This window comes from Thermonema sp. (assembly GCF_026003375.1).
Taxonomy (GTDB): domain Bacteria; phylum Bacteroidota; class Bacteroidia; order Cytophagales; family Thermonemataceae; genus Thermonema; species Thermonema rossianum.
In genome coordinates this window covers 684660-740703 of sequence record NZ_BPHD01000002.1, presented here as the reverse complement: position 1 = coordinate 740703, position 56044 = coordinate 684660, and the positions used below count along the sequence as shown (strand labels likewise).

Here is a 56044-nt window from a genome sequence, read left to right as displayed (position 1 = left end):
ATAATGACTGCCTTGGCGTATATTTCGTGCCCCATGCTTGTTTTGACGCCCCTCACGCGCTTGTCTTTTACTATCAAGCCTACCACCATGTCTTGCCAGAAGTCAAGATTGGCGATTTTTTCGAGCGCCAAGCGCCATTTTTGGGCAAACAGCATGCGGTCGTTTTGGCTGCGGGGGCTCCACATGGCAGGACCTTTGGAGCGATTCAGCATGCGGAATTGAATCATGCTTTCGTCTGTTACGATACCCGAAAGCCCGCCCATGGCATCTATTTCCCGTACTATTTGCCCTTTGGCCACACCGCCCATGGCAGGGTTGCACGACATCTGCCCTATTACCTGCATGTTCATGGTGACAAGCAGGGTTTTGGAACCTAAATTGGCTGCTGCTGCTGCCGCTTCATTGCCGGCATGCCCTGCACCTACTACTATTACATCGTATTCAGGGAACATTGGTTTCTTATTTAAAATGTTTCACGTGGAACATTCCTTTTCTCTTTGCAAAGATATTAATTTTCAGAGGTTTTGAAGTCGTTCTGTAATTTACCGGGGAATGCCCTGCTTTTTATGGGGTTTGTGGCTTCGCCCCCACTCTTTAATGCTGATATAAAAGAAAAAAGCCTCTTTTTGAGGCTTTGGTCCGGATGAATGGAATGGTGTTTTTTTATGTTCCACGTGGAACACGCAGTGCCAGCGCCCAATCCTCCATCTTGCGCATTTCTGCGGCTTCTTCTTCTGTTTTGTCTTTGAAGCCAAGCAGGTGAAGCAAGCCATGTGCCATTACTCTATGCAGCTCTTCTTCAGGCGACACATTTAATGTTTGGGCATTGTCTTCGATTCGTTCTATAGAAATGAAGGCATCGCCCTCTATGAACAGGTGGCTTTCGGAATGGGGAAAAGTGATGATGTCAGTATAATAATCGTGGTTAAGGTATTGTCGATTGATTTGCAGTAAGTATTCGTCGCTGCAGAAAATGTAATTGAGTGCTATAATCTTGGCTTCGAAATGCTTGGCTATTTGCACCAACCATGCTTTGCTTTCTTCCCGGAGGTAAGCCGGCGGAATAATCTCCTCAAAAAAGAAATTAATATTGTCCATTGATGTAGAAAATTAATTCTATGCGTCTGCCGTTATCCTTAAATTTCACTTCGTCGCACAACTGTTTTATAAGATAAATGCCCCTGCCATGTGGTTTATGCAGGTTTTCCGGGTCGGTAGGGTCCGGCAAATGATGGTAGTCGAAACCTTCGCCTTCGTCTTCCACCACGAAGCAAATCATGTCTTCATAGAAGTGCAAGGTCAAATCTACATTCTTTTTACGGTCTTGTTTGTTCCCGTGTACAATGGCATTGTTGACTGCCTCGGTTACGGCAACCATGATGTTTCCATAAATGTCGTCAGATAATTGATAAGCTTCTTTTACGTTGTCGATGAAGCTTTCAATGATGCGAATGTTCTCAATGAGCGACGGAATTTGTATATGGATAGAATCCATCGTGTTAAGGTTTAATTTGTTTGAGGTACTCATCGGTGCGTTGTTTAAAATAAGGGGTCATGCTGGGTGGCACAGATTCTATAAGCTCGAGCTGTTCCTGCTGTTTTTTTAAGTATTCACGCAGGGGTGGCGGCAGCTCTTTGCGTTCTTTGGGTGTAGCGGTTTCGCCTTTTCGTTTGTCTTCCTCGCCGCGTTCGCGCAGCGATTTTTCTGCTTCCAAAAGCCGGGTTTCTATTTCTTTTTGTCTTTTGAGCGTTTCTTGAGTAAGGTTTTTATTGATGAGGTCTTTTTCTGTTTTTTCCATCTCTTGTTTTATCTCCTCGAGCATCTGCTTTTGTTCCGGGCTCAGCTCTCCACTTTTTTGAAGTTCTTCTATTTTTCGGCGTAGCAGTTCTTGTTGGGCTGCTAATTTAGCAAGTTGTTCGGAAAGTTGCCGCCCCTGCTGTTTCCCTTCTTTCAGCTGTTGTATTTGTTGATTGAGTTGCTTTTGCAGTTCGCTCATGGAAGGGGTGTTTTTTTGGTTTTTTTGAGGCTTGCCCTTCCCTGAACCGGCAGGGTTTTGCATTTGTTCCAACAGGTCGCTAAGCATGAGCGCCAAGTTGTTGATGCGGGTCATGGCTTGTTGTTGGTAAATATTGGATTGGCGTATTTTACGCTCTTTCATTGACTGAAGGCTCTGCTTTAAGGCAGTTTCCATCTCCCCCACCTCTTCTGTAATGAAGGATTGCAATTGAAAGACACGCTTGGCAAGTGCCCACAGGCTGTCTTTTACGATTTGGCTGCTTTGTTCAATCTTGTATTGTCTTTGAATCAATTCCACATAACGCGGGTCTTGCACGTTGACTTGCCGTGTTTCCTCGATGAGCTGTTCTTGTTCAAAAGAAAGTTGCAGCAGATTGTCAAGAATATGCCGAAGCGTTTGTATGTTTTCCTGTATTTGCTGCTGCTGCATGGACTGCTGCATTTGCTGCAGCTTTTGTTGCATTTGCTGTATTTGCTCTTTGGCTTTTTGTTGCGGCTCGCCGGCTTTTTTCGGATTCTTTTGCTCCAATTGCTGAATGCTTTGTTGCATTGACTCTTTTGCCTTTTGCTGCTCTTCTTGCAGGTCGGGCATGGCTTGTGGGGTGCTGAGCTTTTCGTTGAGCTCTTGAAGCTCTTTCAGCTCCTCCTCTACTTTTTGAAGCTCTTTTTGAAGCTCTTCTTGTTGTTGTTTTAGTTCGCTAAGTTTTTCTTGATCCTTGGCTTTGGTTTGTTGTGTTTCTTGTTGCAATTGCTCTTGTTTTTGATAAAGCTCATGGAGCTTTTCGATGCTTTGTTCGAGTTGTTGCTCAAACTGCAACTGCTTGAACAGCTCAAGGGTCCGTTCTAAGGACTTTTCAAGTTCTTCTTCGTTTTGTTGAATCTCTTGCAGTTTTTTCAAAACCTCGGGGTCTTGCATCATCTTATCGAGCAACTGCTGCAGTTCTTCGTAAAGTTTTTTGGTTTCTTCATCGAGCAGGGTATCCATGAGTTTTTGTAACTCTTGCATTTTTTCCATCAGCTCGGGTGAAGGCTGTTCAAAACGATTGATTTTGTCTTGCAACTTTTGGAATTCATCTTGCAGTTGTTCAATTTCTTGCTCTACATCCTGCCGTTTTTGAATGATATTTTCCAGTTGTTTTTTATCGGAAAAGTCCAGTTGTTTTTTCAGGCGCATGCGTTCTTCGGCGCGTTTGAGCTCTTCGTTCAGCTCTTTTTCTTTTTCCAAGGCACTGCGCATTTTTTCCTCGCTGCGCCGGCTTTCTTCTTTCATTTCTTTTTCTAACTCTTGGGCGGTAGGTATTTCAAAGCGATACAAGGGGCTGCGGGCAGATTGTGCCCCGTTGACTTGGTTGTTGTCCCATATTTGCACAAAATACTCGACTACATCACCGGGTTGCAGGTTCAAGGGGCTGAGGTCAAACTCATGCAGCAGGCGTACATAGTTGTTGCTGCCATTCATACGAATCGCTTGCTGCTTGAAAGCTGCTGTTTTGCTGCCCTTGCGTAAGATGCGATAAGCAAAAACAGCCCGGGAAATTCCGTAATCATCCCGTGCACTGCCTGCAATACCTACCAAACGATAGCTGAGTGTGTCTTCAAAGTTTTGTACTTCCAAGACGGGAGCTAAGTCGGGAATCACATCTATTTGATAAGGGCTGCTTTGCAGACTGGTGTCGGCATTGTAAAGAATGATTTGGTATATAGTTGATTTTGTAAACTTTTTACTAAGCACTCTGTCGTTGTCTTTGCCGTTTGCTTGGGCTTCTACTTCGGTTGAGTCAGTTGAAAAGAATATGCTTGTTTTTTGTGCGTATTTTGACAGAATGTGCCATGTAATTTTGCTTCCGGCGGGTACCAGCAGGTTGGTAGCATTCTGAAATGTTTCTTGGGTTTTACCGGTGTAGGCAGGATATTCTACACTAAGTTTTATGCCCAATAAAAAGGGTTTTTCTTTGAGTTCTATCTGATATTCATGCGAAGTATATTCACCGGATTGAAAAAAGAGCCGGTGGCTCTTTTGAATGTTGGGCAAGGTAGCGGCAAAACGCCCCTCACCTATTGCCTGCATGGGAATGCCGGTGCTTTGGTCCAAAACTACATACATCTCTTTGGGTATGAGCTTGCCTTTGGTTTCAACAACGAGGGGCAAGTCTTCGCCTCGAAACACAGAGAGCTTAGTGTTGGTCAATAGAAATTGAAAAGGCGCAGGCTTGGGAAAATGTTTTTTGTATTGAATGATGCGCTGTGAGCTTTCGACCAGCAAAGAAGGCACTGCCAGAAACAAAATAATAAGTAGCAATAGCGGAATTAAGGAATAGCGGGCAGCTTGTTTGGTTTCTTCTATGGGAAGGGCTTTCCACAGGGAAATACCGGCAATTTGCGCTTCTTTTTGTTCAATGGCAGCCAGTAGCAAGCGGTCTTCCCCATTGAACTGACGTTTAAGCTGAAGAGCATTCAAAAGCTTATCGCTGATTTCCGGAATTTCGTTGCCTATATAGCGGGCTGCTTCTTCATCGCTCATTAAGCTATAAAAGCCGGCATAAGCGCCCAATGGACGGAGTACATAATAAAGGAGTGTGCCACTGAGGGTGAAGAGCAAGCCAAAAAAGAAAAGGGCACGCACCGAAGAGTGAAAGTGCCCGAAGTATTCCAATACAGCGAAGATTAAATAAAAGCTTAGAGTAAGCAGAAAAGAAAGAAGTACACCTCGTAGTGCTTGATAGAGGTAATACTTTTTTTTGAATTGTCGCAGCCTTTCGTCCACACGGAGCATACTTGCATGTATTTTATTTTCGGGAGTAAGTGTAGTAATATACTGATTTTTTGGCGTATGCTTGGGCGCTTACTCCGCTACATGCAAGATAAAACGTTATTTCTTAGCGTTTTGTTTTTCAAAATAACTCTTATCGAAATATACTTTTGTGAAATCGCGATACTGAATGGGGTTGTTGGGGAAGTTGCGCACATAGGGTTGAGTCAGGCGGTAGGCCTCGTCGTACCAGAGTACCAAAATAACTGCATCATCAAGCAAAATTTGTTCTGCTTGCTGCAGGTAACGGTAGGCCTCTTCCGGCGTGCTTGCCAGAAGTGCTTTGTTGTAAAGCTCATCATAGCGCGGATTTTTGTAGCGTGCTATGTTGGGATAAGACTTTTCTTCAAAGCTATCGGGCACTTCCATGCCGGTGAACAACCATAAGAAGTTTTCGGGGTTGGGGTAGTCGGCAAAATAAGCTGTGCGCACCAAGTCAAATTTGCCCTGCAGACTGTTTTCCAGAAGTTGGGCAAATGGCAGGGTTTCTATATTGATTTTAATGTTGAGGTTTTCCTGAAGCTGCTTTTGTATTTCCAAAGCCACGTTTAAATGCCGGTCGCCTTCGGCGTTTACCTGCAAGGTGATTTCCGGAAAGCCGTTGCCATTCGGATAGCCTGCCTTGGCCAGATAGTACTGGGCAGAGTCTATATTGAGTTGATAGCCTCTGATTTTATTGATGTCATAGTTTTTGAATACAGGCGGCACAATGCCATGATGCCCGGGGGCTTCGCCTTCGCCGTTCAATACAAACTCCAGAATCTTTTCACGGTCTATGGCAAAGTTAAATGCCTTACGAAGGTTTTTGTTCTGAAATACACCTTTGGCAGTCATGAAGGTGAGATACTGTGTAGCCATTTCAGGCACGCGGTCGAGGATAAAGTCCTGCACTTCCCCGTTTTCGCTTTTTTCGGCTTCCATCAAGAAATCGATGATTCGCTCCGTAGGCAGGCGATACACCATATCCAGCTTGCCGGCTCTGAATTCATTGTATTCGGTTTTCTTTTCTCGTATGAAGCTGATTTTTATCCCATGCAAATAAGGCAATTGGTTGCCGTGCTCATCTTTCATGTAGTAGTGCGGATTGCGCTTGAGCAAAATGGCATTGCCCGGGTCTATTGATGCCAAAAAGAAAGGACCTGTACCGACGGCTTTTTCGCGCAGCCCGTCTTCGCCGTACTTTTCAACTGCCTCGCGGGGGTAAATAAAGGCAAACGGACGTGCTAAATTATAAAGAAAGAAAGCGTAAGGGCGTGTCAGCTGTAGTTGAATGGTGTAATCGTCAATTACTTTGATGCCCGCAATGTCGAAGCTGGGCGTATTGCCACCTGCCGAGGCAGCATAATATTCGTTGGCGCCCTTGAGCAAATCTTTAAAAATGGTAAATCCCTGATTGTTGCTCGACTGAGTACATACGCGCTGAAAACAGTAAGCTACATCTTGAGCCTTTACTTCCCTGCCCTTGCCGTCAGGAAAACAGGGGTCGTCATGGAAGCGCACGCCTTTGCGCAATTTGATAGTATAAATGGTGCGTGTGCTGTCCAATGTATGAGATTCAGCCAAACCATTCACTACTTCGAGGGTGGCCGGGTCGAACTTGAACAATCCCTCGTATATCTGGCAGGCAACCCGATATGAATAAACATCGGCAATACTTAGCGGGTACAATGACTTGATGTATTCGGATTCGTTCAGGTGGAACTCCCCACCATAATACACGCCGCCTTTGGCGGGCCCGCTGGGTATATTTTCCTGCCGGGTGTTTTCTTGCGAAGAGCTGCTGCAGGAAGCAAAAAGTAATGCCAATATAAGGTAAGAAAGGAAGTGTTTCATGAACACAGGCGTTTTACTGACGGCTTTAGGTGTGTTGAAATATAACTTACAAAAGCTTACTTTACAAATATAGCAACTTGTAAGAATCCTCAAAGGCAATACACAAAAAAATCAGCACTAAAGCGACAGTTCGAGCAGCACCGGGCAATGGTCCGAATGGCGCGCTTCCGGCAAGATGACCGCCCGTTGCAGCTGCTCTTTCAGTTGCACGTCGGCCATGCAGTAATCGATGCGCCAGCCTAAATTCTTCTCACGGGCACGGGCGCGGTAGCTCCACCATGTGTAATGATGGGGTTCAGGGTTGAAATGACGAAAAGTATCGATAAAACCACGCTCCAAAAAATCCGACATCCAGGCACGCTCTTCGGGCAAAAAGCCGGAAGTGTTGGCATTGCGCACCGGGTTATGAATGTCTATTGCCTGATGGCAAATATTGAAATCGCCACAAATCACGAGCGGGTATTCCGGATATTGCTGCCGGTGTTGTTCCACAAAGTGGTTGAAGTCCTCGAGGAATTGCATCTTGACCGCTTGGCGCTCATCGCCCGAAGACCCCGAGGGCATATAGACCGATACCACGCAAATACCTTCATAAAAAGCACGAAGCACCCGCCCTTCGGCATCATATAGCGGATGTTGCATGCCTTCTACTACTTGCTTGGCCGGCAGGCGGCTCAATATGGCCACACCACTATACCCCGCTTTTTGTGCGGGGTACAGATAACAACGATAGCCCAATGACTCAAAGAGTGCACGGGGGAAAGTATCGTGATTGGCTTTGATTTCCTGAAGACACAAGACGTCAGGACGGGCGGCCTGTATCCAATCGGCCAAGCCTTTGCGAACAGCCGCCCGTATGCCATTTACATTATAAGTGATGATGCGTAACTTACTACTCATGCTCTACAATGCCTTCGTCATAAAAATAGTCGATGATATGCGACATGAGCAAAGCTTCCTGGGAAAGCAAATCTACTTTGGGCAAAGGCTTCACCAACTTCCAATGGGGCCAACCTTCCTCATCGACCCCTTCCAGTTCATAAAAACCGGACTTGCTCAGCACCCTGCAAACAGCAATATGCATGAGGTCTTGCTTTTGCTCTTTGGAGAAGCGGCGTGCCCCTTTGCCCAGCTCACGCATACCAATCAGAAAAAGTACGGCTTCCATATTCTGCGGGCGCTTGCCGATTATTTTTTCCAGTTTGCCCAGCAGTTTTTGCCATTCCAGTTCCAAATAAGGATCCACACGTTTTTGTTTGCTCATGATGCATCTTGGTTTTTGAGGGCTTCCCAGTACTCTACGGCACGGCGCAGGTGAGGAATCACAATGGTGCCCCCAATCAGTGTGGCAATGGAGAATATCTCAAACACTTCGGCATCGCTTACCCCTTCTTCATAACACTTGCCCAAATGATAGCGAATGCAGTCGTCGCAACGCAGCACCATGGAGCAGGCCAGTCCCAGCATCTCTTTGGTTTTGACCGGCAGCGCCCCTTCTTTGTATGTTTGGCTGTCGAGGCTGAATATGCGTTTGAGCACAAGGTTGTCGGCTGCCATAATTTTTTCATTCATTGCCGACCGGTAGTCGTTGAACTCTTTTACCAAATCCTTCATAGCTGTTGAGTTTATAAATCTTTTTGCAAACTTAGAATATCTTTTTAGCTAACGAAAAGCAAGGCATGATTCTTTTTGAAATAGAAAAATACTTTCTATATTTAGGCATATAAAAAGCAAGTGTTTAAATTGAAAAGCGTATGGAAAACACACAAGACTACAATATGGGCGGCGCGCAAATGTCAAGCTCTAAGTTAGACGAAATCAAGAAGATTATTTTCGGTGAAGAGCTTGAGACTTACAACAACGAGCTGAAAAAGTTGAAAAATCTGGTAGAGAGCTACCGCACCGAAATATCGGTGAAAATCGATGAGGTAAAAATAGAAATGCTGCGCAGCATTGAAAAATCGGAAGAGCGCTTGCTCAATCAAATCCAACAAGTGCAGGCAGCCATGCAACAAGAGCTGCAGAACCAGCGTCAGCGCCAGGTCAGCAAATCGGCATTGAAGCAGATTTTTGACCAAATGTCCAACACCTTAGGCCAATAAACAGCGAAGCTATGAGTATGGAAGACTTCTACAAAAATCCCGGAGAGCAGCCCGAGGAAAAGCCCATCAATCCCGAAGAGGTGGATGACTTGAAAGAGGCAGTAGTGAACCCGGATAAGAAAGAAATAGAGAGCCGCTTTCAAGGCATGAAAGACCTCTTTACGGCTATTTTGCAAGAAAACAAAAAAGACTACGAGTATCAAATAGCCGAAATGAAAAAGCTGTTTACGACCATCATGGAGGAAAATCGTAAACAGTTCAAAGAGCAATTGCAGGACCTTTACAAGGAACTGCCCAAAATCATTCACGAGGCAGACCGTCTGCGCCAAGACGAGCAATATGTATTTATAGAAGAGTTTGAATATGGAGTGCCCAAAGGCAAGCCTAAGCGGCACACACGCCTGGATGCCGTGAAAGAACTCATTGCCGGACACGACACCGAGCTGCTGTATAAAGAAATTGGCGAAGTGCAAAACCACGTATCCAAGGTGATGCAGCAGCAAAAAGAAAGCCTTGCGGAAGTGGTAGATGAGATTTACGAGCGAGTACAGGCAATGGAAGAGAAAGTGCAGGCAGCCATCCGCAACCTGCAAAACGATTTCATGCTTAATATCAAGCAAGTAGAAGAAGAAGGCGCCAACCGTTTCCATGTGGCGGGCTTATTACGCAAGTTGGCAGATGAAGTAAAGCCCCCTTTTAAGCAGTAGTCGTACACTAAACCGGAGCGGTCGTGCATTCTACGGCGCAATTATTGGCAGAAGGCTTTTTACACTTGCTCTTTCCCGAGGCTTGCATCGTTTGCAGGGGCATACTCAAAGAAGGGCTTCGCTTTGTTTGTGCTTCGTGTCGTGCGGCATTGCCTTATACCGACTTTTTTAAAGACGAACGTCAATATATGGAGAATCCGGCAGGAAAGGTGCTTATGGGGCGCATTCCTGCCGGATTTGTATTGCCCTTTTTGATTTTTCAAAAAGGCGGAAGCACTCAAAGGCTGCTGCATGCCATCAAATACAAAGGCGCCAAAACACTGGCTTATGAAATGGGCTATGTGTATGGTGAGCGCTTGTGCCGTGCCGGCTTTGCTTATGAAATAGACGGTTTTTTACCTGTGCCGCTCCATCCCAAAAAACAGAGAAAGCGCGGTTATAACCAAAGTGAATATTTTGCCCGGGGCTTGGCGGCTGCCTGGCATAAGCCTGTGGCTGTATGGACACAAGCCGTGGAGCGTCATATTCACCGTGCGTCTCAAACCCGGAAAGGTTTATGGGAGCGCTGGATGAACGTGCGGGACGTTTTTGCACTGACACCCGAAGGCAAAAGCACCCTGCGTCATCAAAAGGTGGTGCTGGTAGATGATGTGCTGACTACGGGCGCTACTTTGGAAGCACTCTATCAAACAATACAAACGGCCGGACCGCAGTCAGTTGGTGTCATCACCTTGGCTTACGCCGGCGATGCCTTTGCATGAAAGAAACAAATGCTGCCTGTAAGTCCCGCTTTATTCGAACTCTATGAGTACTTGATTTTTCTCTACCCCCTGCCCTTTTTCAATACAAATGTTTTTTACTTTGGCGTCGGCAGGCGCTTTCAGCACGTTTTCCATTTTCATGGCTTCCAAGATGAGCAAAGCGTCGCCCTTTTTGACTTCCTGCCCCACACTTACTTTAATGTCCAATACCAAGCCCGGCATGGGCGCTTTCAGGTCTTCGGCTTGGAGTGCTGCCGCCTGATCAATCCCCATCTCTTTGAGCAACAGGTCTATGGGCTCTTGAATGCCCCACCGCAAGGTCTTGCCGTTCATCAGCAGTGTAATGCTCTTTTCTGTCTTGTTTATTTCCAATACTTCGACAGTATAAGAGCGTTGCCCGGCAATCAAATGAAAACGGCGCGCATCGAGCGGGCGTATGTCTATACTTTGCGCTACCCCATTCAGCAACAGCTGCTTGTCTTTGCTTTCTACTTCTACGCCTTCGGCAGCGGCAGGCAATTCACTAAATTCATCTGTATTTAAAAGCCGGAGTGTGAGTTTCATGGACTTGAACCGGTTTAGTGCATCAGCGAAAATAACTATTTTTGAGAGATGTTAAAAAATACGCAGAGATGATAAAGAAAATAGAACACTTGGGCATTGCCGTTGCCGATTTGAAACAAGCCACCCATCTGTTTGAGGTGCTATTGAACCGCAAAGCCTATAAAGAAGAAACGGTGCCTTCCGAAGGCGTCACCACTGTTTTTTTTGAGTTGGGCGAAAGCAAAGTGGAATTATTGGGCGCTACGCACGAAGAAAGTGCCATTTACAAGTATCTGCAGAAGCGTGGACAGGGCATCCACCATGTGGCTGTAGAAGTAGACGACATACACGCCGAAATGGAGCGTTTGCGTGCCGCCGGCTTTGAGCTTATCAACGAAGAACCAAAAGAAGGAGCCGACAATAAGCTAATTTGTTTTGTACACCCGCGCTCTACCGGAGGCGTTTTGCTTGAACTTTGTCAAGAAAAACACCCGGCTCAATAACACTTTGCAGCAAGCAGAAGAAAGCTTAAAAATACTTGCGGTTGAGTATTTCAGAAGCAATGAAAGCTTCTTTAAGGCGTTTTTTGTCCTTCAACTTGCTTGCATAGGCATTTCGTTGCTGTTTTTTTACTTGGTAGCCGGGCAAATGATCTTCTTGTACTTTTAAAAGACGCTTTCTCTGCTTTGTTTCCTCCTTTATTTTTTTTGTTTGAAAAACTTTGTCAAGTAGTTCACTTTCGTCTTCAAATGTTTCACTTTCGTCTTTATCCACACTTTCCTCTTTATCAGATACTACTCCATACTTTTCTCTTAGCATCTTATCCATTTTTAGTGATTCCGTAAATTCCTCTATTTCTTCGATTTCTAACGAATCCTCTATTTCTTTTACATTTATATACTTTCTTTCGGATTCATCCATGTATTTAAGCATTTCCTCTGTTAATTCTTTTTTGCTTTTTTGCTTGTCTTTTAAACTCGCCTTTTCCGAACTCTTTGCTTTATCATCCGAGCTCTTTGCTTTACCTCTCGAAAGGAGGCTGAATAAAAGTAAGTTCGAAAAAAAAGATGTGACAACAGCCGCCCTCGTCGATAAGCCGAAAGCTTTCAAAACATATACCCCAATAAGGAAGAAAATAATGAAACCGACATTCATAGTAAAACTATATTGATGGTGTTTCATAAAGTTACTAAATAAAATGCGTACAGAACAAACGGAATGCTTATTCTTTCATAAAAAACAAAATAGCCGTCCTTAGCTTTAATTTCCGTGCTTATGCGCCGCAAACATTCCACTTTTTGAAGCAATAGTCGCAGAAGGTTGCACTCTTTTGCAAAACAAGCGCATGAAATCTCATAATGTCGTAACTTTGAAGGAAGTGTAAAGAAAATGGTAGCATGCAGTTAACGCGTTTAGAAATCAAGGGATTCAAAAGCTTTGGCGACAAAGTAACCATTCACTTTGGCGAAGGTGTAACCGGTATCGTAGGACAAAACGGATGCGGAAAGTCCAATATCGTAGACGCCATTCGTTGGGTGCTGGGCGAGCAAAAGACCCGTGCGCTACGTTCCGACAAAATGGAAAATATCATTTTCAACGGTACCAAAAAACGCAAGCCGCTGCAAATGGCAGAGGTGTCGCTTACTTTTCAAAACACCAAAAACCTCTTGCCTACCGAATATACCGAGGTGACGGTCACACGCCGTTTGTACCGCAGCGGCGAAAGCGAATATTTGCTCAATGGCGTGCCCTGCCGTCTGAAAGACATCACCAACCTGTTTATGGACACGGGCATTGGTCCCGATAGCTACGCCATCATTGAGTTGAAAATGGTGGATGAAATACTCAACGACAAAGAAAACTCGCGCCGCAACCTGTTCGAAGAAGCGGCCGGTATTTCCAAATTCAAGGTGCGCAAAAAAGAAACCCTGCGCAAGCTGGACGACACACAGCAAAACTTGGACCGGGTCGAAGACCTGCTGTTTGAAATTGAAAAAAACCTGAAATCGCTTGAGCGCCAAGCCAAAAAAACCAAGCGTTACTACGAGCTAAAAGAAGAGTACAAACAAAAGAGCATTTTGCTGGCACAAAGCAAAACAGCGGCTCAAAGGGCACAACTTGCACAAATAGAAAAAGACATAGAGCAAGAGCAAGACAAGCTGCAAGCAATAGCCACGGCAACGGCCTCTTTCGAAGCCGAAATAGAAGAGCTTAAAACCAAGCTGCTGCAGCAGGAGCGCCTGTTGGCTTCGCGTCAAAAAGCCCTGAATGAGCACGTGGCAAACATACGGCAATATGAAAGCGAAAAAAAGCTGAAAGCCGAGCGTCTCAAGTTTTTACATGAAAAAATAAACACCCTCGAAGAACAAATTCATCAAGACCAAAGCCGTGAAGAAGAGCTCATTGCAGACCTCGAGCGCATTGCAAAAGAAAGGCGCCAAACCGAAGAACAACTCAAAAGCCTTAATGAGCAGTTCGAAACCGTAACTGCCGATTATGAGCAGGAAAAAGACAAAGTCGCCAAGTTTAAAGAGCAAATACGCGACTTGCAAAATCAGTTAAAGCAAAAAACCGAAGCCCTGCGCCTGCTGGAAAAGCAAATAGAAATTAAGCAAACGCAAATATCTTCCATCAAGCAGGCAATAGAGCGCCATTGGCAAAACAAACAAAACCAAGATGAAGACCTGGCAGAACTGCAGGAAGCCATTGCAGAAGCCAAAATAGCAAGAGAAGAAACCGAAGAAGAACTCAAACAAAAGGAAACAGAAGAGCAGCAGCATCGCGAGCAAGTGCATCAGCTGGAGCAGGAAATAGAAGAGCTGCGCGAGAGTCTGCGCGTGCATCACCGCGAGCGCGACGCCAAACACCACGAAGCCAAGTTGCTGCAGTCGCTCATCGACAACCTGGAAGGATACCCCGAGACCATCCGCTTTTTGCGTAAGTCGGGACAATGGCAGAGCAAAGCGCCCCTGCTGTCTGAAGTGGTGGCTTGTAGTGAAGAGTACAAGCTGGCCATTGAGCGCTACCTGGAACCTTGGTTAAGCTATTTTGTGGTGGAAGACCCTTCCGAAGCCGGCAGTGCCATTCGCCTGCTGGACGAGCAAAAGAAAGGCAAGGCTTCCTTTTTCCTGAAGAAAGGCGCTTTCCCCCCTACCCAAACGCTTACCTTCTATGGTAAGGGCGTGCCTGCCCGCGACGTCATAGAATGCGAAGAGCCTTACCGCCCCCTTTTGCAGGCACTCTTAGCCAATGTGTGGATTGTAGATGACATGCCCGAAGAATCACTGCCCGAAGGCATCACTCTCATTAGCCGCGACGGAAAACAAATGCGCTCAGCTTATGTGCTCTCGGGGGGCAGTGTCGGCAGCTTCGAAGGCAAGCGCATCGGCAAAGTGAAAGAGCTGCAAGCCCTGCAACAACAAATTGCCGCCATCGATAAAAAAATAGCCGATGAAGAAGCACGCCTGCAAGAAAAGCAGGAAGCACTGCGCGCACTGAAGCAGCTGAACTATCGCGAGCTGTTGCAACAGCTGCAACGCCGGCTGAATGCTGCCAACGAGCAGTACGTATCCTTGCGCACGCGTTACGAACAAAAACAACAGCTTTTGGCGCAGCAAGAAGCACAAAGCCATGAAATGGAAGAGCAACGCCAAATGCTTCAGGAAGAAATAGAAGAGCTGCAGCCCGACTACGAGCGCCTAAAGAAGGAGCAAGAAGCGCTAAACGCCCGCCTGCAGGCACTCGAAGAAGAGGAGCGCACACAGGCCGGCCGCTTTGCCCGGCTGAACGACCGCTACAATACGCTCAAGCTGCAGACTACCCAAATGCAAAGCCGCCTGGAAAGCCTTGTGCAGGAATACGACTTCCGGCATTCTTATGTGGAAACCCTGCGCAACCGCATGAAGAAAAACAGGGAAGAGCTGGCGCAAGTGCAACAAGAAGTGCTTCATTTTGAAAACGACAGCCAAGAAAAAGACGACCGCCTGGTAGAAATGTACGAAGAAAAAGAGCGCTTGGAAGCAGCCGTCAACGAAGCCGAGCGCGACTACTACAAACAGCGTGGCGAAACAGAAGAGCTGGAAAAGAAAATACGGGAGGCTGCACGGCAAAAAGAATTGCAGAACCACTTGATTCAAGAGCTGCAAAACCGCCGGAACGAACTGAAAATGACACTTCTATCGGCAAAAGAACGCGTGTCGGTAGAGTTCAATGTGGACTTGGAGCAGCTGGAACCCCCACAGGAAGCCCCGGATGTGCAAGCCCTTGAGCAAGAAGTAAGCACACTGAAACAAAAACTCGACGGCTTTGGCGCCATTAACCCCATGGCCATGGAGGCTTATCAAGAAATGAAAGAACGCTATGATTTCATTCAAGGGCAGCGCCAAGACCTGCTCGAAGCCAAACAAAGCTTGCTGGATACCATAGACGAAGCCGACCGCGTAGCACGTGAAAACTTCTTGGCTACCTTCGAGCAAATACGGCTCAATTTCCAAAAGGTCTTTCGTTCGCTTTTTACCGAAGAAGATACCTGCGACCTTGTATTGACCGACCCGGAAAACCCCTTGGAATCACCCATTGAAATTATTGCCAAACCTAAAGGCAAACGCCCCTTAACCATCAATCAGCTGTCGGGGGGCGAAAAAACCCTTACGGCTACTTCTTTGCTCTTTGCCATTTATCTGATCAAACCGGCCCCCTTCTGTATTTTCGATGAGGTAGATGCCCCACTCGATGATGCCAACATAGACAAGTTTACCAACATCATCCGGGAGTTTTCAAAAGAATCGCAGTTTATCATCGTTACCCACAACAAACGCACCATGGCCGCCACCGACGTCATGTATGGCGTTACCATGCTGCCCGAAGACCCCGGCGTGTCGAAGCTGGTAGCCGTCGATATGCGCGAAATGACGGCTTGAGGCAAAACAAAAAAGGCGCCCCCGCGAGGGGGACGCCCCACCTATTGCCAACAAACGAGTGCCGGGTCAAGTGCAATTTTTTTTGCCTTACCGCGGGCACCGGCTATGATGTAATGCGTTGCTACGTGATTATCTGTAATCTCTTCAAAGGTTGCTTTTATACGCGAAATTTTTTCGTGAATCGAATTACTCAATGGGTTACACAATTCTGCCACACTTTCTTTTGCCTTTTTCAGGTCGTCGTGCCGGCATACTTGTAAGTAAATGTCCCACAATTCCGCTTGGTAACGACTCATCTCTTTTAACACAATCCCTTCGGGATGTCGCAGAAACAGCAAATAAAGCGCTTTACACAATGGATTCAAGGAGACAAATACTTTGTAATCGACCAATTCAAGAGCATAGTCATGGTTTGTGTGAATAACCAACCGGCTGAGTTGTACCGGACAATGGTGCAGGGCTTGTTTGATTTCGTAAATGGTTTGTGCCCCTAAGGCTTGTGCCAATAAATGCAGCTGACCTGCGCGTTGCAGCGCTCTGATTTGAGCCGCTGTCTGTTCTACGAGAAGATGATGGATGTTTGTGAATGTTGTTGCTGTTTTGGGTTCTAAACCTGAAGGAAGATATTGCCAATACACAAATGCCTACTTCCTCGCCTCCGGATGGACGAGTTCCGCAAAGCATACGCCAGCCCGGGGCATGGCTCTACAAAAACAGGGGGGAAACTAATACAGGGTATTAGAAGGCTCTTTGTGTTTTGGTTGTGAACAGCATTCCTATATACACCAGAATTGAAAAAAAGGTTTCAAAAAAAGCGAAAAAAATCAAGACAATTGCCATGAAGGCTGCCTTGTGCAGCAAGCTTGAAAACTCTATCTTTGTACGCTTCATTGCTTTGCCTAATAAAAACACGATCATGCAGTTACCGGTAGTTCGAAAACTCTCTATTGTGATTCCCGCCTACAACGAAGGCAAAACCATTCACTACATTTTGGATCGCATCAAGTCGGTACAGTTAATTCAGAATATTGAAAAAGAAGTGATTATTGTAAACGATTGCTCTACCGACGACACCGAAGAAGCCGTGCAGCGCTACATAAGCAACAACCCCGATTTAAATATTCAATACTACAAACACGAAAAGAACCAAGGCAAGGGGGCTGCTTTGCATACCGGCATTGCCAAAGCTACCGGCGACTACGTGGTGATTCAAGATGCCGACTTGGAGTATGACCCCCACGAATACAATATTTTGCTACAGCCCGTTGTTGATGGGCATGCCGATGTGGTTTATGGTTCGCGCTTCATGGGGGGCAATCCGCATCGTATTTTGTTTTTTTGGCACACCATAGGCAACAAGTTCCTGACATTCCTGTCCAATATGTTCACCAATTTGAACCTAACGGACATGGAAACTTGCTACAAGCTTTTCCGGCGCGATATTATTCAAAACATACGCCTAAAAGAAAAGCGCTTTGGTTTTGAGCCCGAAGTAACTGCCAAAGTAGCGCGTGTGCCGGGTGTGCGTATCTATGAGGTGGGGATCTCTTATTATGGCAGAACCTATGAAGAAGGCAAAAAAATCAACTGGAAAGATGGCTTCCGCGCCATTTACTGCATTTTGAAGTACAATATCTGGGATAGAAAATAAACCTTAGCGGCTTCGAACGGCATCTACATTGGGCTGGACGGCAATGATTTTTTTCTTGTCTATGTCGTAACAAAGCAGGTTGCCTGCTTCGTGGTTGTCGTCTGCCACCACACAGCCGTTGTCTAAGTTGATAAAAGGGGCATCGTCTTCAATGGCTTCTTCTATTTGAAACAGAAGACGGGGTGTGTGCCCGTGTATAAGCTTTTTGCCACGCAGCCATTTTTCGGCACCACGGCTGTCGCGTGTCCACAGCAGTTTGTCGAAAGCAGTAAACGGGTTGCTTTCCCGGCAGTCCAATCCCCCATGTACCAGAATAGCCACGTCGGTTTCAATAAAAAAGGGCAAATGCAGCAAAAAATCGATAATATCCGGGTCTAAGCTGCCATCGGTCGAAAGCAAATCGGTGGCTTGATGAAACGACAAGTGTTCTTTCAGCTGTGCGGGGTTTTCGAAATACACTTCCAGCAGCATCTGTTCATGGTTGCCCCGCAGCGGGTATATCTCATACCCTTCCTTTTGCAGCTTCATAATAAACCGGAGGACAGCGCTGCTGTGTGGCCCGCGGTCGATGTAGTCGCCCAGCAAAAACAACTGATCGCGGGGCTCGAGTTGTACTCGCTGCAACAAAGTGCGTAACGAATGATAGCAGCCGTGAATGTCGGGAATCACCAGACGGCGCCCTTGGCCTTTAGGTACGCAATAGGCATAACACAACGCATAGGGGTAAGTGCAGCGATACATAAGTGTGGCAAAATGAAGAAGTTGAAAAAGTGTCTCTTTATTTACAAAGATACATTAGATTTGCATATCTTGAAACTCAAACAAAGCTTTGTTTATGAGTACTCTTTCTTTCGATAAAATACAAATTGCTGAGCGGGTAAGCCGCTTGTCGGAATCGGCCACTTTACAAATGGCTGCCAAAGCGCGTGAACTGGAGCGCCAAGGCGTTGAAGTCATTAAGTTGAGTTTGGGAGAGCCCGATTTCTATACCCCGGACCATATTAAAGAAGCTGCCAAAAAGGCTATAGACGACAATTTCTCTTTTTATACGCCGGTGCCTGCTTATTTGGAGCTGCGCGAAGCCATCGCTGAAAAGCTACGTAAAGAGAATGCCCTGCCTGCCAAAGCCGAGCAGGTGGTAGTTACCACCGGTGCCAAACAAGCTTTGATGAATGCAATTCTATGCTTGGTGAACCCCGGCGACGAGGTGGTGGTTTTTTCACCTTATTGGGTGAGTTACCTGGCAATGATTGAACTGGCGGAGGGCAAGCCCGTATTTCTTCAAGGCGACATCAACAATCAGTTCAAGGTGAGCCCCGCACAATTGAAGGCTGCCTTGACCGACAAAACCAAGGTGATTTTATATTCTTCGCCTTCGAACCCTACCGGCACCGTGTATTCAAAAGAAGAGTTGCGTGCCTTTGCCGATGTGTTGCAGGAATACCCCAACGTCGTTGTGATTTCCGATGAGATTTACGAGTACATCAACTTCACGGGCGAATACTTTAGCATAGGGGCTTTTGAGGATATGCACGACCGCGTGGTAACAGTCAACGGTTTTTCGAAAGGCTTTGCCATGACCGGCTGGCGTGTGGGTTATTTGCATGCCCCTGCTCCTATTGCCAAAGCTTGCATCAAGCTGCAAGGGCAGTTTACGTCGGCTACCTGCTCTATTGCACAAAAAGCGGCCTATGCCGCCATTACCGGCGACCGTGCCCCCATACAAGCCATGAAAGAGGCATTTCAACGCAGACGGGACTTGGTGCTGAACCTGCTCAAAGAGATTCCCGGCGTGGGTACCTATGTGCCACAAGGGGCATTTTATATTTTCCCCGACGTGAGCAGCTATTTTGGCAAATCTTACCGGGGGCAAACCATTGCCAATGCAGAAGATTTGTGTATGTATTTGCTCAATGAAGCGCATGTAGCTTTGGTTGCCGGCGATGCTTTTGGAGCACCCAACTGCATCCGCATTTCTTTTGCTGCATCCGACGAAGCACTTACCGAGGCACTCAAGCGAATAAAAGACAAGTTGGCACAGCTTCAGTAAAAGCCAAAGAAAGGAGAAGACGCAAAGGGAATGAATAAGCAAAAAGTAGAAGCACTGTTTGAGCGTTTTCGAGGCCTGCGCGTGCTGATTGTGGGCGATGTGATGATTGACTCTTATTTGTGGGGGCAAGCCACGCGCATCTCGCCCGAAGCGCCGGTGCCGGTAGTAAACGTAAAAAAAAGAGAGTGGCGTTTGGGGGGCGCTGCCAACGTAGCCTTGAATGTGAAAGCATTGGGGGCAGAAGCCATCTTGTGTGGTGTGTTGGGCAACGATGCCGAAGCCGCACGCTTTTTATCTTTGATGGAAGAAGAAGGGCTGAACACGAGCGGGCTTTTGCAGGTAGATGACCGCCCTACTACCATCAAGCACCGTATTATAGCCGGCAGCCAACAGCTGCTGCGCGTCGATGCAGAAGAAGACCGCCCTTTGAACGAAGTGCAAACCGGACAATTCCGGGCGCAGATAGCCCCCTTGCTCCGGCAAGCCGATGTCGTGATATTTGAAGACTATGACAAAGGATGCCTGACCCCGGAGCTGATACAATGGGTGGTAAGCGAAGCGCACAAGCGGGGCATCAAGGTAACGGTGGACCCTAAAAAACGCAATTTTTTTGCTTACACAGCGGTCGATTTGTTTAAGCCCAATCTCAAAGAATTGAAAGAGGCAATGTTGGCAGAGGTAGAGCCGTTGTCTCCTGCTTTTAAAGAAGTGGTAGCTCAATTGCGGCAGCGCTTGCAGGCTACTCATTTGATGACCACCCTTTCGGAGAAAGGTGTATATTGGCAATCGGCAGAGGGCGAGTGGCATGTGCCTGCTCATGTGCGCAGCATTGCCGACGTGTCGGGAGCCGGCGATACGGTCATTGCAGTGGCATCGCTTTGTTTGGCATTGGGCTTGCCCCCTTATCCTACGGCCGCCCTGGCAAACTTGGCCGGCGGCATCGTGTGTGAATACCCGGGCGTAGTGCCGGTGCCGCGCGCGCGTTTTATGGAAGAGGCAGCACGTCAGGCGGCTGTGTGGGAGCAAGTGGCGATTTCAAACTAACACCAAAAAGACCGGAATAAGATGAACCTTTGGAGTAGAGAGTTGGCAGAGCGCTTCCGCTCGTTTGTTTATGAGACAGCAGCCGATGCCAAGCTGATTATCCGTGCGCTTTCAATGGTAAATGCCCTGTTGGCTATCATCTTATTGGTCATAGCTTATGGTTTTTATTTGAGTGACATAGAAAAAGAGTTGGTGTTCGACTTCTTTGATATTGTCTTTGCGCTGTTTGTCATACTATACATTGCCAAGCTGATATATGCAGACAACTGGTGGCGCTTTGCCTGGCGGCATTGGTATGAAACAATTCTGGTTTTGTTTCTGCTTGTCAATGTGTTGTTGAATTTATTGCTGAATAAAAGACTGCTGGCAGAATTGGCACTTTTTTTAGAGTGGGAGAGTCCACGCGCTTTTTATGAGCTTATTTTGTCTTTCTATTTGCTTCTATGGCTTTTTTTGGAAATAGGGCGCAGCGGGCATTTTATTTCACGACTCAATGTCAAACCTTCCACACTTTTTTTATTGAGCTTTTTGCTGTTGATTGCCGTGGGCACCGGTTTGTTGATGCTGCCTACGTTCACAAAAGGACCGGACAGCATGCCTTTTCTTGATGCTTTGTTTACAGCCACCAGTGCTGCTTGCGTAACAGGGCTGATTGTGGTCGATACGGCTACCTATTTCACGCTCAAAGGGCAAGTTGTGATTCTCGTACTGATACAGTTTGGGGGTATCGGCATCGTTACATTTGCCACTTTCTTTGCTTTGTTTGCCCAAGAGCGCGTGGGAATACGCCATCAGTCGCTGCTTCGAGATATATTGAGCACCGAAAACCTGAAAAGCAGTGTGGTGCTGCTGCGTCAAATATTTACTTTCACTTTTTTGTTTGAAGGCTTAGGGGCTTTGTTTATTTTTTGGGCTTGGGGAAGCAGTGTTCCTTTTGAAAGCCTTTGGCAAAAGATTTTTTACTCGGTTTTTCATTCAGTGTCTGCCTTTTGTAACGCCGGTTTCAGTCTTTTTTCCAATGGCTTATATGAAGAGGGGGTTCGTTCGGCTTATGTGCTGCACCTGGTCATTGCTTTCATTATCATATTAGGGGGCATTGGCTTTGGCACCTGGAACGATTTCTCTATTAAACGGCTGCGCGAACGCTTGGAAAAGCCATGGAAAGACTGGCGTATCAGTACTAAAATTGTGGTTTATACTACCTTGTTTTTACTGCTGATTGGTACCGTTGTATTCTATGCTCTTGAACGCCATGCCCTGCTTCGTGACATGAACACCATGGAAGCCCTCATTGCTTCTTTCTTTCAATCGGTAACTACACGTACAGCAGGCTTCAACACCGTTGATTTAAGCCAAATGCGGGTGCCTACGGTTCTGATGTTCATAGGCTTGATGTTTATAGGGGCATCGCCTGCATCTACGGGCGGAGGAATAAAAACCACCACGATTACTGTGCTTTTCTTTGCCATGATCGACAGCATACGGGGCAAAAAAGACTTGGAACTTGGGCACCGCCGCATTGCCCCGGAGGTGATTTCAAAAGCTTATACCGTTTTCATTGTGGCGGTGGTTTATAACTTTTTGGCTATCTTCTTTCTGACCATCACCGAGCCGGAATTGCCGGTGCTCTCTCTTATTTTTGAACAAGTATCGGCATTTGCTACGGTAGGTTTAAGTTTGGGCATTACGCCGGAGTTATCGGCGGCCGGCAAGTGCATCATCATCCTGTCTATGTATCTGGGACGTGTGGGCACGCTCACCTTGGCGCTGGCTCTCAGCACGAAGGTAATCAGCACAAATTACGGCTACCCTACGGAGTATGTGATGGTGGGGTGATTGTGAAGAGAGTAAAAAAGCACTGCGCTCTTTTCATGCGGTGCTTTTTTATTTTTGTTGTCAACGCTTCATGGAAAGCAGCTGCATTTTCATTTGTATGAGTCTTCGTTCTATATAGGGAACCTGTTCCATTTCGTTTTCTATATGAAAGTTGAGTCTGCTAAAGTCGAACTGCAAGCTTACCTTGCGGCGTATCATCTCATCGATTTGTTCTTCGGTGGCTTCCGAGTTGGCGCGCAACGCTTTTTGCACAATCAACTTTTCAATGAGTAAAACGGCACACTCTGTGAGTGATTCACTTTGAGAAAGAGCTTGGTTTATCAGGTCAAGTGCTTCTGCATAGAGCCTTTTGAGTATCATTTGCTCTGCCGCTTCCACGTCGTTCAACTCTTTTTGTATGGAATCAAGCGAAGTGGTCCCGGGTTGTTCCTTTTCTTCTTCTTGTTTGCTTTCAATGGAAGTGCTTCTCTCCTGCCCCGTAGCTACTTTGCCATTCTTAGCATTGTGTGGGCTTGCCGGTGCCGGCTTGTGTTGCGATTGAATGCCGCCTTGGGCTTGAATAAGGTGCAGCGCTTCTTGAATCAACAGCTCTTCGGTAAAGGCATCTTCCTCGTCTTCTTTCTTATTGGCTATCTCTTCGAAAGCCAGCCTTTGCTCAATAATGGTAGCGCCGGGAGTTATGGCATGAGGTTGGGTCCGCTGTGTTGGCTCTTTTTCGGCATTTTTTTGAGTTTGAGCATATAAAGAATGATGATGCGGTTGAGTGTTTTCGCGCTGCAGGTGATGTACGATGTATTCTACCACCACTTCTTTCAAATCTTCGAATTGTTTGCGCAATTGGTTGTTTTGCCTGATAATCAGGGCATAATCGGAGCTGTTGGTGACCATATCGAGGCGTTGGAATATCAGCTCATAGAGTTCTTTGTTGCGCTCGGTAAGACTTTTGTTTTTCAAGTGCAGCCACATAATCCACAGGCTCATCACGATGACAACGGCTATCAATGCCGCGCCATAAATCAAGTGTATTTGTATGGTATCCATAGTTTATTCGTTTCTTGTGATTTTTTGAGCAAAAATCCAATATTTGAACTGAAAGTTCTTGATTTAAAGAGAGTTATTTTTGATTAAATACTAAACAAAGATAGCAAAGCTAATAATAAAAGCGAAAAAAAGTGCAAAAAATTCCAACTTACTTGTATTTAAGAAATGCTGCCTGCCGGCGCTTTTTGGCAAGACGGCTAAAAGGCAAAGCTGTTGAATAAGAGAAGGGGAGTACCGGTAGTAGAGATGCGAGACCACGCCACTATGGCAGTGTATGGATAGAATGATTACAGGAAGTCGTTATTCTTTTTCTTGCTGAAACCAGGAAGCATAGAGGGGGTAGTTGCCTGCAATGCGGGCAATTTCATCACTTTTATCGCCGGCCATTTTAATGAAGCGCGCAGGGTTGCCTGCCCATATGGTGCCGGCTTCTACGACGGTGCCGGCCAATACTACCGCACCGGCGCCAATGATGGAACCACTATGAATAACAGCACCGTCCATGATAATGGCACCCATGCCAATGAGCACGTTGTCGTGAATGGTGCACCCGTGAACAATGGCGTTATGCCCTATGGATACCCGGTTGCCTATGATGGTTTTGGTGCGCTCGTAGGTGCAATGGATGACGGCGCCATCTTGTATGTTGCAGTAGTCACCAATGCGAATGCTGTTTACATCGCCCCGTATCACGGCATTGAACCACACGCTGCAATGATTGCCCATGAGCACGTCGCCTACTATAGTGGCATTGGGGGCTATGAAACAACCTTCCCCCCAGCGGGGCGAGTGTCCTCGTACATCCATGACGAGCGCCATACAGTTGAACTATTTGACGGCTTGTTTTTCGAGGTTGAACAGGTCGTTGAGCACATCGACCAAGGTTTCTGCTTCGCCGCGTTTGCAGGCTGCCTTCAGCTGAAGCACCGGCAACTGTATGATTTTTTGAATCATGCTTTTGGTTACCCGCTCTACGGCAGCTCTTTCTTTTTCGTCGAGATGCTTCAGGTACTTGGCTATCTCTTTTTGCCGGATTTCTTCGAGTGCGTTTTTCAGTTTCTTGATGGTAGGCGATACTTCCATTTCCTTCGACCACTCTTCAAACTCGGCCAACCCTTCTTCCATGAGGGCACGCACTTGCGGAATGGCCTGCTTGCGTGTTTCAAGAGAGGCCTGCACCCGTTGGCTGATGTCGTCCACGTTGTAAACCACCATGCCGGGAATGTCTTCAACTTCTTTGGCCACACTGCGTGGAATGGCAAGGTCAATGAAGTATTTGAATGAAGCGATAGGAAGAGCCGCCACACGTTCTTTATTGAACAGGGGCTGTGCCATGCCTACCGATGAAATAATAATATCGGCTTTGTGCAGGAGTGCGTCGAGTTTGTCAAAAGGTTCAGCCCGGAAGCCGGTTTCTGCTGCCAGCGCCTCGGCTTTTTCGTAAGTCCGGTTGGTAATGATTACCTCGCCTACGGGTCTGCCTACCAAGTTTCGGCATACGTCGGCGCCTATTTCCCCTACCCCTACAACCAGCACCACAGGCTCGTGGATAGCAGTGCTGATTTCATCGGCAATTTCAACAGCCGCATAGGAAGTAGAAGCGGCGCCATCGCGGAAGGCCGTTTGCTGCACCACGCGTTTGTTTACAAAAAAGATGGTATGCATCAAACGGTGCAGAAAGGGACCCGCCATGTTCAGATCGGCTGCCCATTGATAAGCCCTTTTTACCTGGTTGATGATTTGAAGGTCGCCCAGGACCTGTGAATCCAGTCCCAAGCTCACCTCAAAGAGATGGCGAACAGCTTCGCGCTGATCGCCAAGATGCAAGAAATATTGCTTATCTTGGTCTATGGGATAACTCTTGAGCATGCCCAAAGCATAAAACAGCAAGGCTTCTTGCGGCTCCTCGGAAGAGTAGTATATTTCCGTACGGTTACAGGTAGAAAGCACCATTGCCTCTTGTATGCCTTGCTCCTGAAGCATTTGCAACAACTGCTTGGCTTCTGCTTCATTGAGCGCATAACGTTCGCGCACTTCTACGGGGGCTGTATGGTAAGTGAGGGTAAGTGCTTTGAAACCGTATAGCATTTTTCTAAGTTTTGATTATTGCAAAATTAGCGTTTAATTCACAATGGGATAAATGATTACAATCAACAAATTGAAATTTAGAAAGATTCTAAATAAGCAAGCCGCTTAACTTCATGATGGATATTTACAGACATAAGTCGGAGTTTAAGCTATTGGTTTTCGTGATAGCCCTTCTGATAGGTGGGGTGTCGCTTTATTATACCGACACCTTGGTGAAAAAACTGGTAGAGCGCGAAAAAGAGCAAATAGAGCTTTATGCCTCGGCTTTGCGCTTTACCTTGGACCCCGAAAACAATGAGCCTCTTACCTTTATTTTCGATGAAATTATCAAGTCCAACCAACATATCCCGGTGATTCTCACAGATCATGAAGGGAACATAATCACGTACAAGAACATAGATATACCGCCGGGAGTTTCACCGGAGCGAAAAGAGCGGATTTTGCAGCGAGAACTGGAGATCATGAAACAAGAGCACTCGCCCATTATTGTGGAGTATGAAGTAGGTGCCCCCACTCACAATAAGATTTATTACCGCAACTCCGATTTGATTTATCAACTGCGTTGGTATCCTTATGCGCAGTTGAGTGTGATTGCTATCTTTGGCTTTCTCACCTACTTGGCTTTTTCGTATTCGCGAAAGGCAGAGCAAAACCGCATATGGGTGGGCTTGGCAAAAGAAACGGCGCATCAGCTGGGGACGCCCATCTCTTCTTTGATGGCTTGGGTGGAGCTGCTCAAACACGATGATCAGTTTAAAGGGCACGAAGTGTTGGGCGAGTTGGAAAAAGACATTAAACGATTGCAAATCATTACCGAGCGCTTTTCAAATATAGGCTCAAAGCCTATCTTCAAGCCGGAGAACCCTTATGAGGTGGTGAAAGAAATCATTGATTATTTGCGTCCGCGCATATCACCGAAGGTGGAAATGGAGGTCATCAATTACACCTTGAAGGATACACGCGTATTGATGAACAGGCATCTGTTTCAGTGGGTGATTGAAAACCTTTGCAAGAATGCAGTGGATGCCATGAACGGCGTGGGAAAAATAGAAATCAAATTAAAAGTAACTGCCAATCACAAAAAGACGATTATAGACGTAAGCGATACGGGAAAAGGCATTCCCAAGTCGAAATTCAAAAAAATATTTACGCCCGGCTATACTACCAAGAAACGCGGATGGGGTTTGGGGCTTACCTTGGCCAAGCGCATTGTGGAGAATTATCACAAGGGGCGCATTTTTGTGAAAGCATCCGAGATAGACAAAGGCACCAAATTCCGTATCATATTGCCCAACCAGCAGACGGAGGGTATAGAAGATTACGAGCTTATCAATAAGAAAAATCCTTTGCGCAAGATTGTCGAAGCTTGGGAAAACAACACCTCTTTGAGCGAGAAGGATTAAATCAATTGGGCGGAAACAGATGCACCAGAAAGCTGCGTCTTATTTCCTGCTCTAAGCGTAGAGCCTTGGGAAACAGTATTTCGTTTTCAATTTGGGCGTGCAAATGCAACTCTTTGTCAAAATCGGAAAGGGCTGACAACACAACAACCAGGTTGGTAGGCGCATCGGCAGGGATGTGGTAGTTGTGGGTCAGGCGCCGGATGCCGCGCATTTCGTCATCGTGGGTTTCGTGGTCAAGCGCAAAACTTCCTATATGCGTTTCTTGCATTTTGAAAATGAGCCCGGCAGAGGGCTTTTTTTCTTTTTTGGCTTGTGTGAGTAGCTCTATGTAATGAAAAAAGTGGTCCTCTTCCTCATGAATATGAAGAATAAACTCTTCGCTGAATAAAGGAAAAAGCACCTTTAAATCTTCTATCAGGTCTTTGTGTGCAGGCGACACCGGCAATGCTTCGATAAGCTCTGCCATAAAAGGCAGACGCTCGCGAACAAACAAGCGGTGTGCATGCCGTAGAAAATCCAGCAAAAACTCAATACTGCACGATTGGGCTTCTTTTAAAGAAAGATTACGGAACAGCCTGTGGTAGTCTGCAAAAAATGAAGATATGTGCTGCTCATTCCATGCATAGCGGCGGCAGAGCTCTGCCACTGTGGTGTGTGGGTGTTCAAAAAAACGAATGCCCAAATGGCGCAATGCCATGGCATAAACGTAATTGTTTCGAACCAGTTGCTCTATGGTAGTGTGGAGCAGCATGCTTTTTTATACAAGAAGTGATGATAATGACGAAGAATGCAAAAGCTAATTTAATAAAAAAACACCAAACTGTAGCTGCTTGTGTGCAGAAAATGAGCGATTTAGTCCGTATCTGTTTGTGTTTGTGCTTTTTTCGTCCAGTAGAGAGCCCCAATAAGGGCAATGGTAAGCAGCAAGCCGGCAATCTCAAATGCCACTAAGTGTTTGGTCATGAGCCCGGCACTAAGTTCGTAAAGCGAAGGTGCTTCGGTCGTTTGCCGGGGAAGCGACAGCTGCATGATGCCATAAAACAACACACACAGCAGAGAAAGGCTCAACAGCCAGCCTGCTAAAACATTTCGGTTATGGATGCGTGGTGGCCCACCTTGGGTATGGCGTTGGGTCAGCAAAACGGCAAAAAGCAATACAATCAACAGCCCGCCAATATAAACGATGAGTTGCGCTACGGCTATGAGTTCGGCTATCAGCAGGGCATAAAGGGCTGCCACACCAAGCAAACAAGCCAAAAGAGCAAAGATGACACGCACCAAGTGCTTGCTGAAGGCGGCATAGGCAGCACTGCCTATCATCACGGCACCAAAAATATAAGGAAGCCAATTGTTCATGTGTCTGAATCTTTTTTAGGCGGTATTTTAGGTTTAATAACCGGCTTTATTTTCTTGCTTTTTGCTGCTTGTTCTTCTGTTGAGTCTGTTTTGTCAACAGGTTTTATTTTGGGCTTTATTAGCGGTTTGGCTGCCTTCTTTTTAGGCTCATCCGGCTTTACTTCCTGATTTTTGCCGGGAAGGGAATCGCTTGTTTCGTCTGCTTGCGATGGCTTTATTTTGGGTTTAATAACCGGTTTGCTCATTTTCGGCTTCGGGGCATCCTGCTTCGGGGACAGGTCATTACCGTCTGTGCCCGTTTCGCTCGTTTTTACCACCGGCTTTATTTTGGGCTTGGGCTGTTGCAGGCTTTCGTGACTTGTTTCTGCCGAAGTCTTTTCCGTTTTCTTTATTTTGGGTTTAAACACAGGCTTGGCAGATGGTTCTTTTTCTTCTTTTTCCTCTTCCGTTTCGGTGGCTTTTTTTGTTTTGGGTTTAAACGCAGGTTTGGCTTTAGCCGCCTGTGCGCTCTGTTTTTCGTCCGGTGCCTTGGGCTTGGGTTGTGCTTGCTTCTCGGCTTGATATTGTGCCCAAAGCGCCTGCTTTTCTGCAATTTCTTCTTTGCTCAAATTGCCAAATAAATAAAGCAGGTCATACACCTCGGCTTCGGTGTAGTCGAAGGTTTTGCTCATTGTCAGGCACTCGGTGGGGCAAACCGTGGTGCACAGCCCACAATAGCAGCACTTGGCCATGTCGATATTGAACTTGGCGGCATACAGCCTTTTGACGGTGCCATCGCTGGTGGTGCCTATGGGCTCGGGCGATTTGATGGCTTCTATCTCTATGCAGTCAACCGGGCATATTTTGGCGCACTTGTCGCATACAATGCAGTCGTCGATTTCATTGTGCAAGCGGTAGCGCCCGTTGTCAGGCACAGGTATTTGCTCGTGTGGGTATTGCAGGGTAACCCGCCCGCGGGTGTATTGAAAATAATCGGGATGCCAAATGGGCAGTGCAGGGCGCCGCTCTTTGGCTTGAATCAAGTGCCGAAGGGTGAGTTGCAGGCCTTTCAGCAGGCTGCGAAGGGTGGTAACTATATTGTGCCAAAACATTTAATTGGTCTTTTGGTAAGTGCCGGGCACTTTAAAAGGAAAACGCAGCGGTTCGTTGCTCAGTTCTATTTTTTGATACTCTACTTCAGCCTTGATGCGCTGCTTTTCGCCACTTTGTTTGTCCCGGTAGTGTAATTGCGCTTTGATGTGGTAAGGAAACAAAATGCCATCTACAAGGGTGTAGTGCTGGTAAACAATTTCCATCAGACTGCCACTGCGGGTATCTTTGATAAGCAAGCGGTTGAGCTTGCGTGTGGCGGTGCTCATGTAATTCTGTATTTCAATGCCATTGATTTGTTGTGTGATGACATACTCGTCGTCGTTAAGCATGGTTTGGTTTTTAGAAAACTGCTTTACGGGCATCTCGCCCACCAGCAGGTCTTGTACCAAGTGAAAAGACAAGGGAAAACTGAAGCGCTCGCTCAGTTCTTGAAAGGCAAACTCTTGATAGCTTTGTTGGTCGCGGTTGATAACCCAGATGCTGTCGGGGTTGGCTTGCACTCTTAGCACCTCAATGCCCATGGAACTGCCTATGGAAAGCCATATCAGCGAGTCTTGTTGCATGCGTATGGCTGTTTTTGCTTTGGCATTTTGTGAAGGAAGCGTGAAATCCAAATTTGCTTTGGCACTAAGGTATTGAAAATGGGTGCTGCTCACCAGCAGGCTGTCGCTGAGATCTACTTTGGAAAAGGTGCGCTTTTTACAAGAAAACAAAAAGCAAGAGGATGAGAATAAGAAAATACAGTAAGTGCTTAATTTTCATATAGCTTTTTTTCTTCAATTTTTTTCTTCAATGTGTCCGGTGTATCGGAATATTGCACGGCTTGTTGCCATTGCTTGACCGCTTCCTCCACCTTGCCCAAACGGAAAAGCACATCGCCGTAGTGCTCCAAGGTGTAGGCAGTGGGCAAGCGCCCGGCTGCTTGCTGCAAATGGTCCACTGCCTCTGCGTATTTGCCCAGGCTGTAGAGGACCCGCCCCCGTGCGTATTGTGCAAGCGGATTATCGCCTGCAAGTTTAGTTAATTTTTCCGAGAGGCTATACGCGCGTTCAAGTTTCTGCTTGTAGGTTGCCAGCAGCAAACAATACTCATACAGCAGCTGTGTGGACTGTGGATATTCCTTTAAAAGGCTTTCCATTTTTTGGACAGCTTTCTCAAATGCGCCCTGTTGCGCCCACAAAAGCGCTTCTATCCTGTCTATTTCTGCCAAAAAAACAGTCTGATTGCTGCTTGTCAGCTCGCGTGCCCGTTTGATGGCGCGGGCGGCTTCCTCACTCTTTTTTAGCCGCAGGCAGGCAGTGGCATGCCAGGTCCATATGATGCCTTGAAAAGGGTAAAGCTCGAGTGCTTCCTGCGTTTTGGTGTAAAAAAGGCGGTACTGCGCTGTTTTGTCGAGGCAGTCGAACAGGCGCAGCCATATTTCTATTTGCGAGCTTTGGGTTTCAAGGCTTTGCAGGAATATCCGGGCGGCTTCGGCATAGTGATATGTTTTTTGCAAAGCGCTGCCATACTGATTGAGCAAGTCGGTATTGTGGGGATTTTTGCGGCATAGCTTTTCAAGGTACTTCAACTGAAAGCTTGGGTCTGCCTCATCTTTAAACATACGCACATAGCTTAAGACTGCCACTTCGCGCAGTGCCTCACCGGTGCCGGGGTTTTCAATGACAGAGCGTAAAATATGGCGGCTGTCGTCTTTTTTTTCAAGCCTGTACAAGCCCAGTGCCAACATGATTTGGGCTTCCGGGCGCGTTTTTAGCTGTGCATCGCTGCCGATGGCCCGGGTCATTGCTTCTACTTGCGCGGGGGTGCCACGTTCAATCAGCTCCACAAAAGGCAGGTAAGGCGCAAGGTCACCGGGCTGTTGTTCGAGGCGGCGCAGGGCTATGCGAAATGCTTCTACGTATTCGCCCTGTCGGGTATAAAGCTGTTGCATGCGTGCAAGCACTTCTTCCGAGTCCCCTACTTCCGCCAGCAGTTTGCGGTAGGCAGACAGCGCCTTTTCCGGCTCGTTTAGTTGCTCTTCATAGAGCAGTGCCAAATCAAGCGCATAAAAACTGTAGTTCGGAAAATGACTTATCAGCAATTCATAGGTTTTGGCTGCCTCTTTGTATTGAAAGAGCGCACTTTGCAAATGAGCTTTCAAAATATAATAATAGGGGTTGCTGTTTTCTAAACTGAGTGCTTTTTCTACATATACCAGCGCCTCTTCGTTTTTGCTCATTTTAGAAAGAGTAACAGCGGCTTGGTAATACAAGCCACTGCTTTTGGGGTTGAGGCGTATGCCCTTCAATATGTGTTGAAGTGCTCTGTCGTAATTATCCTGAATGTAATAACGCATGCCTTCTATGAGTTCTGCTTCTGCCAGCAACACTTGCTCGCGTTCGCTTTCCTCATTTCTTTTTTGCTTGCGCTTCTGTGCATGGCTTGGCTGTGTGGCAAGCAAAAAACACAGAAAAAGAAGAGCACTTCGAACTGCTGCCATCGTTATTTTTTGATTTGGTTATAATCGCCGATGCTAAGGTCTTCGGGTTTAGCTGAATATACAACAAAGTTGCCAATCATGAAATTCTCGGCAATTAAACCATTGATTTGGCTATTGGTTTGTATGATACCGTTTTTTAGGATGGCGTTTTCTATATGACTATGGGCACCTATCGAGACATGGGGGCCCACCACCGCATTTCGAATAACCACCCCTTCGCCTACATACACGGGCGGAACAATAACCGACTGTTCAATGACAGCGCTGCCGTCAATCAAGGGCCTGTCTTTGATAAACTCCAAATAACGTTGATTGGTGTGCACGGTAGCATCTTTGTTTCCGCAATCCAACCATTCGCTCACCTGCCCTGTGGTGAAGCGCAGCCCTTTTTGTTTCATGTTTTCAAGGGCATTGGTTAGTTGATACTCGCCTTTCTCTTTTATGTCGTTGTCTATAAGGTATTGAAGCTCTTTTTTCAAGTTGGCACCGTCTTTAATGTAATAGATGCCGATGATGGCTAAATTAGAAACGGGGGTTTGGGGCTTTTCTATAAATTCCGTGATATAACCTTGGTCGTCGAGCTTTACCACACCAAAGGGGCGTGGATCTTCCACCTCTTGTACCCAAATGATGCCATCTTGGTTGGTATCTATGGTAAAGTCTGCTTTGAAGAGTGTGTCGGCAAAGGCGATGATGGTTTTATCTTGCAAGCTGTCAGCGGCACACAAGATGGCATGTGCCGTGCCCAGCGCCTCGTGTTGATAATAAATTTTGGCTTCTGCCTGTATGCTTTCCGCTACCTTGTGCAGGGCTTCTTCCACTTCTTTACCAAAGCTTTCTTTAATGATGAAGGCCACCTCGCCAATAGGCTCCGGGCAGGTTTTGGCAATGTCCTCTACCAAACGGTGCACGATGGGTTTGCCGGCAATGGGAATCAGTGGTTTGGGTACTGTAAGGGTGTGGGGGCGCATGCGTTTGCCCATACCGGCCATTGGAATGATAAGTCGCAACATAGGTATTTGATGGTTTTTGTGTTTAATTGTTGATGTTCAAACAGGCTGAATGACCTCAAAAATAATGCAAATAATAGGCAAAATAGTGCTGTTGTGTTAGTTTTACAAACCGTCCAAACGACAAAGCCTTGAAGAAACCAACAGCTCTTATACTAAGTACCTATTTCAACAAGGGAGGAGCCGCCATTGCCGCAACACGTCTGTGGCACAGCTTGCAGAAATATACGGCTTTCAATATCAACTTTTTACACGTAGAACCTTCGCCATACCGGCCGGAAGAAGGGATATACAGCCGTGCACCGGCTTTTCTTTTGCAAAAGCAATGGTGGGCAAAGTTTATAGCCGAAGAGTTGAGTATGCGCTTTCTTTTACAAAAAAAGGAAGATTGGTTTCAGTTTTCCTTGGCACCTTGGGGCATGGCACTGCATCGTCATCCTTTAGTGCAACAAGCCGACATCATCCACCTGCATTGGGTAAATGATGCTTTTCTTTCGCTACATGCTTTGCGTAGCATGAGCACATGGCATAAGCCGGTGGTTGTTACCATGCACGATATGTGGACGTTTACGGGCGGGTGTCATTACAGCGGTGCATGTGAAGGCTACCGGGGGGGGTGTGTCCGGTGTCCTAAGGTGCGAAGGCCTTTTCACGCCATGGTGCAAAATCACAGGCAGAGCAAGAGCAGTGTTTGGCAGCAGTTCCGGGCAGGTGGAATTCGCTGGGTTGGGTGCAGCCGCTGGCTGGCCGATTGCGCGCGGGCAGCAGGCATTTTGCATGCGACTGCCATCAGGCATATTCCTAACCCAATAAATACAGACTTGTTCAGGTATTTACCACAGCAGCAGGCGCGAGATACGCTGCAGTTGCCCCACGATCGTTTTATTTTACTTTGTGGTGCCGCCTCATTGAACGACAGACGTAAGGGCATGGATATTTTATGGGAAGCATTGCGGCGTTTGGAACAAGAGCAGCCGGAGACAGCCGGGCGCCTGTTGCTTTGTACTTTTGGCAAGACTACCAACTTCGAAGCATTCAAAAAAATTGAACATAAGCACTTGGGCAGTTTCCGCGACCCCGCCGCCCTGAATCGTCTGTATGCAGCTGCCGATGCCTATGTGTTGACTTCGCGTCAGGATAACTTGCCCAACACCATCATGGAGGCCATGGCAAGTGGCACGCCTGTATTGGCTACACCTGTGGGTGGCATTCCGGAGATGATTGCACACATGCACAATGGTTACCTGATGCGCGACTTATCGCCCGAAGCTTGTGTGGATGGCATTTTGTTTTTGATGAAACAGGCTGCCACGCTGCGCCCCTTGGCACGGCAGTGGGTAGAAAAACACTATGCTGAAGCAATAGTAGCCCGGCAGTACGCGGAGCTGTACGAAGAGTTACTGCAATTGAAAAGATAGCGTGCACCCTTGAGCATGGATGCTAAGCCTTACCATAGCGCCTTGTAGCATAGGATAGTTTTGGTTTTCATGCCCTACGGGGAACCCCAAACAAAAGGGCAAGTGGGGCGCTTTTTGTTGCACTATCTCGGCTATGCGCTTGTAAAGGTATTCTTGCGATTCACCATCAGGTGAGCGGCTCACTGCCCCTATAATTAAGCCACGCAGGCGGTGCAAGGGAAAGGCATAGTGTAAATGATGCAACATGCGGTCGATGGCGTAGCTGTGCTCCCCCACTTCTTCTATGAAAAGTATGCAGTCTTGCAATTCCGGCATAAAGGGAGTGCCTATAAGGCTGCAAAGTACGGCCAAATTGCCCCCTATCAGGCAGCCTTCTGCCTCACCTGCTTGCTGCAGAGGATGTGCAGGAGCTGTATAAACAGGCGCACCACCTTGCAAAAAAGTAGCCAAGTGGCGAAGTGCATCCGGATGGGTATTGTGTAACACCGAAGGCATGGGGGCGTGCAAAGAAGCAATGCCTTGCTTGATAAGATACAGCTGCAGGGCTGTCAGGTCGCTAAACCCGATAAGCCATGGCATTTTTTTTCGCCATTGTTCAATAGGAAAATCCTCCAACAAATGGTAACTGCCATAGCCCCCTCTGACTGCCCATATAGCCGCCACTTGGGGATGCGCCAAGAGCGATTGCAGTGCCCGGATACGCTCTGTGGCTGTGCCCGCAAATGCATGAAAAGATGAAAAAGAAGGCGGAATGAAGCACTGCCATGCGTGTTGTCGGCACCATTGTTCAATAGCTTTCCACCGGGCAGTGGTGTCTTGCGACGGGGCAAAGGCGGCTGCCCACAAGGCAATGGTGTGGGCAGCCGGTACGGGGGCAGGGCATTGTATGCCGGGAGCTACTCTTGCAGCCAACGCAAGGCTTCGTTTTCGTCTTGAAACACCCTCAATTGAGCGCTTTCCACCTCCTTAGAGGCGGCATTTACCAAAAACTCGCCGCCTATTTTCACTGCGAGACTCTTGGAGAAGAGTACCGCTACTTTCGTAGGGTGCACCACTTTATTCTTGAACTTGGGCACCCATTTCACCAACAACCACGCTCTGGACTCTATGCTGGCTTTGGTCATAGGACGCTGATCCACCAAAATCTTTTTTGGTTGTTTCTCTATGATGCAGTCCAGCAAAAAGTTCCATGTGGATTGATAGTCATCTTTATCGAGATTCCCGATAAGCGTAAGCTTCAAAAAAGAGTCTTGTGGCAGGTATTCTATGCGTGCCACTTCGTTGTTCAATAAGATTTCCGGGCTCATCGTGTTATCGTTTTTAGTCAGCTACCTGATGCAACCACAACAGGGCATCCTCTTCGCTTTGAAAGGTTTTAATCTCCAAACTGGGGACGTCTTTAGTGGCCGAATCTACCAAAAATTGCCCACCTATTTTCATGGCAATGCTTTTAGAAAATAATACGGCTACTCTTATTTTTTGATTTACTTTTCTTTTGAATTTAGGTAGCCATTTTACTACAAACCATGCACGCGATTCAAGGCTGGCTTTGTTCATAGGGCGTTGGTCTATCAATACCTTTTTGGGTTGCTTCTCCAAATAAAAATCAAGCAGCACATTCCATGCGGTTTGATAGTCTTCTTTCATGATGTTGCCAATCAGATTCAAACGTAAAATGTCGGTGTCGGCGTGGTAAATAACTTGAGCAAAATCAGCGTTGTAGAGTACTTCATCTTGTACCATAGAAGGAGGCTTTAATAAGTCTTGCATTTTTCTGAGGATAAAAATAAAAATAGAAAGAATACAGTGTTTTTCCAATTTTTTCTTGTTTTCCTTCAACGGAAGTTGTTGTTGGTAAATTCGTTGGGCAATTTTTTAATACCTTTGCAGGGTTTATTTTCAAGTAACACAGTACTATTATGAACAGACAAAAAGGACCGTCGCGAAGAAGGACCTCAAAGGAAAACTCTTCTGAAAACAAAAAGAAATTTTTGGGCAGGAAGGAAAGGCAAGAAGGCAAACAGGAATCCCGCAAACCCTTTGTAAAAAGACACAAAGAAGCAAAACGGGAAGAAAAAGCAGCATTTTTGAAAAAAGAGAAAGCCCCAACGCCCCGGGTGCTACGCCTCAATCAGTATATTGCCCGTTCGGGCATATGTTCGCGCCGTGAAGCCGACAAGCTTATCGCTGCGGGGCGGGTAAAAGTAAATGGCAGTGTGGTCAAGGAGCTGGGACTAAAAGTGAAGCGCGACGACTTGGTGGAAGTGGACGGCCGGCGCATTCTGCCTGAGTCTTTTGTGTATATATTGCTCAATAAACCCAAAAACTATATCACCACCACCAAAGACCCGCGTGGCCGCCGCACCGTCATGGACCTGATCCGCGGTGCTTGTGAACAGCGGGTGTATCCGGTGGGGCGCCTCGACCGCGACACTACCGGTTTGCTGCTTCTAACCAACGATGGCGATTTGGCCGAAAAGCTGGCGCATCCTTCGCATCGTGTCAGCAAGGTGTATGAAGTGACGCTCGACAAACCGCTGGCACCCGAACACCTGGAGTCCATCAAGCAAGGGGTGCGTTTGGAAGAAGGTGTGGCACAGGTCGATGACATTGCACTCATCAAACCCCATGTGGTTGGCTTAGAGTTGCATATTGGTTGGAACCGGGTTGTAAGACGCATCTTTGAGCAACTGGGCTATGAAGTCAAGCACCTGGACCGCACGCTTTATGCCGGGCTTTCCAAAAAAGATTTGCCGAGAGGCAGGTGGCGCTTCCTTACCAAAGAAGAAGTGATTCAGCTGAAATATATGATGCAAGAGTAAGGCAGCTGTTAAAAGTGTTCGTTTTCGAACAAAAACTGTCCGATGACGGGCAGTTTTTTCTTTTGTAAGCCGGCCCTCTTTTGGTAGAAGATTAGAAAAAAAGCCTGAAACACACCGTTTTATTAGCTTTTTGCTTCTTGGGGGAAAAGATGGAATCGATTTTGCCTTTACTTATGGCACAACAACCTTTTAACTTGTTTTGTGCTATGATGACCATCGTTTCTCCACAGTTAGATAAAAAGCAATTTGAAGATATCAGTAGCCGCAATGAGGCACTTACGTTTGAGCTTTTAGTGGCGCGGCATCGCGATCGCCTTATGGCAACCATCGTGAATATTGTAAAAGACGAAGCCCTTGCCGAAGATATTTTACAAGAAACCTTCATCAAAGCACTAATGACTCTGCGCAAGGGCAAATATCAAGAAGAGGGCAAGTTTGTTGCGTGGGTGTCACGCATTGCTTATAATCTTGCCATCGACCATTTTCGCAAAAACAAGCGCTACCCGACCGGGCCTATTGAGGGGAATGAAGACTTTGAAAACGATTTGGCTTTTTGTGAGGAGTCGATAGAGGAGCAGCAAATTCAAGAGGAGAGAATTCAAAAATTGCATGCGTTGATAGAAACACTGCCCCCGGCACAGCAAGAAGTGGTCAAGATGCGCCATTTTCAAAATATGAGTTTCCAAGAAATAGCGCAGGCTACCAACGTAAGCATCAATACGGCTTTGGGGCGCATGCGTTATGCGTTGATAAACCTGCGCAAGCAAATCGATAAGCACAATATACAATTAGCGTAGGGGCGAGTCTTTTTCCTTCGCCAAGTTGTTATACACCAACCTGTCCATGATTTTAGAAGGCAGCCATTTGTTTAAAAACACCGTGAGTTTGCCTTGTCCGGTGAGTATCAATGTGTTTTTGCGTTTTTTTACTGCTTTGAAAATGGCATCGGCCACTTCTTCGGCACTCATCAATTTTTTTTCATCACGCGGCGACTCCCCTTGCGGACGCCCGTCTTTGGCAAGTGCCGTATTGCGTATGTTTGAAGCAGTAAAGCCCGGGCAGGCAGTGAGCACATGCACCCGCTTTTTGAGCAGTTCGGTACGCAGGGCTTCCAAAAAACCATTCATGGCAAATTTGGAAGCTGAATAGCCGGTACGTGCAGGCAATCCGCGATAACCGGCAATGGAAGATACCCCCACAATGCTGCCTTGGCGCTCTATGATGTAGGGCAGTGCATATTTCGTGGCATAGACCGTTCCAAAGAAATTGATTTGCATGACTTGTTCAATGACCGAGAGGTCAAGGTCTTCGAACAGCGCCCGCATGGAAATACCGGCATTATTGATTAATATATCGATTTGCCCCCACTCTTCTACTACCCGCTGCACCATTCGTTCGTTGTCTTCTTTTTTTGCCGCATCGCAGGGCACAGCCAGGCACTCAATGCCTTGGTTGCGCAGGGCTTGGGCAGTGGCTTCCAAACGCTCTTGGTTTCTGCCGGTGATGGCTACGCGCATGCCGGCCTTTCCGAAACGTTCGGCACAGGCTTTGCCTATGCCCGACGAGGCGCCTGTGACAATAACTACAGCTTTGTTTGATTGATTCATGTTCCGGTTTCGGTTTTGTCTTACAGGCAAAAATAACAATAAACTCAAGGATGCCTGTTTTTGAGTAAAAACAAAAGCAGGCAAAGAATAGCAATGCCCGTGAGGCTGTACAAAACATATTGGCGGTGCAGCCAAAGCCGGGCAGGCAGGTGCAGGTAGTGTACCCAGGGGGCTTCCGGGCGATAGGCTTCATAGGCCGCTTTCATTTGCTTCTTGTGTGCATCGGGCAATGGGGCGCCTACTACTTCCAAAACACTTCGAGGGTGCAGGGTGTCGTAACGTGCTTCCGATGGATTGAAATACACAAAGGCAATGTATTGACCCAAGGGATATTTGCCCGGGTTGCGCGCCACCAAACGGTAACGGAACAGCTTGGTACCAAAGACAGAAGTGCCTGCTCGCTTGATGTTTTGTACACTGCCGTTTTCATAAACATCCAGCCCCGCGGGCACTTGCATGGTGGGTGGCGGCACACTGGCTATATTGCCATACCCCACAATGGCAAGGCTGTATTCCACCACATGCCCCGTGACCGCTGAAAGCATATTGTTGGGAATACTGAGCTTTTCATCCAAATAAAAATTGCCTACGGGCACTCGTGTGGCCAAGGGGTGCGGCGGCAGCGCCTTGACATGCACCCGCGCAGAGTCGGCATAAAGCCGGAAGCCGGTGTCTATGCCCTTCCCTGCCTTGTTGCCTTCAATATAAGGTGCCGGTATGACTATGTCGCCGGTTTGAAAAGGGAAAAAGGAAGCTGCAAACAGCGTATAACTGTCGTATTTTTTTCCTTGAAATGTCACTTCTTGCGCATACAGTTGATGAATGGTGAAGTCTTCTACCCAACACTGCACGGGCGTGAGTGTTTTTGACAAGCGCAGCATTTGCTTGCCTATATCCGGAAACTCATAAGCAGCACGCAGCTGCTTGCTTACCAGCAAAGACAAACGCAAATGAAATTCTTCGCCTATGTACACCGTATCTTTATTCAGATATAGCAACAGGTAAACATCCTGAGCGGGCAGCGCTTCCTGCTCTTCTTTGCTGAGGGACGTTTCATACCACTCGGGGGCTTCTTGCCCTTCGAGCGGAGGTAAAATATGCAGGCTTAATGCAGGAATTTTCACTATGCTGTCGTTGACTTGCATACTGCGCTCGGGCAAGTGCAAATACCCTTCTTTTTGAGGATAGTAATACTGGGTAATGCTATGCTTTACTATAACCCCTTCATTGCTGTTTTCTGTTGTACTTTCAGTAAAGCGCTCGCCTTTTTTGAGAAGCGGATAATCAGGGAAGGCGCTCAGTGTGCGAAATTCTTCGTTGAAAATACTGACCGATATGGAAAAGGGCTCATAGAGGTGCAGCAGCGTGTCACCTGTAGCAACTTCTACCTGCTGGGCACCTGCCCGCGAGGCAGTAAATAGCAGCAGAAAAAGTAGTAATATTGTACTATATTTTGTTTTTATTGCACTATTCATTGTTTGGGCGCTTGCATACAATAAATTTTTTTCTTAAAATTGAAAAAAAAGACGCTGCCTATGATGCATCGCTACGCCTAAGTTAATGCTAAATTATTGAAAGTTATGTTGGAATACATGAAGACCATCTTGCAAAAAGTAAGCTTTGATGCTGCTTTGTTTGAAAGAGAATTGCGCAAAGCTTTGGCATTGCTGCATCCGAGCGAGCGCTCCGTTTTGAGAGATTGGTGTTATCAACAATTTTTAGATGTTTACAAGCCTTTGCTCGATAAGTATTTCCACCAGCCGGTATATGCAAAATAATTTAAGTAAGCTTTTTGGCTACTTAAAAACTATGCGATACGGCAGTTAAAACTTTGAAGCATGAGGCGATATTTGCTTTTGTGGCTGGTGTTACCGGCGGGGGCTATGTTTTTTTTCAACACCTATGTTTTCCCTTCCTTCATGCAGCAGATAGAAGCTGTTGCCGGGCAGCAGTATCGCCTTCCGGACGTGCACCTGATGTACTCTACCGGGGAGCTTAGGCAGCTGCTACAAAACTTGGGCAGTGAAGGGCGCAGCATATACCGGCAAATGATTCTACAGGCCGACCTGCTTTATCCGTTGTGCTATTCGTTTTTCTTTTACCTGCTTTTACAGTTGCTCTCACCGCGCGAAAAGACAAAGTACCGGCATTGGAAGTTTCTTCCTTTTGCAGCAGCCTTTTTTGACTATCTGTAGAAAACCTTTCCATTCTTTTTTTGCTGCATGCTTATCCCGCTTTCCCTGCTTTTGCCGGTCGCTTGGCTGCCTTTGGCACTACCGCCAAATGGGCGACTTTGCTCATGGTAGTTATTGGTGCCGGTATGGCATCACTGGCGTGCTTAAAAAAGCATATGAGCGCAGGCAAAGCATAATTTTTTCTTCGGGCATGGGTTACCTTCCGGCAAAAAAGGTATCCTTATATGCAAGGATGGTTCCGGGCTGTTTGTAAAAATGGGCATATATGCATAGATTCGGAAAGATAGAAAGTCATGTATCGCCGACACAAACGAGCACTATGCCCATTCAGTCATCTACAGATGAACAACTGCTGGAGGGAATCCGCAGGGGAGACACCGCTGCCATCCTGCAGCTATACAAAATGAGCTACCATAGCGTAGAGCACTTTATTGTGCAGAATAGTGGAAGTGAAGCCGATGCGCAAGACATTTTTCAAGAAGCCTTGATTGTGCTTTGCGAAAAAGTGTCACAGCCGCATTTCATGCTTACATCTTCCCTGAGCACCTTGCTGTATTCCATTTGCAGACGCATGTGGCTCAAACGCCTGCGCGATGCAAAACGACATTTAGACGTAGATGACTTTCAGGAGTTCATTCCCTTGGAAGAGGAGAATGAAGACTGGGAAGCAATGGAGCAGCAACGCCGGGCTATGCACCGGGCAATGGAGGAATTGGGGAGCCCTTGTAAGGAGCTATTGAAAGCCTATTACTTCGAGCATAGAAGTATGCAGGAAATAGCCGACCTATTTGGATATACCAATGCCAAAAATGCCAAAAATCAAAAGTATAAATGTTTGCAGCGTCTGAAGCGTTATTTCTTTAAGATATTGGATGTTAAGTAGTTAATAAAAGACTTTATTAAGCAATGATATGAAATGGGAGGAGCGCATAACGTGGATAGAGGGCTACTATGAACAGCGCCTGAGTGAAGAGGAAAGACAACACTTTGAGCAGCTGTTGGCAACGGACAAAGTCCTGCAAAAGGAATGGGAGGACTATTGTACGCTTCGCCAAAATATGGAGGCTTACTGGAAGTCACAGCAGCTGAAGAAGCGTATCCAACAAGCCGGGGCTTTGTTCTTTGCCGAGAAGAAACAGCAGGCTTCCACACAGGAAAAGCCGTTTGGGGCTGATGCCGCTCCGGTGCGCAAGCCCAAGGTGTGGCATTATCATTTATCCAGCATGCTGATTGCGGCCTCGGTGGCGGCAGTAGTGACAGTATTCGCCATCAATTTCTATAAGGTAAATACCCTTGAAGTAAAGCAGCAGAACTATTACCAAGCCTTAAAACGCGATATTGATGAAATACGCGAGCAAAACGCTTCTTTGATAAAAGAGCGGGAAAAAGAAGAAGAAGATATGCCTGCTTTGCGGCAGGTCAACACCAGCGCCACTGCTTTCTTGCTCTCTGCCGAAGGCTACGTGGTTACTACCTACCATGCCGTAGAAAACGCACGCAGCATGCAATTGGTGCAATATCGCGAGCAAGACACCATCCAGCTCGATGCCGCTTTGGTACACTTCGACAAAACCTTGGACTTGGCTCTTTTGAAAATAGAAGATACTGCCTTTCAGCCTAATGAATATGATTTGAAAAGCTTACGGTTGATAGCGGGCACCATAGACCTTGGCGAGGAGGTGTTCACCTTGGCTTATCCTCGTGAAGACCTGGTGTATGGCGTGGGCGCGGTGAGTGCACACACCGGTTATGAGGGCGACACCTTGGCCTATGAAATCAGCATTCCGGTGAACCCCGGCAATAGTGGTAGCCCTTTGTTTGATGGCGCCGGACGGCTGGTAGGCGTTATTACCGGGAAGCACACGCAGTCTGAAGGGGCGGCTTTTGCCGTAAAGAGCACTTATTTATGGCAGTTTTTACAGCATATAGCCGAGGCCGATTCTTCCTTCGCGGCCTGCTGGCAACACTTGGTTTCGCAGCGCTATGCTCCTTTGCGCTATTACAAGCGTCCTGCGCAGATTAAAGCGCTACGCTCCCTGGTCTTTGAGCTAAAGACTTACAGTCAGTCGGCACTTCAGTAATATTTGCCCAAAACCTACATTCGATAGAATTCCCAAAGTCATGATTTTCTTATGGCTTTGGGAATCATTATATTGCACTGAAAATAACCTTTAAAAAAAATGAGGAAAATTGCACAATACTTCGCTCTTTCTCTTATTTGTCTGTTGGGCAATATGTACATGACACAGGCACAAAAAGCAGTGTTTGGCATCAGCCCGATGGGCCTGAGTAAACAAACTACAGACATTGTTCCCCTGCTCCAGGAGTACTTAAACAAAGAGATGCCTTTTCCGGTCGAGGTGCGCATGTATGATTCGGTTTATGATTTGGTGAAAGCATTGCAAGGTGGGGAAGCACAGTATGCATACATTAACCCCTTTGGCTACCTTTTGGCAAAGAGTGAAGCCGCCTTGGAAGTGTTGGCTATGCGTGGCAATCCGGATGGACAACCGGAAGTTTACCGCAGCTGCCTGGTAGTGCCGCAAGCAGTACCGCTCAATAGTATTGAAGACTTACAAGACCATATGGGCGAATACCCCATTATTTTTACCAACGTTACTTCCACTTCCGGGCATCTGTTGCCCCGCCTGGTATTGAACAAGGCAGGTATTCAGGCGGAGGTGTATTTTAGCGATATTGTTTTTGCCGGAACTCACCAGGCGGTGATTGAACGATTGCATGGCGGTGAGCCTGCCGTATTGGCTTGCTCTTACGATTTGTTGCAGATGAAGACACAGGAAGGAAGCATAGACCCGGCCTCTTACAAGATACTGTGGAACTCGGAGGCTATTCCACATGGGCCCATCGTGTGCCAAAGCAGCTTGGATGCCACACAAAAGGAGACCATGTTGAAAGCACTGCAGACCATACCTGAAAAAGCCCCTGCCTTATGGCAAATTTTCACCGAGAAGCTGTGGCGCAATCCTAAAGTGCGCATTATCAAAGGCGAAGAATCGGTGTTTGATTACCTGCAAGCCTTGGTAGAGAGCGACGAAGAGCTGATGTTTATCTTGGATTTTTATTTGGCTGAATAAGCACTTTTTTGAGTAGGCAGCTGTATTTCATAAATAATGCTTTGCGGGTGCTCTGATTTCTCTACTTTCAGGGTGCCCGCCTGTTTTTTTAGTATGTCTTTGTAAATCAGGCTGAAGGTTTCGCGTAGCGAGGCAGCCAGGTGGCTTCGCACCGGCCCTTCATAACCGGGCAGCTTGATGGCAGCCACAGAGGCCGGCACCTCGATTCGCAACACGCATTTGCTTTCGTTGACAGCTGCAATGGCAAGTGTGATGCCGTTGCCTTGTTTGCTTTCACTAATGTGAAAGTAAATGATATTGAGAAGTAGCAGGCGCAAAAGCTGTGCATCAGCGTAAATCTGTATTTCATCCGTTATGGAGGTTTGCAGGCTTACTTTATTGGTATCCAAGCTGCTTTGAATTTCTTCGATAAGCTGTTGTACTTTGTCATAATTGAGCGTAATGCTTGATAAATGCAGGGGCAGTTCATCTTTTTGAATGGCCAGCCAAACGAATATGTTCTCTGCAATCACGTCGATTTGATTGATGGCATACTCCAGGTCTTGAGCCGACTGACGGATTTCTTCTTTTGAGAGCTTATCAACAAAGTGGGTGAGCAGGTGGGTAATGTTTCGCATGGTGCGCAAGGGAACGCGCAGGTTCTTAGTCAATAAAGCAAGGAGCATCTCCTTCTCTTGATTGGCATGGAGCAGCTCTTCTTGGGCTTTCAATAGTTCCTGATTCAGCTCGTGCAAGCGGTGTGCTTGGCGGCGCATCCGGTCCTCGTTGAGCTGCAGTTCCCGGTTGGCAGACTCCAGTGCTTGTTTTTGTATCTGCAGCTTTTCGAAGTACTGTTGAATAGTACGGGTAACAGGGCGAAAGACAAGCAAGCCTATAAGCAGCAGTAACACAATGGACACAATCGTGAGCCCTAAAGCCACGCGCCCCCAATAGGCTACTACCTGAGCCGCCTGCTCGTCATATTTAAAGGCAATATCCTGCATGTAGGAAACAAAAAGAGGCACTTCTTTGCTGATGGTTTGCCGGGCTTGTGCAAGCAGCGAGGAATCGAGTTGAGGTGCCTCGATAAGCTCGTGGGCGAGGCGTGTCAGTCGTGAGAAGTGTTGGTTGGCTACTCTAAAGATCGCTTGTATTTCTTCGGTGTTGTATTGTACATCTAAGTTGAAGTCAGGGTCTCCTTTCTGCAAGCCGACATAGCCCTTTTCGAGGGTTGCCAAGCTGTATTGAATGTTCTGAATATGTTGCTGTTGTTCTTCGGCTGTGCTTGCTGCACTCAGCTTCCATACGGCTATTTCAATGGCTTGTGCGTCGGTGGCGCAACGTCCGGCTATGTTGACCATGCGGCTTACATAGGACCGGGCATTCAGCGGGTTGTTTGGGTCCGGTGTCAAATAACGGCTGATGATGCCATAATTGAGCAAAATGATGCCTGCGACCAAGCTTAAGCCGATGATGTAACTCCATAAAAAATAACGATGCAACAATGGTGAGTTGGTCTTGGTTGGGCTGCCCATAGCTAAGAGAAAGGTTTCTGTAAGATGCTAAAATTTATAGAATTTTATAGGCTAATCAAAGACGTGATGGACTTTATGAGGACGGCAAATCACGAGATGCCCCGCTTTGCAAGCCCCAATAAAAGCCCAGCCCCAAGGGTATGAGCAGCAGGTTTTTCCATACAATACTTTGCCATCCCTCGAGGTAAAAGAAAGTGTCGGCAGCCCACAGAGCCAAAGCCGTTCCAAGCAGACAGCTTACAAGGTAGCCCACACGATAAGGAATGGGGTAGTGGCGCTGCCCAAGCCAATAGCAAGCCAACAGCATGATGCCGTAAGCCGCGAGCGTTGCATAAGCACTGCCCATATATCCTATACGCGGTACCAACCATAGGTTGGCAAGTACCGTAACAACCGCCCCCAGAAGGGTGAAATAAGTACCGTATATGGTGCGGTCGGTAAGCTTATACCAAACGCCCAAGTTGAAATAAATGCCTAAAAGCAGATTGGCCATCAGCAGTACGGGCACAATGCCAAGCGCTTGATGGTAAGCCTCATTGCGTATGAGCAACCACTTGAGCCAGTCGATGTTGAAAGAAACCGCCAGTACAGCCAGGCAGCCTATGGCTGTGAACCAGTCAAGTACGCGGGCAAATACTTCCGGGGCATTCCGGTCTTTGACTTTTGAAAAATAAAAAGGCTCGGAAGCATAGCGAAACGCCTGAATGTAAAGCAACAGAAACACAGAGAACTTGACGCAGGCGTTATAAACGCCCAAAATATATTGGTTGGATTGCGGGTACAGGCCTTCGGGCATGTAATATTTGATAAACCACCGGTCAGCCAGGCCGTTGACCTGTCCTGCCAAACCGGTAGCCACCAGAGGGGCTGCATAAGCTATGAGCTGACGCATGAGCGGGCGTTCAATGCGAAAACGGAAGTCTTTGAGATAGGGCAGTAAAGGGAAAAACAACAAAGCGTTGGCCAACAGGTTGGCCAAGAAGACGTAGCCCACTTTGTCGTGAGCGCCCAACAAGGAAGGCAAAGTGCCGCCTTGTGGCAGTATCCATAAAAAGAGTATGTTGAAACCTACGTTGAGTAAGATGCTGCCTACTTTGGTGAGGGCAAAATAACGGGCTTTGTGCAAAAAGCGCAGGCGGGCAAACGGAATAGCCCAGAGGGCATCGATAAACATCAGAGCCGCCAGCAGGTAAATGTACTCTTCCTTTCCCGTATAGCCCATATAATTGACCAGCTGAGTGGCATTCAAGGCAAGCAGGGCAGAGAGCAAGCCGCCCAACACAATGATAAAAGAAAGGGCTTGCGAATACACCTTTGACTCGTCCAGTTTATTGGCATAGCGGAAGTAGGTGGTTTCCAGTCCAAAAGTGTAGATGATATTCAGAAAAGCCACATAACTCAACAGCTCGCCTACGGCGCCGTATTCTTCGGGCTGCAGGATGCCCTTGCTTGTATAGAAGGGCACCAACAAGTAATTGATAAGACGCCCCAGTATGCTGCTTAGTCCATACCAGAGCGTCTCACCTGCCAGCTTGCGGATGCTACTCATGGAGTGTGTGTGTCAATCGATAAAAGTCTGTTTTACTTACCGGTGAAGTGTGGGGTTCGTTTTTCCAAGAAAGCAGAAGTTCCTTCTTTGAAGTCTTCCGACTTAGCAGCCAAACGGAACGAATTGGCTTCGGTTTGGTAGCCGTTTTCTTGTTCGTTGTAAGAAGCATTCACGCACTGAATAGCCAGCCCTATGGCTTTGGGGCTGTTTTTCAGTATTTTAGCCATCAATTCTTGAGCGGCGGGCATCAACTCTTCGTAGGTGTCCACCACGCGGTTCACCAAGCCCCAATCCAGCGCTTTGGTGGCGTCAATCATTTCGGCTGTAAGAATCATTTCGAGGGCACGCCCTTTGCCTACGAGCTGCGGCAGGCGCTGAGTGCCGCCATAACCGGGAATGACGCCCAGTTTTACTTCCGGTAAGCCGAACTTGGCTGTTTTCACGGCAATGCGCAGATGGCAAGCCATTGCCAGCTCGCAACCGCCTCCCAGGGCAAAGCCATTGACCGCAGCAATCACCGGCTTGTAGGCTTGCTCTATCATGGCAAATATTTCTTGCCCTACTTCGGAGAACTTGCGGCTATCGAGTTCTGTCAGTTGAGCGATTTCGGCTATATCTGCCCCGGCCACGAAGGCTTTTTGTCCTGCACCGGTGATGATCACACCACGGATGCTGTCGTCGTCATAGACAATTTGCATGGCTTCGTGCAGCTCTTCGAGGGTGGCTGCGTTCAGGGCATTGAGCTTGCTTTCCCGGTTGATGGTGATGAGGGCAATCCCTTCGTTGACTTCAAACAAAATATTCTTAAAGTCCGGCATAGTTGTTTCTGTTTGGTTAGGGGTTCTATATACAAATTATCTGTACATCACCGCATTCAGTGCTTCTATGGTGCGCTTCACATTGGGCAGGGTGGCTTCTACCAAAGTGGGGGCATAGCCTAAGGGCACATCCATGCTGTTGACACGGCGCACCGGCGCATCCAGATAGTCGAAGGCAAAGCGTTGGATATGATAAGTCAGTTCAGAAGAGATGGCGCCCAGGGGCCAAGCTTCTTCCACAACCACGGCACGGTTGGTTTTCTTTACGGACTGAATGACGGTGTCATAATCAATGGGGCGTACGGTACGCAGGTCAATCACTTCCACTTCAATGCCTTCTTTTGCCATTTCGTCGGCGGCTGCCAGGGCTACTTTCATCATTTTACCGAAAGAAATGAGGGTGGCAGCATTGCCTTCGCGCACTACTTTGGCTTTGCCTATGGGAATCAAATATTCTTCTTCGGGTACTTCGCCTTTGTCGCCGTACATCAGCTCGGATTCCATGAAAATAACCGGGTCGTCATCGCGGATGGCTGACTTGAGAAGCCCTTTGGCATCGTAGGGGTTGGAAGGAACCACCACCTTTAAGCCCGGGCAGTTGGCATACCAGCTTTCGAAGTTTTGCGAGTGCTGTGCCGCCAGCTGACCGGCATTGCCGGTAGGACCACGAAAAACAATAGGCACAGGGTATTGCCCCCCTGACATTTGCATCATCTTGGCTGCGCTGTTGATGACCTGGTCTATGGCTACCAATGAGAAGTTGAAAGTCATGAATTCGATAATAGGACGCAAGCCGTTCATGGCAGCCCCTACGCCTATGCCTGCAAAGCCCAGTTCCGAAATGGGGGTATCGATGACACGCTTGGGTCCAAACTCTGCCAACATGCCTTCACTCACTTTGTAGGCGCCATTGTATTCGGCTACTTCTTCGCCCATGAGAAACACGCGCTCGTCGCGACGCATTTCTTCGCACATGGCTTCGCGCAGGGCTTCTCTGAATTGTATTAGTCTCATATCGTGTGTGCTTAATTGAATACTTTTTTGAAAGTAAATGTTTATGAGGGGGTAAAAATAGAAATTTAACAAACAATTCTCAACATTGTGCAAACGAATCAGGCACATTCGTTTTGCCCGGACAGAAAAGCGCAAAGCTTGTATCTTTGTTTTGACTCAAACAATCAATCCTATGACAGCACTTGTGTCTTTTATATGCTCTTTTTGGCTTTCGTTTGTTTCGCTTTCTACCCGGCATGACTTCCATACCAGCCTTGCCGACGTACGCTACAACACGAAAAGTAAGCACTTTGAAGTGGCGTTGCGTGTTTTTACCGATGATTTGGAGGCAGACCTGAGTAAATTTACCGGTAAAAAAGTACGCTATCCGCAACAAGGAAAGGACCGCAGCCCCGATGCCGCTTTGACTGCCTACTTGAAGCAGCACTTCTACCCCGTGTATAAAGGCAAGCCCCTGAACGATATTCACTATTTAGGCAAAGAGAACATCGTGGACGTAACATGGATTTACTTTGAAATTCCGGCCGGTAGCATTCGCCCCGATAAGCTTCGTTGGCGCTACAGCCTGATGTTTGATTTGTTTGATGACCAGAATAACCTGCTCAACATAGATTATCAAGGGCGGAAAGCCACTTTGCTTTTTGACCGCACACATCCCGAGTTACCTGTTTCTTGGGATTAAAGCGGCGCAAACAAGCCTGTTTTTGCCAGTGCTTTGCATGGCATTGTGTAGATTTGTATGAACGTTCACCAAAAACAATAGACGTTATGTCCGGAATATTCACCTTACCTATCCCCAAAAATGAACCTGTATTGAGCTATGCGCCCGGTACGCCCGAGCGTGCAGCCTTAAAAGAAGCTTTACGCACTCTCAAATCGCAAGAGTTGGACATCCCCATGGTGATTGGCGGGCAAGAAGTACGCACCGGCCAGGTGGTACGCATCGCCCCGCCCCATGAGTTGTCGCATACTTTGGGACATTTTCATAAAGGGGGCAAAGAAGAAGTAGAACAAGCCATTCGTGCTGCCCTGAATGCCAAAGAAGCATGGGAAAATATGGCATGGGAGCAGCGCCTTTCCATCTTCCTGAAAGCCGCTGATTTGATTGCCGGTCCTTATCGTGCCAAGTTGAATGCGGCTACCATGTTGGGGCAGTCGAAAAACGTGTTTCAGGCAGAAATAGATTCTGCTTGCGAAATGGTCGATTTCCTGCGCTTCAACGCCAAGTTTGCCGAGCAGATTTACCGCGAGCAACCAGAATCGGCGCCCGGCATGTGGAACCGCATGGAGCACCGCCCGCTCGAAGGCTTCATCTTTGCACTTACGCCTTTCAACTTTACTTCTATTGCCGGCAACCTGCCCACCGCCCCCGCCATGATGGGCAACGTGGTAGTATGGAAGCCGGCCGAAACGCAAATTTATTCGGCACATGTGCTGATGGAAATTTTCCGCGAAGCCGGCCTGCCTGACGGAGTCATTAACCTTGTTTTTGTGGATGGACCCGTGGCCGGTGAGGTTATCTTCTCGCATCCCGAATTTGCCGGCTTGCACTTTACCGGCAGCACGGCCACTTTCCAACACCTGTGGCGCACCATTGGCAACAACATCGACCGCTACAAGTACTATCCGCGTATTGTGGGCGAAACCGGCGGCAAAGACTTTGTGATTGCCCATGCTTCGGCCGATGCCAAAGCCTTGGCTACAGCCTTGGTACGCGGGGCTTTCGAATATCAGGGACAGAAATGCTCGGCTGCTTCGCGCGCCTATATTCCTGCCAACTTGTGGGAGGAAGTGAAGCAATATATGTTGGAAGACCTGGCAAGCATGAAGATGGGCAGCCCCGAGGACTTCACCAACTTCATCAATGCGGTAATCGACGAAAAGGCGTTCAACAAAATCACCGGCTACATAGACGCAGCCAAGCAGGCGCCCAATGTGGAGTTGATTGCCGGTGGCAACTACGATAAATCGGAGGGCTACTTTATAGAGCCCACCATCTTCCGCACCGATGATCCGATGTACACCACCATGTGCGAAGAAATATTTGGTCCGGTGCTGACGGTGTACGTCTATCAGCCCGAAAACTATGAAGATACGCTCAGCCTGGTGAACCAAACATCGCCTTATGGTTTGACCGGAGCGCTGTTTGCCCAAGACCGCTATGCCATAGAGCTGGGTACCAAGAAACTGCGCCATGCCGCAGGTAACTTCTACATCAACGACAAGCCCACGGGCGCCGTGGTGGGGCAGCAGCCTTTTGGTGGCGGGCGTGCATCAGGCACCAACGACAAGGCCGGTTCTATTTTGAACCTGCTGCGCTGGGTGTCGCCACGCACCATCAAAGAAACCTTTGTGCCCCCGGTAGATTACCGCTATCCGTTTATGCAGGAAGACTAAGCAAGCGCATCAATAAGCAAAAGCCCGGTGTGCACAGCCGGGCTTTTTTTATGCTCTTGCCCGTGGAAAGGGTGCTACTTTGGCTTTCTGTATTATTTTTGCATATATGCAAGCCGTTGGGCTTATTTGATTTTCAATATTTTCCCGGATGTATGCTAAAACTTCTTGACAAATATATTCTGCGGCAGTTTCTGGTGACTTTCGTTTACGTGGTGTTTATTTTCATTTCCATCATCGTGGTGATTGACATCATAGAGAAGTTGGAAGACTTCCACAACATGCCTGCCACGGTGGAAATGATCATTACGCAGTATTATCTGAACTTCATTCCCTACATTGCCAACACCATCAGTCCCATCATGGTGTTTATTGCCACGGTGTTTGTGACCTCGCGCATGGCCAACCGCACCGAAATCGTGGCTATTCTGAGTAGCGGGGTGAGTTACCTGCGCTTTTTGCGCCCTTATTTGATTGGCTCTTCTATTTTGGCGGTCATTACTTTTTATCTTATCAACTGGGTTATTCCGGATGCCAATAAGGTACGCGTCGATTTTGAAAACACCTACATCAAGTCGCGCTACTATTTTGATCAGCGCAATGTGCACATACAAGTGGCGCCGGAAGTGTATGCCTACATGGAGAGTTACGATAATATTTACAACATCGGCTACCGTTTCACACTGGAGCGTATTCGTGACGGGCAGCTGCTCGAAAAACTGGAAGCGCCGCGCATCGTTTGGGACAGCACCAAAAACAAATGGCACGTTGACCGCTACACGTTGCGCAAAATCGATGGCATGAAAGAAGAGCTTAGCTTTCATGACGGTATGGACACTACTTTGAATCTTTCGCCCGAAGACTTTCAAAGCAAGCACCTGTTCAATGAAAAGCTGACTTTGCCCGAACTGAATGAATACATCGCTTTGCTGAGGTTGCGCGGCTCTGAAAATGTGCAAATGTATTTGATTGAAAAGTACCTGCGCTTTACCTATCCCTTTGCCATGATTATTCTGACGGTGATAGGGGTGCTGGTGTCTTCGCGCAAAAGCCGGCGGGGCGTAGGGGCGCAAATTGCCTTGGGTTTCGTTCTGGCTTTTGTGTATATTCTTTTCTTCATCCTGAGCCGGGCGATTGCCAATGCCGGCAACATGCCGGCTATGTTGGCGGTGTGGTTGCCCAATCTCATCTTTGCGGTGATTGGTTTCTTTATTTACCGTGTAACGCCTAAATAAGCGCTTCTTTTATGAAAGCAGACTGGAAAGACTACTTGCACTTGCATTTTATTGTTTTCATTTGGGGGTTTACGGCAGTGCTGGGCGACCTCATCAGCATTCCGGCGGTGGAGCTGGTTTTCTGGCGCACCTTGCTTGCCTTTGCAGGGATGGCTTTTTATATGCGCTGGCGCAAGGTGCCTTTGCGTCTTGAACGGCGTGCTTTGCTGCCTATTTTCTTAACCGGCAGTTTGATTGCTGCCCACTGGATTTTGTTTTTTGCCGCTACCAAGGTGGCCAATGTGTCTATTTGTCTGGTGGGTTTGGCATCGGTTACCTTATGGACAAGCCTTCTGGAGCCGCTCATCAACCGGCAGCGCATTAAGTTGTTGGAAGTGGTCTTGGGTTTGATTATGATTTTTGGGCTTTACCGGGTATTTGCCGCGGAGTTTTCCTATGCTTTGGGCTTGATATTTGCCGTGGCATCGGCTTTTTTGGGTGCACTTTTTGGTATTCTGAATGCCCGGCTTGTGAAACAATACCACTATTATTCCATCACCTTGTATGAGATGTTGGGCGCTTGGGTTACCTGCGTGTTGTTTTTGCCTGTGTACAGGTTCTTTTGGGTGGAAGAACTGCAGCTGCTGCCTACGCCTGCCGACTGGGGCTATTTGCTGGCTTTGTCGGGTATTTGCACCGTCTATGCTTTTTCGGCAAGTGTGAAGTTGATGAAAAAATTTACGGCTTTTGCAGTGAATTTGACGGTAAACTTGGAGCCGGTTTATGGCATTCTGCTGGCTTTTTGGTTGTTGGACGAAGCCAAATATTTGTCAGAAGACTTTTTTGTAGGCGGCGCCATCATTTTGGGGGCGGTGTTTGCCTATCCGGTGCTGAATTACTGGTTCTATGGGCGAAAAAAGAAGGCGCACATAGAACCTATGCGCGCCACACATATTGAATAGCCGTTCACTTGCACTACTGCTCTGTTTGCTTGGCTTCATTCCATAGGGCATCCATTTCGGCCAAGGTCATGTCTTGCAAATGGCGCCCTTGCTCACGGGCTTTCTGTTCCAGGTATTGAAAACGCTGTATAAACTTGCGGTTGGTGCGTTCGAGAGCGGTTTCGGGGTTGAGACCTGCCAAACGGGCGTAGTTGATAAGGGCAAAGAGCAGGTCACCAAATTCGGCTTCCGCTTGCTCTTTGTCTTTGAGCTTGCCTTCTTGCAGATGGGCTTTGAATTCGTGCAACTCTTCTTCCACCTTGTCGAGTACTTGCACGGCTTCGTCCCAATCGAAGCCTACGGCACGGGCTTTCTCTTGTATGCGCATGGCTTTAATCAAAGCCGGCAGCGATTGGGGTACGCCGGAAAGCACAGACTTTTGCCCTTCGGCTTGCTTTAACTGTTCCCAGTTCTTTTTTACCTGTTCTTCGTTGTCGGCTTGCACGTCGCCGTAAATATGCGGATGCCGGCGAATCAGCTTTTCGCAAAGTTGCTCGATGACATCGGCAATATCGAAGGTTTGGGTTTCGGAAGCGATGCGCGCATAGAAGACGATATGCAGGAGCACGTCGCCCAATTCCTTTTTGATTTCTTCCATGTCTTTCGAAAGGATGGCATCCGACAGCTCATATACTTCTTCGATGGTCAGGTGGCGTAGGCTGTCGATGGTTTGCTTCTTGTCCCAAGGGCATTTTTCGCGCAGTTCGTCCATGATATCCAATAAACGTCCGAATGCGCGCAGTTTTTCTTCTTTTGTGTGCATGATTTTTTAAATTAGCCGGTGCGACAAATTTAGTGAAATTCAACTGTATGGAATTGCTTCATTATAGAACCTATGGCGAGGGTCCGGCAATTGTATTGTTGCACGGCTTCTGCGAAAGCGCTTCTATCTTCAAACACTTTTTGCCTTCGTTGACGGCGCATGGGCGGGTGATAACCATTGACTTGGGAGGCTTTGGGCAAAGTGCCGGCCGCCTGCCCCAACCGGTAACCATGGACAGCATGGCACAACAGGTGGCTGCCGTGCTCGACCATCTGTCAATAGAAAAAGCTGTCTTCATCGGGCATTCACTGGGCGGCTATGTGAGCTTGGCATTTGCCGACCTTTATCCCACAAGGGTTAGAGGCTTGTGTTTGTTTCATTCTACAGCCCTTGCCGACAGCGAAGAGAAAAAACGCACACGCAACAAGGTGATTGAGTTCGTGAAAAAGGTGGGTGTGCCCGTGTTTATCGATTCTTTCGTGCCGCCCCTGTTTTATGAAGGACGGCGCGAAGAACTGAGCGACTACATAGAAGTATTGAAGGCAGAAGCAGCCCAGACACCGCTGGAATCGGTGGTGGCAGTAACCGAAGCCATGCGCGACCGCCCGGCAAGGCTGCATGTATTGGAAAAGGCAGATTATCCTGTGTGTTTCATCATCGGGAAGAACGATGCAGCCGTAGCTTTGGAAAGCTACATGGAGCAAATTGCACTACCTAAGCAGAGCACTGCCCATTTTTTGGGAGAAACCGGGCACATGGGCATGTTTGAGCGCCCGCAAGAGTGTTTGCAGTTTTTGCGTGCCTTTGTGGAGCAGTGTCTTTAGCAGTCCGGTGCCAAGTCGGCAAAAACAAAAGCATGTTCGCGCCGGCTACCGTCTGCCAATGTATAGGTATAGTGCTTTTGTTCGGTGCCTTGACACACCACGGGCAAGGGGGCTGCAAAGAAGCAGGCATCGTACACGAAGGTATGGAACTCGCCTTTTTCCCCGAACATGTCCACGCCGGGGAATTGGCGGGCATAGTCGGCAGGTCTATAATCTTTGCCTGCTACACCGGCGGGCAACTTGTCCAGGTCGGCAGCACATATGACCGCCCGTATGCCTGTTTCTTCAAAAAGCTGTGACAGCTGCCCATAGGGCATTTGCCAAAGGGGAAACAAGGCTTGCATACCGGCTTTTTGGCACAAGCTTAGGCGGTAGGCTTTCAGGTCTTCGAGGTGCAGGTCGCCAAAAGCAACATACTCGAATCCTTCGTCCTTTATTTGCTGGTAAAATTGCAGCATGCTTTGTTCGTAGGCTTGGTTGTCGGCTGCGGCAGGCACATGTATGAGCTGCAAGCCAACGCCCATAGCTTGTGCTTGTGCTTCGATGAGTGCCACAGGCACACCATGCATGCTTACACGCCCAAAGGACTCACTGACGGCGCAGTGCAAACAGATACGGGCTTGCGGATACAGACGGCGCAAGTGGGCATAGCACAGTGCCGAATCTTTGCCACCGCTCCAGCTCAGGTGAATAAGCATAGGTTCAGGCAGTTTCCGGATAATATAGCAAGTAGAGATAAAACTGCAATTTGCCTAAAGAAATCAAAAAAGCACAAGGGACTGTGCAAGAAGTACACTTCCTGCTAAAATCTTTTTAATCAACTGTTTTAATAATCGAAAAAAGCCATCTATCTTTGTCCGGCAAATAAAGGATTTAAACTTTTATTTGCCATGTCTGAAAACAGCAAAATTCTTTACGAAGCACTCACCTACGACGATGTGCTTCTGGTTCCCGCCTATTCCGAAGTACTTCCCCGCGACGTCAGCACACGCACACTTCTTACGCGCGATATCGAGCTGAATATTCCCATTGTGGCCGCAGCCATGGATACCGTTACCGAGTACCGCTTGGC

At 47.4% G+C, this 56044-nt stretch carries 57 protein-coding genes (2 of these 57 only partly in view); 25 read left to right on the top strand and 32 right to left on the bottom strand.

Annotated features, from left to right (window positions below; translation table 11 throughout):
• The 8 genes from mnmG to QVE43_RS08410 all read right to left on the bottom strand — a co-directional run.
• On the bottom strand, positions 1–452 hold the beginning of the coding sequence (gene mnmG, locus QVE43_RS08445; protein WP_288006053.1) for a tRNA uridine-5-carboxymethylaminomethyl(34) synthesis enzyme MnmG. 1408 nt of this gene lie to the left of the window's left edge; 452 of the gene's 1860 nt are visible here — the first part of the coding sequence; the start codon lies at positions 450–452; its stop codon lies off the left edge, out of view.
• Between the two features lie 211 nt (positions 453–663).
• Positions 664–1098 (bottom strand): rRNA maturation RNase YbeY, encoded by a 435-nt coding sequence (gene ybeY, locus QVE43_RS08440; protein ID WP_288006051.1) that lies wholly within the window; start codon positions 1096–1098, stop codon positions 664–666.
• Entirely contained in the window at positions 1085–1495 is a 411-nt protein-coding gene (locus QVE43_RS08435; protein ID WP_038031691.1) for an ATP-binding protein, read from the bottom strand. The genes ybeY and QVE43_RS08435 overlap by 14 nt, the downstream gene beginning before the upstream one ends.
• A 4-nt stretch (positions 1496–1499) precedes the next feature.
• Positions 1500–4790, bottom strand: a complete 3291-nt coding sequence (locus QVE43_RS08430) for a DUF4175 family protein (protein WP_288006046.1) — start codon at positions 4788–4790, stop codon at positions 1500–1502.
• A gap of 96 nt (positions 4791–4886) precedes the next feature.
• Positions 4887–6659, bottom strand: coding sequence for an ABC transporter substrate-binding protein (locus tag QVE43_RS08425; RefSeq protein ID WP_288006044.1), 1773 nt, complete (start codon positions 6657–6659; stop codon positions 4887–4889).
• Positions 6660–6776: 117 nt separating this feature from the next.
• Complete coding sequence (locus tag QVE43_RS08420) at positions 6777–7559, bottom strand: exodeoxyribonuclease III (protein WP_288006042.1); 783 nt, start codon at positions 7557–7559, stop codon at positions 6777–6779.
• Positions 7552–7923 (bottom strand): hypothetical protein, encoded by a 372-nt coding sequence (locus QVE43_RS08415; protein WP_038031683.1) that lies wholly within the window; start codon positions 7921–7923, stop codon positions 7552–7554. The genes QVE43_RS08420 and QVE43_RS08415 overlap by 8 nt, the downstream gene beginning before the upstream one ends.
• Complete coding sequence (locus QVE43_RS08410) at positions 7920–8273, bottom strand: carboxymuconolactone decarboxylase family protein (RefSeq protein WP_038031681.1); 354 nt, start codon at positions 8271–8273, stop codon at positions 7920–7922. Before QVE43_RS08410 ends, QVE43_RS08415 begins: the two co-directional genes overlap by 4 nt.
• 140 nt (positions 8274–8413) lie before the next feature.
• Here QVE43_RS08410 and QVE43_RS08405 point away from each other — a divergent pair, with 140 nt between their 5' ends.
• Genes QVE43_RS08405 through QVE43_RS08395 form a run of 3 tightly spaced genes read left to right on the top strand, consistent with a single transcriptional unit; the run spans position 8414 to position 10229 of the window.
• Entirely contained in the window at positions 8414–8761 is a 348-nt protein-coding gene (locus QVE43_RS08405) for a hypothetical protein (protein WP_038031678.1), read from the top strand.
• Positions 8762–8772: 11 nt separating this feature from the next.
• A complete protein-coding gene (locus QVE43_RS08400) occupies positions 8773–9468 on the top strand; it encodes a hypothetical protein (RefSeq protein WP_288006037.1) in 696 nt (231 codons plus the stop codon).
• A gap of 23 nt (positions 9469–9491) precedes the next feature.
• Positions 9492–10229 (top strand): ComF family protein, encoded by a 738-nt coding sequence (locus QVE43_RS08395; protein ID WP_288006035.1) that lies wholly within the window; start codon positions 9492–9494, stop codon positions 10227–10229.
• Positions 10230–10259: 30 nt separating this feature from the next.
• On the opposite strand, the gene QVE43_RS08390 is transcribed toward QVE43_RS08395, so the two are convergent.
• Positions 10260–10793, bottom strand: coding sequence for an acetyl-CoA carboxylase biotin carboxyl carrier protein subunit (locus QVE43_RS08390; protein ID WP_288006033.1), 534 nt, complete (start codon positions 10791–10793; stop codon positions 10260–10262).
• Between the two features lie 71 nt (positions 10794–10864).
• Between QVE43_RS08390 and mce the strand changes: the two genes are divergently transcribed.
• Positions 10865–11275, top strand: coding sequence for a methylmalonyl-CoA epimerase (gene mce / locus QVE43_RS08385; RefSeq protein WP_288006509.1), 411 nt, complete (start codon positions 10865–10867; stop codon positions 11273–11275).
• 25 nt (positions 11276–11300) lie between these two features.
• On the opposite strand, the gene QVE43_RS08380 is transcribed toward mce, so the two are convergent.
• A complete protein-coding gene (locus QVE43_RS08380) occupies positions 11301–11954 on the bottom strand; it encodes a hypothetical protein (RefSeq protein WP_288006032.1) in 654 nt (217 codons plus the stop codon).
• A gap of 215 nt (positions 11955–12169) precedes the next feature.
• On the opposite strand from QVE43_RS08380, the gene smc reads away from it, so the two are divergent.
• On the top strand, positions 12170–15691 hold the full coding sequence (gene smc / locus QVE43_RS08375) for a chromosome segregation protein SMC (RefSeq protein ID WP_288006029.1): 3522 nt from the start codon (positions 12170–12172) through the stop codon (positions 15689–15691).
• Between the two features lie 41 nt (positions 15692–15732).
• Here the strand turns inward: smc and QVE43_RS08370 are convergent, their stop codons facing one another.
• Positions 15733–16329 carry a hypothetical protein gene (locus QVE43_RS08370; RefSeq protein ID WP_288006026.1) on the bottom strand — a complete coding sequence of 199 codons (597 nt, stop codon included), beginning with the start codon at positions 16327–16329 and terminating at the stop codon, positions 15733–15735.
• A gap of 278 nt (positions 16330–16607) precedes the next feature.
• Between QVE43_RS08370 and QVE43_RS08365 the strand changes: the two genes are divergently transcribed.
• Positions 16608–17342, top strand: a complete 735-nt coding sequence (locus QVE43_RS08365) for a glycosyltransferase family 2 protein (protein WP_038031781.1) — start codon at positions 16608–16610, stop codon at positions 17340–17342.
• Between the two features lie 3 nt (positions 17343–17345).
• Here QVE43_RS08365 and QVE43_RS08360 read toward each other — a convergent pair whose 3' ends face one another.
• Positions 17346–18083, bottom strand: coding sequence for a metallophosphoesterase family protein (locus tag QVE43_RS08360; RefSeq protein ID WP_051633288.1), 738 nt, complete (start codon positions 18081–18083; stop codon positions 17346–17348).
• Positions 18084–18177: 94 nt separating this feature from the next.
• On the opposite strand from QVE43_RS08360, the gene QVE43_RS08355 reads away from it, so the two are divergent.
• From QVE43_RS08355 to QVE43_RS08345, 3 genes are read left to right on the top strand one after another with little or no spacing between them, the layout of a single operon-like run.
• Positions 18178–19392, top strand: coding sequence for a pyridoxal phosphate-dependent aminotransferase (locus QVE43_RS08355; RefSeq protein WP_288006019.1), 1215 nt, complete (start codon positions 18178–18180; stop codon positions 19390–19392).
• Between the two features lie 30 nt (positions 19393–19422).
• Positions 19423–20436 (top strand): bifunctional heptose 7-phosphate kinase/heptose 1-phosphate adenyltransferase, encoded by a 1014-nt coding sequence (locus QVE43_RS08350; protein WP_288006016.1) that lies wholly within the window; start codon positions 19423–19425, stop codon positions 20434–20436.
• Between the two features lie 21 nt (positions 20437–20457).
• Positions 20458–22272, top strand: coding sequence for a TrkH family potassium uptake protein (locus tag QVE43_RS08345; RefSeq protein ID WP_288006014.1), 1815 nt, complete (start codon positions 20458–20460; stop codon positions 22270–22272).
• Positions 22273–22332: 60 nt separating this feature from the next.
• Here the strand turns inward: QVE43_RS08345 and QVE43_RS08340 are convergent, their stop codons facing one another.
• From QVE43_RS08340 to hemA, 3 genes are all read right to left on the bottom strand, one after another.
• Entirely contained in the window at positions 22333–23313 is a 981-nt protein-coding gene (locus QVE43_RS08340; RefSeq protein ID WP_288006011.1) for a hypothetical protein, read from the bottom strand.
• Positions 23314–23613: 300 nt separating this feature from the next.
• Positions 23614–24132, bottom strand: a complete 519-nt coding sequence (locus QVE43_RS08335) for a gamma carbonic anhydrase family protein (protein ID WP_288006008.1) — start codon at positions 24130–24132, stop codon at positions 23614–23616.
• A gap of 9 nt (positions 24133–24141) precedes the next feature.
• On the bottom strand, positions 24142–25401 hold the full coding sequence (hemA, locus tag QVE43_RS08330; protein WP_288006005.1) for a glutamyl-tRNA reductase: 1260 nt from the start codon (positions 25399–25401) through the stop codon (positions 24142–24144).
• A 113-nt stretch (positions 25402–25514) separates the two neighbouring features.
• Between hemA and QVE43_RS08325 the strand changes: the two genes are divergently transcribed.
• Positions 25515–26804, top strand: coding sequence for a PAS domain-containing sensor histidine kinase (locus QVE43_RS08325; RefSeq protein ID WP_288006003.1), 1290 nt, complete (start codon positions 25515–25517; stop codon positions 26802–26804).
• A 1-nt stretch (position 26805) separates the two neighbouring features.
• On the opposite strand, the gene QVE43_RS08320 is transcribed toward QVE43_RS08325, so the two are convergent.
• From QVE43_RS08320 to QVE43_RS08295, 6 genes are all read right to left on the bottom strand, one after another.
• Entirely contained in the window at positions 26806–27555 is a 750-nt protein-coding gene (locus QVE43_RS08320; protein WP_288006001.1) for an iron-sulfur cluster repair di-iron protein, read from the bottom strand.
• Between the two features lie 101 nt (positions 27556–27656).
• Positions 27657–28160 carry an NADH-quinone oxidoreductase subunit J gene (locus QVE43_RS08315; RefSeq protein ID WP_288005998.1) on the bottom strand — a complete coding sequence of 168 codons (504 nt, stop codon included), beginning with the start codon at positions 28158–28160 and terminating at the stop codon, positions 27657–27659.
• Positions 28157–29251, bottom strand: coding sequence for a 4Fe-4S binding protein (locus QVE43_RS08310; protein ID WP_288005995.1), 1095 nt, complete (start codon positions 29249–29251; stop codon positions 28157–28159). Before QVE43_RS08310 ends, QVE43_RS08315 begins: the two co-directional genes overlap by 4 nt.
• A complete protein-coding gene (locus QVE43_RS08305; protein WP_288005992.1) occupies positions 29252–29965 on the bottom strand; it encodes a DUF4292 domain-containing protein in 714 nt (237 codons plus the stop codon). It lies immediately after the preceding gene.
• Positions 29966–30003: 38 nt separating this feature from the next.
• A complete protein-coding gene (locus QVE43_RS08300) occupies positions 30004–31734 on the bottom strand; it encodes a tetratricopeptide repeat protein (protein ID WP_288005990.1) in 1731 nt (576 codons plus the stop codon).
• A gap of 2 nt (positions 31735–31736) precedes the next feature.
• Positions 31737–32744, bottom strand: a complete 1008-nt coding sequence (locus QVE43_RS08295) for a sugar phosphate nucleotidyltransferase (protein ID WP_038031768.1) — start codon at positions 32742–32744, stop codon at positions 31737–31739.
• 131 nt (positions 32745–32875) lie between these two features.
• On the opposite strand from QVE43_RS08295, the gene QVE43_RS08290 reads away from it, so the two are divergent.
• On the top strand, positions 32876–34162 hold the full coding sequence (locus QVE43_RS08290; protein WP_288005987.1) for a glycosyltransferase: 1287 nt from the start codon (positions 32876–32878) through the stop codon (positions 34160–34162).
• Here QVE43_RS08290 and QVE43_RS08285 read toward each other — a convergent pair.
• The 3 genes from QVE43_RS08285 to QVE43_RS08275 are packed head-to-tail and all read right to left on the bottom strand — an operon-like array spanning position 34142 to position 35905.
• Positions 34142–35074, bottom strand: a complete 933-nt coding sequence (locus QVE43_RS08285; RefSeq protein ID WP_288005985.1) for an LD-carboxypeptidase — start codon at positions 35072–35074, stop codon at positions 34142–34144. The two genes, QVE43_RS08290 and QVE43_RS08285, sit on opposite strands and share 21 nt — an antisense overlap.
• A complete protein-coding gene (locus QVE43_RS08280; RefSeq protein ID WP_288005983.1) occupies positions 35059–35469 on the bottom strand; it encodes an STAS/SEC14 domain-containing protein in 411 nt (136 codons plus the stop codon). Before QVE43_RS08280 ends, QVE43_RS08285 begins: the two co-directional genes overlap by 16 nt.
• A 13-nt stretch (positions 35470–35482) precedes the next feature.
• A complete protein-coding gene (locus QVE43_RS08275; protein ID WP_288005981.1) occupies positions 35483–35905 on the bottom strand; it encodes an STAS/SEC14 domain-containing protein in 423 nt (140 codons plus the stop codon).
• Positions 35906–36249: 344 nt separating this feature from the next.
• Between QVE43_RS08275 and QVE43_RS08270 the strand changes: the two genes are divergently transcribed.
• Together QVE43_RS08270 and QVE43_RS08265 are read left to right on the top strand one after the other, a co-directional pair.
• Positions 36250–36984 carry a pseudouridine synthase gene (locus tag QVE43_RS08270; RefSeq protein ID WP_288005978.1) on the top strand — a complete coding sequence of 245 codons (735 nt, stop codon included), beginning with the start codon at positions 36250–36252 and terminating at the stop codon, positions 36982–36984.
• Positions 36985–37157: 173 nt separating this feature from the next.
• On the top strand, positions 37158–37781 hold the full coding sequence (locus QVE43_RS08265; protein WP_288005975.1) for an RNA polymerase sigma factor: 624 nt from the start codon (positions 37158–37160) through the stop codon (positions 37779–37781).
• On the opposite strand, the gene QVE43_RS08260 is transcribed toward QVE43_RS08265, so the two are convergent.
• Together QVE43_RS08260 and QVE43_RS08255 are read right to left on the bottom strand one after the other, a co-directional pair.
• The gene (locus QVE43_RS08260) at positions 37773–38591 is read right to left on the bottom strand and encodes an SDR family oxidoreductase (RefSeq protein WP_038031646.1); all 819 of its coding nucleotides are present in this window, start codon (positions 38589–38591) and stop codon (positions 37773–37775) included. The genes QVE43_RS08265 and QVE43_RS08260 overlap by 9 nt on opposite strands.
• A 44-nt stretch (positions 38592–38635) precedes the next feature.
• Complete coding sequence (locus tag QVE43_RS08255; RefSeq protein WP_288005972.1) at positions 38636–40066, bottom strand: hypothetical protein; 1431 nt, start codon at positions 40064–40066, stop codon at positions 38636–38638.
• A gap of 105 nt (positions 40067–40171) precedes the next feature.
• On the opposite strand from QVE43_RS08255, the gene QVE43_RS08250 reads away from it, so the two are divergent.
• The 6 genes from QVE43_RS08250 to QVE43_RS08225 all read left to right on the top strand — a co-directional run bounded on the left by QVE43_RS08250 (position 40172) and on the right by QVE43_RS08225 (position 43881).
• The gene (locus QVE43_RS08250) at positions 40172–40369 is read left to right on the top strand and encodes a hypothetical protein (protein ID WP_288005970.1); all 198 of its coding nucleotides are present in this window, start codon (positions 40172–40174) and stop codon (positions 40367–40369) included.
• A gap of 60 nt (positions 40370–40429) precedes the next feature.
• Positions 40430–40786 carry a hypothetical protein gene (locus tag QVE43_RS08245; protein ID WP_288005967.1) on the top strand — a complete coding sequence of 119 codons (357 nt, stop codon included), beginning with the start codon at positions 40430–40432 and terminating at the stop codon, positions 40784–40786.
• Positions 40787–40806: 20 nt separating this feature from the next.
• Positions 40807–40962 carry a hypothetical protein gene (locus QVE43_RS08240; RefSeq protein WP_288005964.1) on the top strand — a complete coding sequence of 52 codons (156 nt, stop codon included), beginning with the start codon at positions 40807–40809 and terminating at the stop codon, positions 40960–40962.
• 89 nt (positions 40963–41051) lie between these two features.
• Complete coding sequence (locus QVE43_RS08235; protein WP_084147182.1) at positions 41052–41669, top strand: RNA polymerase sigma factor; 618 nt, start codon at positions 41052–41054, stop codon at positions 41667–41669.
• A 28-nt stretch (positions 41670–41697) separates the two neighbouring features.
• Complete coding sequence (locus tag QVE43_RS08230; RefSeq protein WP_288005961.1) at positions 41698–42867, top strand: serine protease; 1170 nt, start codon at positions 41698–41700, stop codon at positions 42865–42867.
• A gap of 99 nt (positions 42868–42966) precedes the next feature.
• On the top strand, positions 42967–43881 hold the full coding sequence (locus QVE43_RS08225; protein WP_288005960.1) for a phosphate/phosphite/phosphonate ABC transporter substrate-binding protein: 915 nt from the start codon (positions 42967–42969) through the stop codon (positions 43879–43881).
• On the opposite strand, the gene QVE43_RS08220 is transcribed toward QVE43_RS08225, so the two are convergent.
• The 4 genes from QVE43_RS08220 to QVE43_RS08205 all read right to left on the bottom strand — a co-directional run bounded on the left by QVE43_RS08220 (position 43866) and on the right by QVE43_RS08205 (position 48776).
• Positions 43866–45395, bottom strand: a complete 1530-nt coding sequence (locus QVE43_RS08220) for a hypothetical protein (protein ID WP_288005959.1) — start codon at positions 45393–45395, stop codon at positions 43866–43868. The two genes, QVE43_RS08225 and QVE43_RS08220, sit on opposite strands and share 16 nt — an antisense overlap.
• 73 nt (positions 45396–45468) lie before the next feature.
• Complete coding sequence (locus tag QVE43_RS08215) at positions 45469–46944, bottom strand: oligosaccharide flippase family protein (RefSeq protein WP_051633283.1); 1476 nt, start codon at positions 46942–46944, stop codon at positions 45469–45471.
• A gap of 32 nt (positions 46945–46976) precedes the next feature.
• Positions 46977–47762: an enoyl-CoA hydratase/isomerase family protein gene (locus QVE43_RS08210; protein ID WP_038031632.1), complete on the bottom strand. Its 786-nt coding sequence runs from the start codon at positions 47760–47762 to the stop codon at positions 46977–46979.
• A gap of 36 nt (positions 47763–47798) precedes the next feature.
• Positions 47799–48776 (bottom strand): pyruvate dehydrogenase complex E1 component subunit beta, encoded by a 978-nt coding sequence (locus QVE43_RS08205; RefSeq protein ID WP_038031763.1) that lies wholly within the window; start codon positions 48774–48776, stop codon positions 47799–47801.
• Positions 48777–48948: 172 nt separating this feature from the next.
• Here QVE43_RS08205 and QVE43_RS08200 point away from each other — a divergent pair, with 172 nt between their 5' ends.
• The 4 genes from QVE43_RS08200 (at position 48949) to QVE43_RS08185 (ending at position 53346) form a co-directional block, all read left to right on the top strand.
• The gene (locus QVE43_RS08200; RefSeq protein WP_051633282.1) at positions 48949–49458 is read left to right on the top strand and encodes a DUF6702 family protein; all 510 of its coding nucleotides are present in this window, start codon (positions 48949–48951) and stop codon (positions 49456–49458) included.
• A gap of 86 nt (positions 49459–49544) precedes the next feature.
• Positions 49545–51173 carry an L-glutamate gamma-semialdehyde dehydrogenase gene (pruA, locus tag QVE43_RS08195; protein ID WP_038031630.1) on the top strand — a complete coding sequence of 543 codons (1629 nt, stop codon included), beginning with the start codon at positions 49545–49547 and terminating at the stop codon, positions 51171–51173.
• A gap of 152 nt (positions 51174–51325) precedes the next feature.
• The gene (locus QVE43_RS08190; RefSeq protein ID WP_038031760.1) at positions 51326–52405 is read left to right on the top strand and encodes an LptF/LptG family permease; all 1080 of its coding nucleotides are present in this window, start codon (positions 51326–51328) and stop codon (positions 52403–52405) included.
• 11 nt (positions 52406–52416) lie between these two features.
• A complete protein-coding gene (locus QVE43_RS08185) occupies positions 52417–53346 on the top strand; it encodes a DMT family transporter (RefSeq protein WP_038031628.1) in 930 nt (309 codons plus the stop codon).
• Positions 53347–53359: 13 nt separating this feature from the next.
• On the opposite strand, the gene mazG is transcribed toward QVE43_RS08185, so the two are convergent.
• A complete protein-coding gene (gene mazG, locus QVE43_RS08180) occupies positions 53360–54148 on the bottom strand; it encodes a nucleoside triphosphate pyrophosphohydrolase (protein WP_288005953.1) in 789 nt (262 codons plus the stop codon).
• Between the two features lie 47 nt (positions 54149–54195).
• On the opposite strand from mazG, the gene QVE43_RS08175 reads away from it, so the two are divergent.
• A complete protein-coding gene (locus QVE43_RS08175) occupies positions 54196–54972 on the top strand; it encodes an alpha/beta fold hydrolase (RefSeq protein WP_288005950.1) in 777 nt (258 codons plus the stop codon).
• On the opposite strand, the gene QVE43_RS08170 is transcribed toward QVE43_RS08175, so the two are convergent.
• Positions 54969–55670 (bottom strand): ATP-binding protein, encoded by a 702-nt coding sequence (locus QVE43_RS08170; protein WP_288005948.1) that lies wholly within the window; start codon positions 55668–55670, stop codon positions 54969–54971. The two genes, QVE43_RS08175 and QVE43_RS08170, sit on opposite strands and share 4 nt — an antisense overlap.
• Positions 55671–55862: 192 nt before the next feature.
• Between QVE43_RS08170 and guaB the strand changes: the two genes are divergently transcribed.
• Positions 55863–56044, top strand: the start of a protein-coding gene (gene guaB, locus QVE43_RS08165) for an IMP dehydrogenase (protein ID WP_288005946.1). Its footprint extends 1288 nt past the window's final position; the window shows 182 of its 1470 coding nt (coding positions 1–182); its start codon is at positions 55863–55865; its stop codon lies off the right edge, out of view.

What these genes read in the sequence shown, in the direction of transcription:
- ybeY (WP_288006051.1), bottom strand. Translation starts at nt 1,098, where the DNA reads ATGGACAATATTAATTTCTTTTTTGAGGAGATTATTCCGCCGGCTTAC.
- QVE43_RS08435 (WP_038031691.1), bottom strand. Translation starts at nt 1,495, where the DNA reads ATGGATTCTATCCATATACAAATTCCGTCGCTCATTGAGAACATTCGC.
- QVE43_RS08430 (WP_288006046.1), bottom strand. Translation starts at nt 4,790, where the DNA reads ATGCTCCGTGTGGACGAAAGGCTGCGACAATTCAAAAAAAAGTATTAC.
- QVE43_RS08425 (WP_288006044.1), bottom strand. Translation starts at nt 6,659, where the DNA reads ATGAAACACTTCCTTTCTTACCTTATATTGGCATTACTTTTTGCTTCC.
- QVE43_RS08420 (WP_288006042.1), bottom strand. Translation starts at nt 7,559, where the DNA reads ATGAGTAGTAAGTTACGCATCATCACTTATAATGTAAATGGCATACGG.
- QVE43_RS08415 (WP_038031683.1), bottom strand. Translation starts at nt 7,923, where the DNA reads ATGAGCAAACAAAAACGTGTGGATCCTTATTTGGAACTGGAATGGCAA.
- QVE43_RS08410 (WP_038031681.1), bottom strand. Translation starts at nt 8,273, where the DNA reads ATGAAGGATTTGGTAAAAGAGTTCAACGACTACCGGTCGGCAATGAAT.
- QVE43_RS08405 (WP_038031678.1), top strand. Translation starts at nt 8,414, where the DNA reads ATGGAAAACACACAAGACTACAATATGGGCGGCGCGCAAATGTCAAGC.
- QVE43_RS08400 (WP_288006037.1), top strand. Translation starts at nt 8,773, where the DNA reads ATGAGTATGGAAGACTTCTACAAAAATCCCGGAGAGCAGCCCGAGGAA.
- QVE43_RS08390 (WP_288006033.1), bottom strand. Translation starts at nt 10,793, where the DNA reads ATGAAACTCACACTCCGGCTTTTAAATACAGATGAATTTAGTGAATTG.
- QVE43_RS08380 (WP_288006032.1), bottom strand. Translation starts at nt 11,954, where the DNA reads ATGAAACACCATCAATATAGTTTTACTATGAATGTCGGTTTCATTATT.
- smc (WP_288006029.1), top strand. Translation starts at nt 12,170, where the DNA reads ATGCAGTTAACGCGTTTAGAAATCAAGGGATTCAAAAGCTTTGGCGAC.
- QVE43_RS08365 (WP_038031781.1), top strand. Translation starts at nt 16,608, where the DNA reads ATGCAGTTACCGGTAGTTCGAAAACTCTCTATTGTGATTCCCGCCTAC.
- QVE43_RS08360 (WP_051633288.1), bottom strand. Translation starts at nt 18,083, where the DNA reads ATGTATCGCTGCACTTACCCCTATGCGTTGTGTTATGCCTATTGCGTA.
- QVE43_RS08355 (WP_288006019.1), top strand. Translation starts at nt 18,178, where the DNA reads ATGAGTACTCTTTCTTTCGATAAAATACAAATTGCTGAGCGGGTAAGC.
- QVE43_RS08350 (WP_288006016.1), top strand. Translation starts at nt 19,423, where the DNA reads ATGAATAAGCAAAAAGTAGAAGCACTGTTTGAGCGTTTTCGAGGCCTG.
- QVE43_RS08345 (WP_288006014.1), top strand. Translation starts at nt 20,458, where the DNA reads ATGAACCTTTGGAGTAGAGAGTTGGCAGAGCGCTTCCGCTCGTTTGTT.
- QVE43_RS08340 (WP_288006011.1), bottom strand. Translation starts at nt 23,313, where the DNA reads ATGGATACCATACAAATACACTTGATTTATGGCGCGGCATTGATAGCC.
- QVE43_RS08335 (WP_288006008.1), bottom strand. Translation starts at nt 24,132, where the DNA reads ATGGCGCTCGTCATGGATGTACGAGGACACTCGCCCCGCTGGGGGGAA.
- hemA (WP_288006005.1), bottom strand. Translation starts at nt 25,401, where the DNA reads ATGCTATACGGTTTCAAAGCACTTACCCTCACTTACCATACAGCCCCC.
- QVE43_RS08325 (WP_288006003.1), top strand. Translation starts at nt 25,515, where the DNA reads ATGATGGATATTTACAGACATAAGTCGGAGTTTAAGCTATTGGTTTTC.
- QVE43_RS08320 (WP_288006001.1), bottom strand. Translation starts at nt 27,555, where the DNA reads ATGCTGCTCCACACTACCATAGAGCAACTGGTTCGAAACAATTACGTT.
- QVE43_RS08315 (WP_288005998.1), bottom strand. Translation starts at nt 28,160, where the DNA reads ATGAACAATTGGCTTCCTTATATTTTTGGTGCCGTGATGATAGGCAGT.
- QVE43_RS08310 (WP_288005995.1), bottom strand. Translation starts at nt 29,251, where the DNA reads ATGTTTTGGCACAATATAGTTACCACCCTTCGCAGCCTGCTGAAAGGC.
- QVE43_RS08300 (WP_288005990.1), bottom strand. Translation starts at nt 31,734, where the DNA reads ATGGCAGCAGTTCGAAGTGCTCTTCTTTTTCTGTGTTTTTTGCTTGCC.
- QVE43_RS08280 (WP_288005983.1), bottom strand. Translation starts at nt 35,469, where the DNA reads ATGAGCCCGGAAATCTTATTGAACAACGAAGTGGCACGCATAGAATAC.
- QVE43_RS08275 (WP_288005981.1), bottom strand. Translation starts at nt 35,905, where the DNA reads ATGGTACAAGATGAAGTACTCTACAACGCTGATTTTGCTCAAGTTATT.
- QVE43_RS08265 (WP_288005975.1), top strand. Translation starts at nt 37,158, where the DNA reads ATGGCACAACAACCTTTTAACTTGTTTTGTGCTATGATGACCATCGTT.
- QVE43_RS08260 (WP_038031646.1), bottom strand. Translation starts at nt 38,591, where the DNA reads ATGAATCAATCAAACAAAGCTGTAGTTATTGTCACAGGCGCCTCGTCG.
- QVE43_RS08255 (WP_288005972.1), bottom strand. Translation starts at nt 40,066, where the DNA reads ATGAATAGTGCAATAAAAACAAAATATAGTACAATATTACTACTTTTT.
- QVE43_RS08250 (WP_288005970.1), top strand. Translation starts at nt 40,172, where the DNA reads ATGTTGGAATACATGAAGACCATCTTGCAAAAAGTAAGCTTTGATGCT.
- QVE43_RS08245 (WP_288005967.1), top strand. Translation starts at nt 40,430, where the DNA reads ATGAGGCGATATTTGCTTTTGTGGCTGGTGTTACCGGCGGGGGCTATG.
- QVE43_RS08235 (WP_084147182.1), top strand. Translation starts at nt 41,052, where the DNA reads ATGCATAGATTCGGAAAGATAGAAAGTCATGTATCGCCGACACAAACG.
- QVE43_RS08230 (WP_288005961.1), top strand. Translation starts at nt 41,698, where the DNA reads ATGAAATGGGAGGAGCGCATAACGTGGATAGAGGGCTACTATGAACAG.
- QVE43_RS08225 (WP_288005960.1), top strand. Translation starts at nt 42,967, where the DNA reads ATGAGGAAAATTGCACAATACTTCGCTCTTTCTCTTATTTGTCTGTTG.
- QVE43_RS08220 (WP_288005959.1), bottom strand. Translation starts at nt 45,395, where the DNA reads ATGGGCAGCCCAACCAAGACCAACTCACCATTGTTGCATCGTTATTTT.
- QVE43_RS08215 (WP_051633283.1), bottom strand. Translation starts at nt 46,944, where the DNA reads ATGAGTAGCATCCGCAAGCTGGCAGGTGAGACGCTCTGGTATGGACTA.
- QVE43_RS08210 (WP_038031632.1), bottom strand. Translation starts at nt 47,762, where the DNA reads ATGCCGGACTTTAAGAATATTTTGTTTGAAGTCAACGAAGGGATTGCC.
- QVE43_RS08205 (WP_038031763.1), bottom strand. Translation starts at nt 48,776, where the DNA reads ATGAGACTAATACAATTCAGAGAAGCCCTGCGCGAAGCCATGTGCGAA.
- QVE43_RS08200 (WP_051633282.1), top strand. Translation starts at nt 48,949, where the DNA reads ATGACAGCACTTGTGTCTTTTATATGCTCTTTTTGGCTTTCGTTTGTT.
- pruA (WP_038031630.1), top strand. Translation starts at nt 49,545, where the DNA reads ATGTCCGGAATATTCACCTTACCTATCCCCAAAAATGAACCTGTATTG.
- QVE43_RS08190 (WP_038031760.1), top strand. Translation starts at nt 51,326, where the DNA reads ATGCTAAAACTTCTTGACAAATATATTCTGCGGCAGTTTCTGGTGACT.
- QVE43_RS08185 (WP_038031628.1), top strand. Translation starts at nt 52,417, where the DNA reads ATGAAAGCAGACTGGAAAGACTACTTGCACTTGCATTTTATTGTTTTC.
- mazG (WP_288005953.1), bottom strand. Translation starts at nt 54,148, where the DNA reads ATGCACACAAAAGAAGAAAAACTGCGCGCATTCGGACGTTTATTGGAT.
- QVE43_RS08175 (WP_288005950.1), top strand. Translation starts at nt 54,196, where the DNA reads ATGGAATTGCTTCATTATAGAACCTATGGCGAGGGTCCGGCAATTGTA.
- QVE43_RS08170 (WP_288005948.1), bottom strand. Translation starts at nt 55,670, where the DNA reads ATGCTTATTCACCTGAGCTGGAGCGGTGGCAAAGATTCGGCACTGTGC.